At 69.9% G+C, this 55,746-nt stretch carries 58 protein-coding genes and 1 pseudogene; 20 read left to right on the forward strand and 39 right to left on the reverse strand.

Annotation, left to right across the window (positions count from 1 at the left end; genetic code table 11):
- Positions 1-200: 200 nt before the first annotated feature.
- Positions 201-2,984: a DEAD/DEAH box helicase gene (locus tag ACIA1L_RS24005; protein WP_396075135.1), complete on the reverse strand. Its 2,784-nt coding sequence runs from the start codon at positions 2,982-2,984 to the stop codon at positions 201-203.
- A gap of 86 nt (positions 2,985-3,070) precedes the next feature.
- Here ACIA1L_RS24005 and ACIA1L_RS24010 point away from each other — a divergent pair, with 86 nt between their 5' ends.
- Entirely contained in the window at positions 3,071-3,814 is a 744-nt protein-coding gene (locus ACIA1L_RS24010; RefSeq protein ID WP_396075136.1) for an HAD family hydrolase, read from the forward strand.
- A 3-nt stretch (positions 3,815-3,817) separates the two neighbouring features.
- On the opposite strand, the gene ACIA1L_RS24015 is transcribed toward ACIA1L_RS24010, so the two are convergent.
- The 7 genes from ACIA1L_RS24015 to ACIA1L_RS24045 all read right to left on the reverse strand — a co-directional run bounded on the left by ACIA1L_RS24015 (position 3,818) and on the right by ACIA1L_RS24045 (position 8,721).
- Complete coding sequence (locus tag ACIA1L_RS24015) at positions 3,818-4,012, reverse strand: hypothetical protein (protein WP_396075137.1); 195 nt, start codon at positions 4,010-4,012, stop codon at positions 3,818-3,820.
- A gap of 72 nt (positions 4,013-4,084) precedes the next feature.
- Positions 4,085-4,978, reverse strand: coding sequence for a YegS/Rv2252/BmrU family lipid kinase (locus ACIA1L_RS24020; RefSeq protein WP_396075393.1), 894 nt, complete (start codon positions 4,976-4,978; stop codon positions 4,085-4,087).
- Between the two features lie 36 nt (positions 4,979-5,014).
- Positions 5,015-5,977 (reverse strand): twin-arginine translocase subunit TatC, encoded by a 963-nt coding sequence (gene tatC / locus ACIA1L_RS24025; RefSeq protein ID WP_396075138.1) that lies wholly within the window; start codon positions 5,975-5,977, stop codon positions 5,015-5,017.
- 6 nt (positions 5,978-5,983) lie between these two features.
- Entirely contained in the window at positions 5,984-6,337 is a 354-nt protein-coding gene (gene tatA, locus ACIA1L_RS24030) for a Sec-independent protein translocase subunit TatA (protein ID WP_396075394.1), read from the reverse strand.
- Between the two features lie 140 nt (positions 6,338-6,477).
- Positions 6,478-6,732 carry a hypothetical protein gene (locus tag ACIA1L_RS24035; RefSeq protein ID WP_396075139.1) on the reverse strand — a complete coding sequence of 85 codons (255 nt, stop codon included), beginning with the start codon at positions 6,730-6,732 and terminating at the stop codon, positions 6,478-6,480.
- Positions 6,733-6,742: 10 nt separating this feature from the next.
- On the reverse strand, positions 6,743-7,729 hold the full coding sequence (locus ACIA1L_RS24040; RefSeq protein ID WP_396075140.1) for a helix-turn-helix transcriptional regulator: 987 nt from the start codon (positions 7,727-7,729) through the stop codon (positions 6,743-6,745).
- Positions 7,726-8,721, reverse strand: a complete 996-nt coding sequence (locus ACIA1L_RS24045; protein ID WP_396075141.1) for a helix-turn-helix transcriptional regulator — start codon at positions 8,719-8,721, stop codon at positions 7,726-7,728. The genes ACIA1L_RS24040 and ACIA1L_RS24045 overlap by 4 nt, the downstream gene beginning before the upstream one ends.
- A 120-nt stretch (positions 8,722-8,841) precedes the next feature.
- On the opposite strand from ACIA1L_RS24045, the gene ACIA1L_RS24050 reads away from it, so the two are divergent.
- Positions 8,842-9,945: a DUF3866 family protein gene (locus ACIA1L_RS24050; RefSeq protein WP_396075142.1), complete on the forward strand. Its 1,104-nt coding sequence runs from the start codon at positions 8,842-8,844 to the stop codon at positions 9,943-9,945.
- Here ACIA1L_RS24050 and ACIA1L_RS24055 read toward each other — a convergent pair.
- From ACIA1L_RS24055 to arc, 8 genes are all read right to left on the reverse strand, one after another.
- Positions 9,942-10,592, reverse strand: coding sequence for an O-methyltransferase (locus ACIA1L_RS24055; RefSeq protein WP_396075143.1), 651 nt, complete (start codon positions 10,590-10,592; stop codon positions 9,942-9,944). The genes ACIA1L_RS24050 and ACIA1L_RS24055 overlap by 4 nt on opposite strands.
- 42 nt (positions 10,593-10,634) lie before the next feature.
- Positions 10,635-10,772: a hypothetical protein gene (locus tag ACIA1L_RS24060; RefSeq protein WP_396075144.1), complete on the reverse strand. Its 138-nt coding sequence runs from the start codon at positions 10,770-10,772 to the stop codon at positions 10,635-10,637.
- Between the two features lie 110 nt (positions 10,773-10,882).
- Positions 10,883-12,241, reverse strand: a complete 1,359-nt coding sequence (pafA, locus tag ACIA1L_RS24065; protein ID WP_396075145.1) for a Pup--protein ligase — start codon at positions 12,239-12,241, stop codon at positions 10,883-10,885.
- Positions 12,242-12,571: 330 nt separating this feature from the next.
- A complete protein-coding gene (prcA, locus tag ACIA1L_RS24070; protein WP_396075146.1) occupies positions 12,572-13,402 on the reverse strand; it encodes a proteasome subunit alpha in 831 nt (276 codons plus the stop codon).
- 58 nt (positions 13,403-13,460) lie between these two features.
- Positions 13,461-14,300, reverse strand: a complete 840-nt coding sequence (gene prcB, locus ACIA1L_RS24075) for a proteasome subunit beta (protein WP_396075147.1) — start codon at positions 14,298-14,300, stop codon at positions 13,461-13,463.
- A 271-nt stretch (positions 14,301-14,571) separates the two neighbouring features.
- Positions 14,572-14,787: a ubiquitin-like protein Pup gene (locus tag ACIA1L_RS24080; RefSeq protein WP_023364349.1), complete on the reverse strand. Its 216-nt coding sequence runs from the start codon at positions 14,785-14,787 to the stop codon at positions 14,572-14,574.
- A 106-nt stretch (positions 14,788-14,893) separates the two neighbouring features.
- Positions 14,894-16,411: a depupylase/deamidase Dop gene (gene dop, locus ACIA1L_RS24085; protein ID WP_396075148.1), complete on the reverse strand. Its 1,518-nt coding sequence runs from the start codon at positions 16,409-16,411 to the stop codon at positions 14,894-14,896.
- Positions 16,412-16,663: 252 nt separating this feature from the next.
- Positions 16,664-18,445: a proteasome ATPase gene (gene arc / locus ACIA1L_RS24090; RefSeq protein ID WP_396075149.1), complete on the reverse strand. Its 1,782-nt coding sequence runs from the start codon at positions 18,443-18,445 to the stop codon at positions 16,664-16,666.
- A gap of 174 nt (positions 18,446-18,619) precedes the next feature.
- Between arc and ACIA1L_RS24095 the strand changes: the two genes are divergently transcribed.
- Positions 18,620-18,913 (forward strand): ferredoxin, encoded by a 294-nt coding sequence (locus tag ACIA1L_RS24095; RefSeq protein WP_396075150.1) that lies wholly within the window; start codon positions 18,620-18,622, stop codon positions 18,911-18,913.
- Between the two features lie 60 nt (positions 18,914-18,973).
- On the opposite strand, the gene ACIA1L_RS24100 is transcribed toward ACIA1L_RS24095, so the two are convergent.
- From ACIA1L_RS24100 to ACIA1L_RS24110, 3 genes are all read right to left on the reverse strand, one after another.
- Positions 18,974-19,564: a hypothetical protein gene (locus ACIA1L_RS24100; RefSeq protein ID WP_396075151.1), complete on the reverse strand. Its 591-nt coding sequence runs from the start codon at positions 19,562-19,564 to the stop codon at positions 18,974-18,976.
- Between the two features lie 70 nt (positions 19,565-19,634).
- The gene (locus tag ACIA1L_RS24105) at positions 19,635-20,573 is read right to left on the reverse strand and encodes a tRNA (adenine-N1)-methyltransferase (protein ID WP_396075152.1); all 939 of its coding nucleotides are present in this window, start codon (positions 20,571-20,573) and stop codon (positions 19,635-19,637) included.
- A gap of 14 nt (positions 20,574-20,587) precedes the next feature.
- Positions 20,588-21,658 (reverse strand): site-2 protease family protein, encoded by a 1,071-nt coding sequence (locus ACIA1L_RS24110; RefSeq protein ID WP_396075395.1) that lies wholly within the window; start codon positions 21,656-21,658, stop codon positions 20,588-20,590.
- Between the two features lie 158 nt (positions 21,659-21,816).
- Between ACIA1L_RS24110 and ACIA1L_RS24115 the strand changes: the two genes are divergently transcribed.
- From ACIA1L_RS24115 to ACIA1L_RS24130, 4 genes are all read left to right on the forward strand, one after another.
- A complete protein-coding gene (locus ACIA1L_RS24115; RefSeq protein ID WP_396075153.1) occupies positions 21,817-23,028 on the forward strand; it encodes a PD-(D/E)XK nuclease family protein in 1,212 nt (403 codons plus the stop codon).
- Between the two features lie 294 nt (positions 23,029-23,322).
- A complete protein-coding gene (locus tag ACIA1L_RS24120) occupies positions 23,323-24,048 on the forward strand; it encodes a response regulator (protein WP_396075154.1) in 726 nt (241 codons plus the stop codon).
- Positions 24,049-24,213: 165 nt separating this feature from the next.
- Complete coding sequence (locus tag ACIA1L_RS24125; protein ID WP_396075155.1) at positions 24,214-24,972, forward strand: ABC transporter ATP-binding protein; 759 nt, start codon at positions 24,214-24,216, stop codon at positions 24,970-24,972.
- Positions 24,972-27,524, forward strand: coding sequence for an ABC transporter permease (locus ACIA1L_RS24130; protein ID WP_396075156.1), 2,553 nt, complete (start codon positions 24,972-24,974; stop codon positions 27,522-27,524). Before ACIA1L_RS24125 ends, ACIA1L_RS24130 begins: the two co-directional genes overlap by 1 nt.
- A 56-nt stretch (positions 27,525-27,580) precedes the next feature.
- On the opposite strand, the gene ACIA1L_RS24135 is transcribed toward ACIA1L_RS24130, so the two are convergent.
- Both ACIA1L_RS24135 and ACIA1L_RS24140 read right to left on the reverse strand, forming a co-directional pair.
- A complete protein-coding gene (locus ACIA1L_RS24135; protein ID WP_396075157.1) occupies positions 27,581-28,228 on the reverse strand; it encodes an HAD family hydrolase in 648 nt (215 codons plus the stop codon).
- 117 nt (positions 28,229-28,345) lie between these two features.
- Positions 28,346-29,080, reverse strand: coding sequence for a neutral zinc metallopeptidase (locus ACIA1L_RS24140; RefSeq protein ID WP_396075158.1), 735 nt, complete (start codon positions 29,078-29,080; stop codon positions 28,346-28,348).
- 36 nt (positions 29,081-29,116) lie between these two features.
- On the opposite strand from ACIA1L_RS24140, the gene ACIA1L_RS24145 reads away from it, so the two are divergent.
- Positions 29,117-29,854 (forward strand): YqjF family protein, encoded by a 738-nt coding sequence (locus ACIA1L_RS24145; RefSeq protein WP_396075159.1) that lies wholly within the window; start codon positions 29,117-29,119, stop codon positions 29,852-29,854.
- Between the two features lie 9 nt (positions 29,855-29,863).
- Here the strand turns inward: ACIA1L_RS24145 and ACIA1L_RS24150 are convergent, their stop codons facing one another.
- From ACIA1L_RS24150 to ACIA1L_RS24160, 3 genes are all read right to left on the reverse strand, one after another.
- Complete coding sequence (locus ACIA1L_RS24150; protein ID WP_396075160.1) at positions 29,864-30,409, reverse strand: hypothetical protein; 546 nt, start codon at positions 30,407-30,409, stop codon at positions 29,864-29,866.
- 7 nt (positions 30,410-30,416) lie between these two features.
- Entirely contained in the window at positions 30,417-31,103 is a 687-nt protein-coding gene (locus ACIA1L_RS24155) for a hypothetical protein (protein WP_396075161.1), read from the reverse strand.
- Positions 31,104-31,211: 108 nt separating this feature from the next.
- Positions 31,212-32,228: a CDP-alcohol phosphatidyltransferase family protein gene (locus ACIA1L_RS24160; RefSeq protein ID WP_396075162.1), complete on the reverse strand. Its 1,017-nt coding sequence runs from the start codon at positions 32,226-32,228 to the stop codon at positions 31,212-31,214.
- A 376-nt stretch (positions 32,229-32,604) separates the two neighbouring features.
- On the opposite strand from ACIA1L_RS24160, the gene ACIA1L_RS24165 reads away from it, so the two are divergent.
- Entirely contained in the window at positions 32,605-33,474 is an 870-nt protein-coding gene (locus ACIA1L_RS24165; protein WP_396075163.1) for a PAC2 family protein, read from the forward strand.
- Between the two features lie 45 nt (positions 33,475-33,519).
- Here the strand turns inward: ACIA1L_RS24165 and ACIA1L_RS24170 are convergent, their stop codons facing one another.
- Positions 33,520-33,873, reverse strand: a complete 354-nt coding sequence (locus tag ACIA1L_RS24170) for a hypothetical protein (protein WP_396075164.1) — start codon at positions 33,871-33,873, stop codon at positions 33,520-33,522.
- Positions 33,874-34,015: 142 nt separating this feature from the next.
- Between ACIA1L_RS24170 and ACIA1L_RS24175 the strand changes: the two genes are divergently transcribed.
- A complete protein-coding gene (locus ACIA1L_RS24175) occupies positions 34,016-34,807 on the forward strand; it encodes a GntR family transcriptional regulator (protein ID WP_396075165.1) in 792 nt (263 codons plus the stop codon).
- A gap of 120 nt (positions 34,808-34,927) precedes the next feature.
- The gene (locus ACIA1L_RS24180; protein WP_396075167.1) at positions 34,928-35,503 is read left to right on the forward strand and encodes an RICIN domain-containing protein; all 576 of its coding nucleotides are present in this window, start codon (positions 34,928-34,930) and stop codon (positions 35,501-35,503) included.
- 61 nt (positions 35,504-35,564) lie between these two features.
- Here the strand turns inward: ACIA1L_RS24180 and mshC are convergent, their stop codons facing one another.
- The 5 genes from mshC to ACIA1L_RS24205 form a co-directional block, all read right to left on the reverse strand.
- Positions 35,565-36,803, reverse strand: a complete 1,239-nt coding sequence (gene mshC / locus ACIA1L_RS24185; RefSeq protein WP_396075168.1) for a cysteine--1-D-myo-inosityl 2-amino-2-deoxy-alpha-D-glucopyranoside ligase — start codon at positions 36,801-36,803, stop codon at positions 35,565-35,567.
- A 77-nt stretch (positions 36,804-36,880) separates the two neighbouring features.
- Entirely contained in the window at positions 36,881-37,696 is an 816-nt protein-coding gene (locus tag ACIA1L_RS24190; RefSeq protein WP_396075169.1) for an SCO1664 family protein, read from the reverse strand.
- A complete protein-coding gene (locus ACIA1L_RS24195; protein WP_396075170.1) occupies positions 37,693-38,292 on the reverse strand; it encodes a DUF3090 domain-containing protein in 600 nt (199 codons plus the stop codon). Before ACIA1L_RS24195 ends, ACIA1L_RS24190 begins: the two co-directional genes overlap by 4 nt.
- Before the next feature lie 120 nt (positions 38,293-38,412).
- Complete coding sequence (locus tag ACIA1L_RS24200) at positions 38,413-39,117, reverse strand: histidine phosphatase family protein (RefSeq protein WP_396075171.1); 705 nt, start codon at positions 39,115-39,117, stop codon at positions 38,413-38,415.
- Between the two features lie 2 nt (positions 39,118-39,119).
- A complete protein-coding gene (locus ACIA1L_RS24205; RefSeq protein ID WP_396075172.1) occupies positions 39,120-40,172 on the reverse strand; it encodes an LLM class F420-dependent oxidoreductase in 1,053 nt (350 codons plus the stop codon).
- Positions 40,173-40,317: 145 nt separating this feature from the next.
- Here ACIA1L_RS24205 and ACIA1L_RS24210 point away from each other — a divergent pair, with 145 nt between their 5' ends.
- Complete coding sequence (locus ACIA1L_RS24210; protein WP_396075173.1) at positions 40,318-41,334, forward strand: aldo/keto reductase; 1,017 nt, start codon at positions 40,318-40,320, stop codon at positions 41,332-41,334.
- A gap of 4 nt (positions 41,335-41,338) precedes the next feature.
- Positions 41,339-41,530 (forward strand): DUF5703 family protein, encoded by a 192-nt coding sequence (locus tag ACIA1L_RS24215; RefSeq protein ID WP_396075174.1) that lies wholly within the window; start codon positions 41,339-41,341, stop codon positions 41,528-41,530.
- A 465-nt stretch (positions 41,531-41,995) separates the two neighbouring features.
- Here ACIA1L_RS24215 and ACIA1L_RS24220 read toward each other — a convergent pair whose 3' ends face one another.
- Together ACIA1L_RS24220 and ACIA1L_RS24225 are read right to left on the reverse strand one after the other, a co-directional pair.
- Positions 41,996-42,661, reverse strand: a complete 666-nt coding sequence (locus ACIA1L_RS24220) for a hypothetical protein (RefSeq protein ID WP_396075175.1) — start codon at positions 42,659-42,661, stop codon at positions 41,996-41,998.
- A gap of 43 nt (positions 42,662-42,704) precedes the next feature.
- Entirely contained in the window at positions 42,705-44,015 is a 1,311-nt protein-coding gene (locus ACIA1L_RS24225; protein WP_396075176.1) for a M20/M25/M40 family metallo-hydrolase, read from the reverse strand.
- A gap of 22 nt (positions 44,016-44,037) precedes the next feature.
- On the opposite strand from ACIA1L_RS24225, the gene ACIA1L_RS24230 reads away from it, so the two are divergent.
- The 7 genes from ACIA1L_RS24230 to ACIA1L_RS24260 all read left to right on the forward strand — a co-directional run bounded on the left by ACIA1L_RS24230 (position 44,038) and on the right by ACIA1L_RS24260 (position 51,023).
- Entirely contained in the window at positions 44,038-44,688 is a 651-nt protein-coding gene (locus ACIA1L_RS24230) for a hemerythrin domain-containing protein (RefSeq protein ID WP_396075177.1), read from the forward strand.
- Positions 44,689-44,845: 157 nt separating this feature from the next.
- On the forward strand, positions 44,846-45,838 hold the full coding sequence (locus tag ACIA1L_RS24235) for a LysR family transcriptional regulator (protein WP_396075178.1): 993 nt from the start codon (positions 44,846-44,848) through the stop codon (positions 45,836-45,838).
- Positions 45,839-46,057: 219 nt separating this feature from the next.
- Positions 46,058-46,474: a hypothetical protein gene (locus tag ACIA1L_RS24240; protein WP_396075179.1), complete on the forward strand. Its 417-nt coding sequence runs from the start codon at positions 46,058-46,060 to the stop codon at positions 46,472-46,474.
- Between the two features lie 45 nt (positions 46,475-46,519).
- Entirely contained in the window at positions 46,520-46,780 is a 261-nt protein-coding gene (locus tag ACIA1L_RS24245) for a hypothetical protein (RefSeq protein WP_396075180.1), read from the forward strand.
- Between the two features lie 4 nt (positions 46,781-46,784).
- Positions 46,785-47,678: a hypothetical protein gene (locus tag ACIA1L_RS24250; RefSeq protein WP_396075181.1), complete on the forward strand. Its 894-nt coding sequence runs from the start codon at positions 46,785-46,787 to the stop codon at positions 47,676-47,678.
- Entirely contained in the window at positions 47,671-50,313 is a 2,643-nt protein-coding gene (locus tag ACIA1L_RS24255) for an FtsK/SpoIIIE domain-containing protein (protein WP_396075182.1), read from the forward strand. Before ACIA1L_RS24250 ends, ACIA1L_RS24255 begins: the two co-directional genes overlap by 8 nt.
- Positions 50,310-51,023, forward strand: a complete 714-nt coding sequence (locus ACIA1L_RS24260; protein WP_396075183.1) for a hypothetical protein — start codon at positions 50,310-50,312, stop codon at positions 51,021-51,023. The genes ACIA1L_RS24255 and ACIA1L_RS24260 overlap by 4 nt, the downstream gene beginning before the upstream one ends.
- 157 nt (positions 51,024-51,180) lie before the next feature.
- Here the strand turns inward: ACIA1L_RS24260 and ACIA1L_RS24265 are convergent, their stop codons facing one another.
- The 7 genes and pseudogenes from ACIA1L_RS24265 to ACIA1L_RS24295 all read right to left on the reverse strand — a co-directional run bounded on the left by ACIA1L_RS24265 (position 51,181) and on the right by ACIA1L_RS24295 (position 55,746).
- The gene (locus ACIA1L_RS24265; protein WP_396075184.1) at positions 51,181-52,464 is read right to left on the reverse strand and encodes a cupin domain-containing protein; all 1,284 of its coding nucleotides are present in this window, start codon (positions 52,462-52,464) and stop codon (positions 51,181-51,183) included.
- Positions 52,465-52,475: 11 nt separating this feature from the next.
- Complete coding sequence (locus ACIA1L_RS24270) at positions 52,476-52,724, reverse strand: BatC protein (RefSeq protein WP_396075396.1); 249 nt, start codon at positions 52,722-52,724, stop codon at positions 52,476-52,478.
- A 126-nt stretch (positions 52,725-52,850) separates the two neighbouring features.
- Positions 52,851-53,071, reverse strand: a pseudogene (locus ACIA1L_RS24275) (DUF72 domain-containing protein); the annotation flags it as partial.
- Positions 53,072-53,154: 83 nt separating this feature from the next.
- Positions 53,155-53,577 carry a TraR/DksA family transcriptional regulator gene (locus tag ACIA1L_RS24280; RefSeq protein WP_396075185.1) on the reverse strand — a complete coding sequence of 141 codons (423 nt, stop codon included), beginning with the start codon at positions 53,575-53,577 and terminating at the stop codon, positions 53,155-53,157.
- A gap of 221 nt (positions 53,578-53,798) precedes the next feature.
- Positions 53,799-54,428 carry a uridine kinase gene (locus ACIA1L_RS24285; RefSeq protein ID WP_396075186.1) on the reverse strand — a complete coding sequence of 210 codons (630 nt, stop codon included), beginning with the start codon at positions 54,426-54,428 and terminating at the stop codon, positions 53,799-53,801.
- 103 nt (positions 54,429-54,531) lie between these two features.
- Positions 54,532-54,999: a winged helix-turn-helix domain-containing protein gene (locus ACIA1L_RS24290; RefSeq protein ID WP_396075397.1), complete on the reverse strand. Its 468-nt coding sequence runs from the start codon at positions 54,997-54,999 to the stop codon at positions 54,532-54,534.
- 312 nt (positions 55,000-55,311) lie between these two features.
- On the reverse strand, positions 55,312-55,746 hold the full coding sequence (locus ACIA1L_RS24295; RefSeq protein ID WP_396075187.1) for a signal peptidase I: 435 nt from the start codon (positions 55,744-55,746) through the stop codon (positions 55,312-55,314).

Genomic DNA, 55,746 nt, shown 5'->3' on the forward strand with positions numbered 1-55,746 from the left:
GTCTTCGAGATGGCCGAGCGACGCAAAATCTTGTTCTCCCCCACAGTCTGTCCGGCCGCGTTGTCGGCCGGGCATGGGAGAAAGATTCACGGACGTAGGGTGCGGCCCAAGGACCTGGACGGGTGCCGTCCGGTTGCCCTGGTGCCGACCCACGCCGGGTGGCACTTGGATCGGCGACAAACAGACCTGGTTGAGAGAACTCAGAGCGCCGTCTGGTAGGCCAGCACCCCCCGGTTGACCGCCGTGATCGCCTTGCGGGCCGTTTCCCGGACGCTCGGGGAGGCGGCGGAGGCGTCCTTGAGCTGGGTGAGGAGGTCGAGGACCTGGCGGGCCCACCGGACGAAGTCGCCCGCCGGCATGTCGGAGTCGTAGTTGTGGCCGCTGGCTAGCACCCGGGCCAGTGGTTCACCGCGGGCCCAGCGGTACATCGGCCACACGAAGCCCGGGTCGGGTTCGCGGGTGAGGGACAGGCCGTACCGCGCTTCCTGGGACTCGATTTCGGCCCACAGCTTCTGGCAGGCGTCGACCGCTGCGGTGGTGGCGCCCTTGGGGACCGAGGCACGGTCGTCGCCCTCGCGGCGGGACTCGTAGAGCACCATGGAGACCGCAGCGGCGAGCTCCTCAGCGCCGAGGCCTTCCCAGACGCCGCGACGGAGGCATTCGGCGACGAGCAGGTCGGCCTCGGTCCAGATGCGACCGAGCATGCGACCCGCGTCGGAGACCTCGCCGGTGGGCGACAGGTAGCCCCGCTCGGTCAGCACCGCACAGACCTGGTCGAACGTGCGCGCCAGCGAGCTGGTGCGCCCGGCAACCTTGTCGCGCAACGCGTCGGTGTCACGCTGCAGCCGGTGCCGACGCTCCGCCGAACGGGCGTGGTCCTCACGTTCCGGGCAGGCGTGACAGGGGTGCTGGCGGAGCTGCACCTTCAGCAGGGCGATCTCGGCGTCCTCGCCGGGCTGGCCCTTCGCACGGCTGCGGCGTCCGGCGGCGCGGTCGTGCCGGTCGAGGCCGGTCGCGCTGACCGAGGCGGCGAGATCGCGCCGGGCCGCAGGCGAGCGCGGGTTGAAGTGCTTGGGCACCCGGATGCGGTCCAGCACCTCCACCGTGCCGGGAAAGTCAGCCGGGCTGACCCGGCCCGCCCAGCGGTCCTGGGTGAGCACCAGAGGCCGCGGTTCGCCGAACCCACCCGACACCGGTTCCAGCACCACGGCCAGGCCGGCACGGCGACCCTGCGGCACCCGGATCACGTCACCGACGCGTAGCTTCTCCAATGAGGACACCGCCGCCGCACGGCGTTGGGCGGTGCCTTGGCGGGCAAGCAAGCGCTCCCGGTCGGCGATGGCGATGCGGATGCCGAAGTACTCGTCGAAGTCGCCGTGGTGGCACGCGGAATCTTCGCCGTACGTGCGCATGGTGTCGACATTGCGCTGCACTTGCCGGGCCAGGCCGACGACCGAGCGGTCCGCCTGGAACTGGGCGAACGACGACTCGAGCAGGTCACGGGACTTCTCAGCGCCGACCGAGCCCACCAGGTTGACCGCCATGTTGTACGACGGCCGGAAGCTGGACCGCAGCGGGTAGGTCCGGGTGGAGGCGAGCCCCGCGACGTGCCGCGGGTCCACTTCGGGGCTCCACAGCACCACTGCGTGCCCCTCGACGTCGATGCCGCGCCGTCCCGCCCGGCCGGTGAGCTGGGTGTATTCGCCCGGGGTGAGGTCGACGTGCGCCTCGCCGTTGAACTTGACGAGGCGTTCCAGCACCACGCAGCGGGCCGGCATGTTGATGCCCAGGGCCAGGGTCTCGGTGGCGAAGACGGCCTTGACGAGGCCGCGCACGAAGCATTCCTCGACGGCTTCCTTGAAGGCGGGCAGCATCCCGGCATGGTGGGCGGCGACGCCGCGCTCCAGGCCCTCCAGCCACTCCCAGTAACCCAGGACCGACAGATCTTCCGCCGGAATCGCCGCGACCTTGGCCTGGGCAATCTCGCGAATCGCGGCACGCTCGTCCGCGTCGGTGAGGCGCAGTCCGCCGGCCAAACACTGCTGGACGGCGGCGTCGCAGCCGGCCCGGCTGAAGATGAACAGAATCGCGGGCAGCAGATTCGCGCGGTCCAGCCGGTCGACCACCTCGGCGCGCGGCGGCGGCTGCCACCGACGCGGACGCCCGCCGCCACGCCCCTGCCAGCCCGGCCCCGCCGTACGCTCGGTGAGCTCAAGTCGGCGCAGCATCTCCCGGGTGTAGCGCAGCAGCTCGGGGTGCACGTCGTGCTTGCGGGCCGCGTCGGCGTCGTGGAACAGGTCGAACATCCGCTTGCCGACCAGCATGTGCTGCCAGAGCGGGACCGGCCGGTGCTCGCTGACCACCACCTCGGTCTGGCCGCGGACGGTGACCAGCCAGTCCGCGAACTCCTCGTAGTTGCTCACCGTGGCGGACAGCGAAACCAACGTCACCGTCGAGGGCAGATGGATGATCACCTCTTCCCAGACGGCGCCGCGGAACCGGTCGGCGAGGTAGTGCACCTCGTCCATCACGACATAGGCCAGGCCGTGCAGGCTCGTCGAGCCGGAATAGAGCATGTTGCGCAGCACTTCGGTGGTCATCACCACCACGGGCGCGTCGCCGTTGATGGCGTTGTCACCGGTCAGCAGGCCCACCTGCTCAGCGCCGTAACGCTCCACCAGGTCGTGGTACTTCTGATTGGAAAGCGCCTTGATCGGCGTCGTGTAGAAACACTTGCGCCGGGTGCCTGAGCTGCCAGAACGCAGCGCGAGATGGACGGCGAACTCGCCGACCACCGTCTTGCCCGCGCCGGTCGGGGCACAGACCAGCACACCGCTGCCGCGCTCCAGGGCCTCGCAGGACTGCCGTTGGAAATCGTCCAGGTCGAAGCCGACGTCGAGCATGAAGTCGTCCAGCGCCGGGAACTCGGCCGCGCGGGCCGCCCGCCTTCTCGACTCCGCGTAGCGCTCGGCAGGGGTTGTCATGAACACCAGGCTAGTGCGTGGGTCCGACACAACGATGCCCATAATTCGCGGGGCGGTTGCCGGCGGGCCGCTCAGGGCGTCTCGGTATGGTTCACCACGTGCCGGATGCCGCCGATTCGACCGCAACCCCGTCGCGCCGACAGGTCGACGCGGTGCTCTTCGACTTTCACGGCACGCTCGCCCAGGTCGAGGAACCGGTCGCTTGGGTAACCGCAGCCGCGGCGGCGTGCGGCACCGAGTTGGACCGGGGCAAGGCCACGATTCTGGCCGACCGGCTCGTCACCGCCGGGCGGGCTGGCGGTCCGTTGCCGCACCGGGTGCCGATCCATCTCGCCGAGCACTGGGCCGACCGCGACCTGTACGAGCACAGCCACCGCGCCGCCTACACGGGCCTGGCCGAGACGGTGAGCTGCGACGTGGCGGGCATCGCCGACGCGCTGTACGACCGGCTGCTCGGCCCGGACGGCTGGCTCCCGTACGCCGACACGCTGCCGACCCTGCGCGCGCTGCGGGACGCCGGCGTGAAGGTGGGTGTGGTGAGCAATATCGGCTTCGACATTCGCCCGCACTTCGCCGCCTGGGGCTTGGAGCCGCTCGTGGACGCGTTCGCGCTGTCGTACGAGGTGGGCCGGACGAAGCCGGACCCGGCGATCTTCCTGCGCGCCTGCGGCATGCTGGGCGTGGATCCGGAACACACGCTCATGGTGGGCGACAGCCCGGCGGATGCGGGCGCGGTGCAGGCCGGCTGCGCGGCCCTGGTGCTCCCGGCGGCTGAGCCGGGCCGGACGAACGGCCTGGGCGCGTCACTGGCGCTGGCCGGGTGCGGATAGACCTCAGAGGTACGTGTCGACCAGCGTGCCCTGCGTGGTGTTGACGCTGCGGATGGGCTGCTGCTCGTCCTGAGCCGCGACGTGGTCGGCGATGGTCGGCTCGACACCGGCTTCGGGCGCCTTCTTCGCCGCACCCGCGTCGGCGGACGCGAGGTAGGCCGACGAGATGGTGCTGGAGCTGAGCGAACCGACCGACATGCTGCCTCCTGGGGAAGTTTCTGCGGCTTCGCCAAGCTGTTCGGTCCGGACTTGAGGAGACTGACCCCGAAATTACCGGAGCAACCGTACAGCACCCGGGACGCAGCCGATCTCGAGCGGCAGGGCGGCGACCCGCTCGCCATCGGCGTACCCGACGATGCCGGGCGTGTCGATCCGGACCCGGCGAGCGCGGTAGCTGGTGATCAACGGATCGTCGACGTGGGTGCCGCGCCGGACCCGCGGTTGCAGGCGGGCCAGGGCGACGCGCCCGAGCGGGGCGGCGACGACGACGTCCAGCAGCCCGTCGGCAGGGTCGGCGGCCGGGCAGATCCGCAGCCCGCCGCCGTAGCTGGCGCAGTTGCCGACCGCGGCCAGGACACCCGTGAAGCTGTGGTCCACCCCGTCGAGGTCGAGGGTGTATCGACGCGGGCGCAGCCGGACGGCCTCCAGCATGATCGCGAGGTCGTAGCGGCGCGGCCCGCGCGGCCAGCGCAGCCGGTTGGCCCGCTCGTTGACGATCGCGTCGAACCCGGCGGCCAGGACGGCGCCGAACCAACGGACGTCGCCCTGCGGAGTCTCGATCCGGGCGAGGTCGATGGGCCGGTGGCGGCCGGCTTCCCGGGCGACGGCGATCTCCTCGGCAGCGAGCAGCGGATGTGCCGGCACGCCGGTGCCGGCCGCGAAGTCGTTGCCGGTGCCGGCGGGGACCACACCGAAACCCACGTCGGTGCCCGCGACGGCTTGCAGCGCCCGGTGCAGGGTGCCGTCACCACCAACTGCCACCAGCGCACCCACTCCGTCGGCGACGGCGCGGTGGCATACCTTCTCGGCGTCTTCCGCGCTGCCGGCTTCGAGCAACCGCACGGTGCCACCGCGGCTACCGAGCCGGTCGAGCACCGCGGAAAACACGCCGCGGTGCCGGCCGCGTCCCGCTCCGGGATTGGCCAGCACCGCGATGTCGTCCATGCCGCTCACAGCCGGGAATGTACCCCGGCCGAGGGCTTAGGTCATGTCGTCGAAACGGGTGTCGAGCGGCAACGGTTTCGCCACGGGCGCGGGCATCTCGACCGCCGTGGGTGCGTCGATGCGGTCCGACACCGCAACCGGGACCCGTTCCTCCGCCAGCTCGGACGTCTCGTCGTCGTCCAGACCGGCATAGATCTCCTTGCCCCGGCCTTTGCGCTTGTCGTTGAGGAAGGCCACTCCGACCGCGATGAAGTACAGCAGGATCATGCAGCCGGCGAGCAGGGACATGCCGAACGGTCCCGGGTCCGGGGTGGCGATCGCGGCGAAAACGAACGACAGGAAGACGACGATCCGCCACCAGCCGAGCAGCTTCCGTGCAGACACCACACCGGTGAAGTTGAGCATCAACAACACCAGCGGGAACTCGAACGCCAGCCCGAAGATGAGCAGCATGTTCGTCACGAACTCGACGTAAGCGCCGACCTCGAGCTGGGTCGTAATGCCCAGGATGCCGGCCGTCTGGATGAACGCGAGACTGTGCTTGATGACGAAGAAAGCCAGGATCACACCGCCGGTGAACAGCGGCGCCGCGATCGCGACGAAGACGTAGGCCCACTTGCGTTCGTGCCGGTGCAGGCCCGGCGCGATGAACGCCCAGAGCTGATACAGCCAGACTGGTGAGCCGACGACGAGCCCGACGTACAGCGAGATCTTCAGCTTGACGAGCAGCGGATCCGCGACGCCGAGCACGACGAAGTTACAGATGCGCTGACCGTCCGCGTTGGTTTCCCAGGAGCTGTCGAGCGAGCAGTACGGGTCCCGAAGGACGTCGAACACCCAGCCGCTCAGGAGGAAACCGACGATCAGGCCGACGACGATGCCGAGCGATGCCCAGAAGAGGCGGTTCCGCAGCTCCCGGACGTGCTCGATCAGGGTCATCGAGCCGTCGGAGGCCTGCTCGAACTTGCTCGGACCCTTACGTCGCAGGGAGATGGCCACCGTGTGTCAGCGGTCGTTCGTGCGCTGCACCGGGTCCACGTACGGCGGCTGCTGCTGAGGCTGCTGCTGGTACGGCTGACCGGGCTGCTGCTGGTACGGCTGACCGGGCTGCTGCTGGTAACCGGGCTGCTGCTGGTAGCCGGGCTGGCGGATCTCGGTGGGGTGCAGCGGCTCGCGGGAGTACTGCGGTTCGGCCTTCTCGGCAACCTTGTCGTCGTCGACCAGACCCTTGGTCTCGGCCTTGATGATCCGCAGCGACCGCCCCAGCGAACGGGCGGCGTCCGGGAGACGCTTCGCGCCGAACAGCAGCACGAGCACGACAACGACAACGATGAGGTGCCATGGCTTGAGGGCGCCCATGGAAAACTCCACTCGGTTCAGGATGGTTCATGCGTGGTGCGCGTCCATCGTACGTGGGCGCACTGCGAGTGGCCCGTGCCGCATCCGTTGTTTGTCTGCCGACCCGAGGAATTTTCGGACAACTGGGCGCGAACTGCGCGCTACTTTGCGCCGCGTCCCGCCTTGATGATCGCGACCTGCTCCTGCGCCGTCTCGGCGCGCTGTTGCAGGCCGGCGAGGGTCTTCTGCAGCACGGCGGCCTGCTCCTGCAGCCCCGCAGTCTGCTCCTGCCGGCGCAACAATGTGCGCAAGGCGCGGTCGAGGCCGGCAAGGCGTCCCACCACGGACACAGCCGCTGCGCCGAGGATGATCAGGGCAAGGACGATCACCGCGGCGAAGACGATCCAGAACACCATGGCGGACAGCCTAGGGCACGTGCGGTGCCGGGGCTGCGTACTGGTCCAGTGCCGTCGTGGCTTGGGCGCGAATCCGCTCCACCAGGGCAGCCGGTCCCACCACGGTCACATCCGGTCCGACGCCGAGCAGGAACCGCTGCGCCCAGCCGAGATCGGTGACCCGCATCGTCACCACCCACTCATCGCCGTCGCGGCGGACCTCCTCGCACGGGTAGTACTCGGTGATCCAGCGGCTGCCGCGACCCACCCGCAGGGTGACCAGCGGCAGGTCGGCACCGGGATGAAAGACGCCGTCGCTGAGGTCGTGCGGGACGGCCCGGGCCGGCGGCGCAGCCGGCTCATCCAGCTCGGTGAACGCGTCGATCCGGTCCAGCCGAAACAGTCGGGTGCCCTCGGCGCGACGGCACCACGCCTCCAGGTAAGCCCGGTTGCCCACCATGAGCACCCGCATCGGGTCGACCACCCGCTCGGTCGTCTCGTCCCGCGCGGCCGTGTAGTAGGTGATCCGCAGGGCGCGCCGGCGCTCGACAATGTCCCGAACCGCGTCAAGCCGCTCGGTGCCCGCCGGCAATGCCACCGCCACCGGCGCGTCGCCCAGGTCGCCCGCCGCGTTCTCGATCTTGTCCAACGCGCGTTCGATGGCGTCCCGCTCACCGATGCCCGGCGTCTCGGCCAGCATCCGCAGCGCCACCACCAGGGCCAGCGCCTCGTCCGGGTTGAGCCGCAGCGGCCGGTCGATGCCCGCGTCGTAGGTGATGGTCACCCGGTCGCCGTCGAGCGCCATGTCGATGAGGTCGCCGGGGCCGTACCCGGGCAGCCCGCACACCCACAGCAGCTCCAGGTCCTCGCGCAACTGTCGCTCGGTGATCCGGAAGTCGGCGGCTGCCTCTGCCACCGCGATACCCGGCCGGGCCAGCAGGTACGGCACGAGGTTGAGCAGTCGACCGAGCCGGTCGGCGGATGCCCGAGTCGCCGGCCCGCGCTGCTGAGGGGTCACGACGGCACCTCGGCCCGCGCCGGTTCGTGCCGAGCCACGACCTCCTTGAGCTGCTGAATCACGGCCTCGCGCAGCTCCGGCGGACCGTCAGCACGCACGTCCGCGCCGTAACCGACCAGTCGTGACGCCAGCCATTCCACATCCCCGTACGGAATGGTCAGTCGATCGCCGCCCGGACCCGGCACGGTCTCCACCGACAGCCGGCGCAGCCCGGCGGCGCGGCCCGGATGGACCACGACGGTGGCGCGACCGGTCCGCTCGACCGGACCGGACCAGCGGGCGACGTGGCTGATCAGGTCGACGTCGGCGGGCGGGGCGAACGCGTGCTCGGGGCCGGCGGCCTTGACCTGCCCCACGATGCGGGACAGTCGGAAACAACGGGTGGCATCCCGGTCCCGGTCATGGCCGACGACATACCAGCGGCCCTGCCAACAGACGACGCCCCACGGCTGCAGACGTCGGGTGGAGGGCTCGTCGACCTCGGGCACACGGTAGGAGAAGGTGACCGCGCGGCGCGCCCGGGCCGCGGCGGTGAGCGGCGCGAACGCCGGGTCAACGGTCACCACGGGCTCGATGCCGAGCGTGGCCTGCGGGTCGACCTCCACACCGGCTGCCCGCAGTTTGGCCAGGCCGGACGACGCCGCAGCGGCCAGCCCGGCGTGCTGCCACAACCGGGCAGCGATGCCCACCGCGGCAGCCTCGTCCGGTTCGAGCGGGATGTCGGGAAGGGCGTACTCCCGGTGGGCGATCCGGTAGCCGTGCTCGGTGTCGAAGGCGCTGGCGAGGCCGGTTTCCAACGGCACGCCCAGCTCCCGCAGCTCGGCTTTGTCCCGCTCGAACTTGCGCTGGAACGCCTCGTGGTCGCGCGGGTCCTCCGGATCGTGCTCGTAACCGGGCACGGTCGCGGCGATCTGCGCGGCGGTGAGGAACCGTCGCGTGGACAGCAGACAGATCACCAGGTTCACCAGGCGTTCGGTACGGGTCCGCGACACGAGAAGAGACGCTAGCAGCCCGGCCGCGCAGACGGTTATTCGTCACCGTCGGGAGGTAACCACCCGTCGTCGCCGGCGCCCTGCCGAGCGCCGACCGAGCGGGCAGATAGGGTCGCCGCCATGGTGCGCTGGCGATCGGGAGTCGTTTCATCGGTACGGCGGGAATGGCACGGCGCCGTGGAACTGGTCGTCGACACCGACGACGGCCCGGTCAAGGCGCTCGCCTACCCGGCGCTGACCGGCGCACCACACACCGGCGACCGCGTCCTGCTCAACGTGGGCGCGCTGGTGATGGGCCTCGGCACCGGCGGTTACGCCCTGGTCGTGGCCCTGCCCGACCGACTGCCGCCGGACCCGGTGAGCGACGGAACGACGCGTGACAACGGCCACCTGGTCAAGGCCCGCTACACGCCGTTGCAGCCGATCCTGCTGGGCGTGGACGAGGAGGCTTCCCCGCACCACGAGTCGATGGCTGGCGCCACTGACGTCGGCGGCATGCCGGTCGTCACCGCCGACCTGCATTCCGCCCTGCCCGCAATCCTGGCCGGCATCCACGCCGACCGGCCGGACGCTCGGGTCGCGTACGTGCTGACGGACGGCGGCGCACTGCCCGCCTGGTTCTCCCGCACCCTGGCCGGCCTGCGTGACCACCTGTGTGGCACGGTCACGACCGGCCAGGCCTTCGGCGGTGACCTGGAGGCAAGCACGGTCCACACCGGCCTGCTCGCCGCCCGGCACGTCCTGGGCGCAGACATCACCATCGTCGCGCAGGGACCCGGCAACCTCGGCACAGGCTCGCCGTGGGGCTTCTCCGGCGTCGCGCTGGGCGAGGCGATCAATGCCGTGGTGGCACTCGGCGGCCGCCCGGTCGGCTCGCTCCGCATTTCGGATGCCGACAGTCGGGCCCGGCACCGCGGGGTGTCACACCACAGCCTCACCGCGTACGGAAAAGTGGCGCTTGTCCCGGCCGACCTGCCGATCCCGGCCGACCTGCCGGTGGATCTCGCCAAGGATGTCGCCGAGGCGCTCGCGCCGCTGGCGATCCTGCACCGGATCGTCGACGTGGAAACCGGCGGCCTGGACGCGGCGCTGCAGGCCAGCCCGGTGAAGCTGTCGACGATGGGCCGTGGCCTCACCGAGGACCATGCCTATTTCGTCACCGCCGCCGTGGCCGGCCGGCACGCCGCGTCCCTGCTCGGGGTCAGCGCCGGCGACGCTGCCTAGCGGCGGCGGATGAGGGTCACGCCGTCGCGCATCGGCAGCATGACCGACTCCACCCGCTCGTCGGTGACCACCCGGTCGTTGACCTCGCGGATCGCCAGCACGCTATCGGACTGCGGTCCGTCCTCCACCACCCGGCCGTGCTGCAGGACGTTGTCGAGCACGATCAAGCCGCCGGGCCGCAGCCGCGGCACGAGCTCCTCGTAGTAGCCGAGGTAGCCGGTCTTGTCGGCGTCGATGAAGGCGAAGTCGATCACCGGGTCAGCGGGCAACGCCCCCAGCGTCTCGATGGCTGGCGCGATCCGCAGGTCGATCCGGTCGGCCACCTGAGCCCGCTGCCAGTACTTGCGGGCAACGCCCGTCCATTCCTCGGAGATGTCGCAGGCGATCAGCCGCCCGCCCGGGACCAGCCCACGGGCGATGCAGAGCGCCGAATAGCCGGTGAAAACTCCGACCTCGACCGCGGTGCGGGCGCCGGTCAGCCGCACGAGCAGGGAGAGCAACTCACCCTCGTCGTGGCTGATCTGCATGCTGACGTCGTCGGGGAAGGCCGCGCTGGTCTCGGCTGCCAGGTCACGCAGCACGTCGTCGGCGGGGGTGCAGTGGGCCAGCAGATAGTCACTGATCGCGGGAGCGATGATGTCAGACATACCGGCCAGCGTTCCCGATCCCGGGCGCCGAGGCAAAACCGGTCAGTCGAAGAAGATCAGGTACAACCAGCCGGCCAGAATCAGGCCCAGGATGGTAGCCAGCACCCAGGTGGGCACCTTGTGGCCGCCCGCCCGGTCACGCGCGATCTGCGCCCGGATGCGCTCACGGCGGCGTTCCACGCGCCGCCACCGAACATCCTCGGGCGTCCGTTCAGGCTGCTGCCCGGGCGGGTACTGGTCGGGCTCATGCGACGGTGAAGTCATAGCCCGACCAGCCTAGCCGTCCCCGCTCACATGCTGGCGATCAGCCTTTCCACCCGCTCGTCGTACGCCCGGAACGGGTCCTTGCACAACACGGTGCGCTGCGCCTGGTCGTTGAGCTTGAGATGCACCCAGTCGACCGTGAAGTCGCGCCGTTTCTCCTGGGCATGCCGGATGAACTCGCCGCGCAGCCGCGCCCGGGTGGTCTGCGGCGGGGTCTCCTTGGCCTCGAAGATCTCCAGGTTGTTGGAGATCCGGTCCACCTGCTTACGCTTCTCCATCAGCGCGTACAGGCCGCGGCCGCGGCGCACGTCGTGGTAGGCCAGGTCGAGCTGGGCGATCCGCGGGTGCGACATGGGGATTTCGTGCTTCGCCTGGTAGCGCTCGATCAGCTTCAGCTTCGACACCCAGTCGATCTCGCGGGAGACCGGGTCGAGGTCGCCGCTCTCGATCGCAGACAGCACCCGCCCCCACAGCTCGACGACCCGCTTGGCGGTGGGGTCACCACCCCGACGCTCGACGAACTCCACGGCCTTCGCCAGGTATTCCTGCTGGATCTCGAGGGCGCTGACCTCTTTGTTATTGGCGAGCCGGATCTTGCGTCGCCCGGTCACGTCGTGGCTCACCTCGCGGATCGCCCGGATCGGGTTCTCCAGGGTGAGGTCCCGCATGACCACGCCCGCCTCGATCATCCGCAGCACGATGTCCGCGCTGCCGACCTTCAGCAGGGTGGTGACCTCGTTCATGTTGGAGTCACCGACGATGACGTGCAGCCGCCGATAGCGTTCCGCGTCGGCGTGCGGCTCGTCGCGAGTATTGATGATCGGCCGACTGCGGGTGGTGGCGCTGGAGACCCCCTCCCAGATGTGCTCGGCCCGCTGCGACAGGCAGAACACGGCACCGCGCGGGGTCTGCAGGACCTTGCCCGCGCCGCAGATCAGCTGCCGGGTGACGAGGAACGGGATGAGCACGTCGGCAAGCCGGCCGAACTCGCCGTGCCGGGACACGAGATAGTTCTCGTGGCAGCCGTACGAATTCCCGGCGGAGTCGGTGTTGTTCTTGAAGAGATAGATCTCCCCCGCGATGCCCTCGTCGTGCAGCCGTTTCTCCGCGTCGACCAGCAGGCCTTCGAGAATGCGTTCGCCGGCACGGTCGTGCGCCACCAGGTCGGTGACCGAGTCACACTCGGGAGTCGCGTACTCGGGGTGGGAACCGACGTCGAGATACAGCCGGGCACCATTACGGAGGAAGACATTGCTGCTGCGTCCCCAGGACACCACTCGGCGGAACAGATAGCGAGCCACCTCGTCGGGCGACAGCCGCCGCTGCCCCCGATAGGTGCAGGTGACTCCGTACTCGGTTTCGAGGCCGAAAATTCGCCGTTCCATGACGAAACATTAGCGGCACAAGGGGTTCCTGTGGCAGGGACCGCGCGGCCTTTCACCGGCTTCCTGCCCGGCACACCTCGCTGACAGGCCGCGGACCTGCACCGACACCGTCACCGCGATGAATATTTCCGCTTCCGCCACTGCCCTGATCCACGTCGCGCGGTGCCGGACCCGTTCCACGGCGCCGCCCCACAGCGCCCGTTCCATGGCGCCCGTTCCATGGCGCCCGTTCCCTGGCGCCCCCGTTCCATGGCGCCCCTTCCCTGGCGCCCCCGTTCCATGGCAAAGGAGGCGGCCAAACTCGGCCGCCTCCTGTGGTGCGCGCGGTGGTCAGGCCTTGTCGCCGGAGTCCTCGGGGTTGCCCTCCAGATCGACGGAGGCCGCCGAAACGGTCGGCTTGTCGTTACCGGGCGCTGGCGGGGCCGTGTCACCCGCCTCGCCGACCTCAGGCTCCGGCTGATCCTTGCCGCCCTCGAGCAACGTTTCGAGCGCTGCGCCGGCGATGCGCCGGAAGGCACGGCCCTTGCGGCTGCGGTCCAGCACGGCGACCTCGAGCTGACCGGCGCCCAGCTCGCGGGCCGCCCCGTTCTCGCCGCCGACGCTGCCCAGCCCCTTGACTGCCAGCGCCAGCGCGGTCGGCAGGTCGGCCGCGACATCGTGGCGTTCCTTGAGGACGGTGGAGATGGCCTCGGCCGAACCACCCATCGCCATGAAGCCCGGCTCGTCCATCACCGAGCCGTCGTAGGTGATGCGGTAGAGCTCGTCAGCCTCCGCGGTGGCGCCGACCTGCGCGACACAGATCTCCACCTCGTACGGCTTCTGCGTCTCGGAGAAGATCGCGCCCAGCGTCTGGGTGTACGCATTGGCGAGGGCGCGGCCGGTCACGTCGCGACGGTCGTACGAGAGGCCATTGAGGTCGGCCATCCGCACGCCCGCGCGGCGCAGGCTTTCGAACTCGTTGTAGCGGCCGACCGCGGCGAACCCGATCCGGTCGTAGAGCTCGCTGAGCTTGCGCAGTGAGGTGAGGTTCTCGGCGACCAGCAGGATGCCGCCCTCGTACGTGAGCACGACGGCGGACCGGCCGCGGGCGATGCCCTTGCGGGCGTACTCCGAGCGGTCCCGCTGGACCTGCTCGGGCGAGGCGTAGAACTGCATGGCCACGGGTGGTACTCCTTCGATGACCTGGGCGGTGGTTTCGTCGTCGGATCCGGAGCGGAACTCAGCCGCCCGGGTTCGCCATCCGTCCGGCGACCACGTCCTGGGCCACCGCGTCGATCTCGGCCTCGGTGAGCCGGTGGGTGCTGTCCACGGTCGCGGTCATCACCACCGGGTAGATCTTGCGGGTGAGGTCCGGCCCGCCGGTCGCGGTGTCGTCGTCCGCGGCGTCGTAGAGCGCCTCTACCGCAAGGCGAATCGCGTCCTGGGTGCTGACTCCCGGCCGGTACTTCTTCTTGAGCGCGGACTTGGCAAACAGCGAACCGGAGCCGATCGCGTCGTAGCCGGTCTCCTCGTAGAGGCCGCCTGCGACGTCGAAGCTGAAGATGCGCCCCACCCGGCCCGGGTTGGCCGGGGACAGGTCGAAGCCGGCGAACAGCGGCACCACGGCCAGACCTTGCATGGCCGCGCCGAGGTTGCCGCGCACCATCGCGGCGAGCCGGTTGGCCTTACCGTCGAGGGACAGCATGGCGCCCTCGATCTTCTCGTAGTGCTCGAGCTCCACCTGGAACAGGCGCATGAGCTCGATGCCGATGCCGGCGGTGCCGGCGATGCCGATCAGCGAGTACGCATCGGCGGGGTGCACCTTCTCGATGTCCCGGCTGGCGATGAGGTTGCCCATGGTCGCGCGCCGGTCACCGGCCATCACGACACCCTCGGTGGTGGCAATCGCGACGATCGTCGTGCCGTGCGGCGCAATGTCAGCCGACAGCCCCGGCGGCAGCGGCCGGCGGCCCGGCAGCAGCTCCGGCGCAGCCTGACTCAGGAACTGCGTGAAGGATGACGTCCCCGCATTGGTGAACACATCTGGAAGACGCCCGGATGGATCAAAGCCCGCTGCCACGTGGTTCCTTTCAGATATGTCATCGCGTCGGCGCGGAATCCGCCGTCGCAGTGGAAGCACGATATCCCGCTTACCGACGTCGGCGCGATGATCGTGGTCGACGTGTTGTGGATCGCCGGCCCCACAAAACGCACCGGCCTCAGGGACCGCCGGCAGTGCGGCGCCGCGCCAGGATCGGCAGGCGCGGCAGCCACGATCGCCGCGGACCTCAGGGGAGAAATGGTGGACAGGAAAGGCGAGTCGGCCGGGTCAGACTAATCGGACAAAGGCCTCACTCGCCGCCTTTCTGCACATATCCCCGGACGAATTCCTCGGCGTTCTCCTCGAGGACGGAGTCGATTTCATCGAGGAGGTCGTCGACGTCCTCGGTGATCTCGGCGTGGCGCTCGGCCACCTCGGGGTTCGCCTCGGTGGTGACGTCCTCGATCTCCTCGTCGCGCTTGCCCTTGCCGGACTGCGACTGACCGCCGGTGTCTCGCGTTGCCATCGGTGTCCCCCTTCAAGACCCAACCGGTTCGGGTTGGGAAAAACCTACCTCGCGGGTACGACGAAAACGCCTGCCCGTCCGCGTGTTTCTCGACCAGCGAACCGGGTCACCGGCTGGTGATCACCTCAAGCAGGTCCTTGGCCGTGTCGCACTTGTCGAACAAAGCGCCGACGTGCTTCTTCGTGCCCCGCTCGGGCTCCATCATCGGGACGCGAACCAACGACTCCCGACCAATGTCGAAGATGACCGAGTCCCAGCTGGCAGCGACCACTTCGGACGCATAACGGGCCAAGCACTGGCCGCGGAAGTAGGCCCGGGTGTCCTCGGGCGGCTCGACCATGGCGCGGCCGACGTCGTCCGAGTCGAGGAGCGTTTTCATCGAGCCCCGGGCCACCAGCCGGTGATAGAGGCCCTTCTCCGGGCGTACGTCGGAATACTGCAGGTCGACCAGCTGGAGCTTGGGCGACGACCAGGGCAGGCTCTCACGCTCGCGGTAGCCCTCCAGCAGGCGCAGTTTGGCTACCCAGTCGAGCTCGTCGGAACAGGTCATCGGGTCGCGCCCGAGCCGGTCGAGGATGCTCTCCCAGCGCCGCAGCACGTCCGCGGTCTGCTCGTCCACGTCTGCGCCGTACCGCTCGTCCACGAAGGCCTTGGCCCGCTCGTAGTAGGCCCACTGGAGGTCCAGGGCGGTGAGGCGACGGCCGTCACGCAACCGCATCAGGTGCTTGAGCGAGGGGTCGTGGCTGACCGCCTTGAGCTCGGAGACCGGGTCGGCCACACCGAGTTCGCCGGTGAAGACCTTCTCCTCGATCATGTTGAGGATCAGGGCGGTCGTGCCCACCTTCAGGTAGGTGGCAATCTCGGAAAGATTCGCATCGCCGATGATCACATGCAGCCGACGGTATTTGTCGGCGTCCGAGTGCGGCTCGTCGCGAGTGTTGATGATCGGACGTTTCAGCGTGGTCTCCAGGCCGACCTCGACCTCGAAGAAATCCGCGCGCGACGAGATCTGGAAGCCGGAACCGGAGCCGTCCTGGCCGATGCCGACCCGCCCGGCGCCACAGACGATCTGCCGGGTGACGAAGAACGGCGTGAGGTGGGCGACGATGTCGGCGAACGCGGTCTGCCGCCGCATGAGGTAATTCTCGTGCGACCCGTACGACGCACCCTTGTTGTCGGTGTTGTTCTTGTAGAGCTGGATGCGGTGCGTGCCGGGGATGGTCGCGGCGCGGCGGGAGGCCTCGGCCATCACACGTTCGCCGGCCTTGTCCCAGCGGACGATGTCGAGCGGGTTCGTGCACTCGGGAGTGCTGTACTCCGGGTGGGCGTGGTCGACGTAGAGGCGGGCGCCGTTGGTGAGTATCACGTTGGCGAGACCCAGGTCCTCGTCGGCCAGTGCATCGGCCGGGTCGTAGGCTGCGCCCGAGTAGGTAAAGCCGCGCGCGTCACGCAGCGGCGATTCCTCTTCGTAGTCCCAGCGGGCACGGCCACCGCGGTTCAACTCGGGACGGGCGCCGTACGCGTTCACGACCTGGGACGACGTCACCATCGGGTTGGCACCGGGCTGGCCGGGCACGGAAATGCCGTACTCGACCTCGGTGCCCATAATCCGCCGAACACTCATGCGACCACCCCGCCCGCCACTGTGCTGCCGTTGCCCATGTATCGAGCCTAGACGCTTCCGTATCGGTTCTCGCCTCGGGCCGTACGCGTCACGCCACGCTCAGTGGCGAACTTTTGTCACAAGTGGGGGTTAACGGGCCGCCGAGCAGGACGAGAGCTGACCGTCGGCACCACGGAGAGCGAGGATTGCGAAGGAAATGAAATGTGAAAACGCGGGCGGAGGATGGCCCCCGCCCGCGTTTCGTCGCGTGCGTTACAGGTATTGACCGGTATTGCTGGCCGTCTCGATGGAGCGGCCGGCCTCGGCGCCCTTGCCGCCGGAGACGAGCGTACGGATGTAGACGATCCGCTCGCCCTTCTTGCCGGAGATCCGGGCCCAGTCGTCGGGGTTGGTGGTGTTGGGCAGGTCCTCGTTCTCGCGGAACTCGTCGACGCAGCTGTCGAGCAGGTGCTGCAGCCGCAGCCCCTTCTTGCCGGAGGTGAGGAACTCCTTGATCGCCATCTTCTTGCCGCGGTCCACGATGTTCTGGATCATCGCGCCGGAGTTGAAGTCCTTGAAGTACAGGACTTCCTTGTCACCGTTGGCGTAGGTGACCTCCAGGAAGCGGTTCTCTTCGGACTCCGTGTACATCCTCAGGACGACCGCTTCGATCATGGCCGCGACCGTCACGTCGGCGTCGCCGCCGTGCTCGGCCAGGTCCTCGGAGCTGAGCGGCAGGCCCGGCAGGATGTACTTGGCGAAGATGTCCTTGGCCGCTTCCGCGTCCGGACGCTCGATCTTGATCTTCACGTCGAGCCGACCGGGCCGCAGGATCGCCGGGTCGATCATGTCTTCCCGGTTGGAGGCGCCGATGACGATGACGTTCTCGAGGCCCTCGACACCGTCGATCTCGCTGAGCAGCTGCGGAACGATGGTGTTCTCGACGTCAGAGGAGACGCCGGAGCCACGAGTCCGGAAGATCGAGTCCATCTCGTCGAAGAACACGATGACCGGTGTGCCTTCGCCGGCCTTCTCCCGCGCCCGCTGGAAGACCAGGCGAATGTGCCGCTCAGTCTCACCCACGTACTTGTTGAGCAGCTCCGGGCCCTTGATGTTGAGGAAGTAGCTGGTGTGCTTCTCCTCGCCGCGCCGCTCGGCGATCTTCTTCGCCAGCGAGTTGGCGACCGCCTTGGCGATCAGGGTCTTGCCACAGCCGGGCGGGCCGTAGAGCAGGATGCCCTTCGGCGGGCGCAGCTGGTGCTCCCGGAACAGGTCGGCGTGCAGGAAGGGCAGCTCCACCGCGTCGCGGATCTGCTCGATCTGCGAGTGCAGACCGCCGATGTCGGTGTAGTCGACATCGGGCACTTCCTCGAGGACCAGCTCCTCGACCTCGCTCTTCGGAATGCGCTCGTACGCATAGGCCGAGCGCGGTTCGATCATGAGCGAGTCGCCGGCCCGCAGCTTCGCGATCTCGAGCGAATCGGCCAGATGGACGATCCGTTCCTCGTCGGAGTGCGAGACGACCAGGGCGCGGTCGCCGCGCTCGCCGCCGGGACCGGCCAGGACCTCCTTGAGCAGGACAACCTCGCCGACCCGCTCGTACCCGAAGGCGTCCACGACGTTGAGCGCGTCGTTGAGCAGGACTTCCTGTCCCCGGTTGAGCTCCTCGACCTCGAGGCTCGGGGACACGGCGACCCGCAACTTGCGTCCGCCGGTGAAGACATCGACGGTGCCGTCTTCGTGGGCGGCCAGGAAAACGCCGTAGCCGCTCGGCGGCTGGGCGAGCCGGTCAATCTCTTCCTTGAGAGTGACGATCTGAGCCCGGGCTTCCTTGAGGGTCGCCACAAGCCTGTCGTTGTTCTCGGTCAGCCGGGCCAGCTGCGCCTGCGTCGCCGCGAGCCGCTCCTCGAGCTGCCGGACGTGTCGGGGGCTTTCGGTCAACTTGCGCCGTACCAGTGCGAGTTCCTCTTGTAGGAACGCGACCTGGCTGGAGAGATCGTTGGCCTCTTTCTCCCAACGTGCGGCGCGTGAATCCGCCTCGTCGCTACGTGCCACGTCCCACCTCCCCGGGGGCTCGAACGTCTTGAGACAACACTAGCGGTTGTGGCGCGGATTACGAGATATGCAACACCCTCGTCACTGAACCTTGATCGTTTGGGCGAGGTCTGGGCACCAGCCGGTCAGACCCTTCAGGTACGGTCGGAGCGGGCGAAACGTGGGAGGTATTCGGTGTCTGCACCGACCGGAACTGACGAACTCGAGGTCTGGGTAGATCAGGACCTCTGCACCGGCGATGGGCTCTGCGTGCAGTACGCCCCCGAGGTCTTCGAATTCGACGTCGACGGGCTCGCATACGTCAAGGACAGCGGCGGTGAGCTGCTGCAGGATCCGGGGGCGCGCACCGCGGTGCCGACCCGGCTGTTCCTCGAAGTGATCGACTCCGCCAAGGAGTGCCCGGGCGACTGCATCCACGTGGTGCGCGCCTCGGATGGCGTCGAAGTGGCCGGCCCAGACGCGGACTGATCACGGGTGTACCGGCCTTCTTCGAGGCCCGTACAGCCCGGATTCACCGGGTGGAAATTGTCACAGTGTGGGACGGCCGACCAAAGATGCGACAATCCGGGAGAACTCCTCCAAGCGGGCGATTTGCCCCGGACCGCCGTCATCGAGGGTCTTCCCGAAGCGCAACGCGTCGTGCCGCAGCGCCGCTCGACCCTCCTCCTCGGCCATGCCCGGCGGGGGCACCGCGTCATCCACCGAGCTGAGCAGCAGGTAGACGTCGATGCTGTCGACCCGCGCCTGCCCCGTCGAGGTCCGAGTCAGCCGACGCCGGCAGCCGACCTCGGTCACCGTCGACAACGGCACCACCCGCAGCGATGACGTCATCGAGCCGACGGGGCCGTCGCCGGGCGCCACGTCCTCGCCGTGCCAGAGCACCAGGCGGCTGCCGTCGCAGATCACGACCTCCTGCCACACGCCGTTCACTTCGTTCACGAAGCGCTCCAGCGTGAAACACAGCACCGACGCTCCCCGCAGCACGCCGAAGAGGGCGTCCAGCGCCACCTCCGGGTCGCGCAGGTAGGCGCGGGCGGCCGAGTCGAGATCCTCGTACGGCGACCAGTCCGGGAAGACCGCCGGCATCTCGTTGCTGCCCCCGAACGGCGGAGAACTCATCGCGCCCACCCGTTCCCTCCCCATGACCCATCGAACCCGCGACGGAAACTACCGGATGGGCGCCACGTCGTCACACCCCGGTATCGTCCGACGTCTCCGCCTGCTGGGCGTGCAGAGCCTCCCGAGCCGCCTTGCGCGCCGCGTACGCCTCGGCGCCCTTGCTGGGCTTGCGCCGCCGTGGCGGAGCCGTGACACCCGGCGCCAGCTTGCGGGCCGACACCAGGAACGCCGTGTGCGCGATCATCCGGTGGTCCGGCCGCACGGCCAGGCCGTCGGCGTGCCAGTCCCGGACCAGCGACTCCCACGCCCGCGGCTCGGTCCAGCCACCGCGCTCGCGCAACGCCTCGACGAGCTCGGAAAGCTGCGGGGTGGTCGCCACGTACCCGATGAAGACGCCGCCTGGCACAAGCGCCTTCTCGACCATGTCGAGGGCTTCCCACGGGGTCAGCATGTCCAGGATGATGCGGTCGAAACCGGTCTCGGCGGCACCGGCGACATCGCCCGTGTGCAAGTGCCAGGCCGGGTGCGGTCCGCGGAAGAACGATTCCACGTTCTTGCGGGCGATCGCGGCGAAGTCCTCCCGCAGCTCGTACGAATGCAGCTCACCGTGCTCCCCGACGGCCCGCAGCAGTGAGCAGGTGAGCGCGCCCGACCCGACGCCCGCCTCCAGCACCTTCGCGCCGGGGAAAACGTCGCCCATGGCGACGATCTGCGCGGCGTCCTTCGGGTAGATGACCTGCGCCCCGCGCGGCATCGACAGCACGTAGTCGGACAGCAGCGGACGCAACGCCAAATACGCCGTGCCCCCGGTCGACGTGACGACGCTGCCGTCCGGCAGGCCGATCAGCGCGTCGTGCGCGAGCGCGCCGCGGTGCGTGTGGAACTCTTTGCCCGGCTCGAGCAGGATGGTGTGCATGCGGTTCTTGGGATCCGTGAGCTGCACGCGGTCGCCCGGGCGGAACGGCCCCCGATGGGCAGGCACGGCGGCGGCTTCTTCCTGAACAGTCACAGATCCCTCTCTCGTTACCTCGCTGCGGTGCGGCGCTGGACCCGCCGCGGCTCCAGCAGCTCCACCAGGTCCGCGACGTGCAAAACGCCGACGACATCCTCGCCTGAGGTCACCAGGTACCCCGCACCCGGGTGGGCCTGCACGACCCGGACCACCTCTTCGCCGGCCAACCCCACCCGCAACGCCGGCAGCGCCGACACGTCCCGCGCCACCGCGTCGACACTCACCCACGGCTGCCGCTCCACCGGCACGGCCGCCGCCGCGGTCCCGTCCACCAGGGCAACGATCCGACCGCTCGCATCGGCAACAGCAAGCCCCGCGCGGGTCGGGCCGGCCGCATGAGCGCGGCGTTGTGCCTCCGCAATCGACGTGCCCGAGGGTACGGCGACCAGCGGCCGGGCCAGCACGGCTAGATCGATCAGAGGAAACCGCCGCGTCATCCGTGCGAGCCGAAGCGACTGTCCTGCCCCGCGCCACAGCGTCACGGCGACCAGCAGGATGAACACCAGCCCGAACAGCGTCAACACGCGCGACTGGAACAACAGGACCACCGCGCAGCCCGTCACCAGCGCGAGGCCGCGGCCCGCCCAGGCAGCCACCTCAGTGGCCCGGTTCCGGTCGCGCAGCAAAGCCCACAGCCCGGCCCGCAGCGCCCGCCCGCCGTCCAAGGGCAGGCCGGGAAGCACGTTGAAGACCGCCACCAGAATGTTGCTGGCGGCGAGCTGAAAGGCGATTTCCCCCGCTACCGTACGGTCGGGAAGCGTCACGGCAGCGACCGTGGCAAGCCCACCCAGGATCAGCGACACGGCCGGCCCCGCCAGGGCCACCAGCGCGTCGACCCGCGGCGCCGGGGCCTCCCGATCCAGCTCCGTGTAGCCGCCGAGCAGCTCCAGCGTGATCCCCCGCACACCGATCTTGAACCGGCGCGCGGTCAAGGCGTGCCCGAGCTCATGCAGCAGGACCGAGCCCAACAGACACACCACGAAACCGAGGCCCACCGCGTACGCGAGCGGCGGCGCGATACCGAGCTGGCGCTGCGCGAAACCGCCGTACACGTAGGTGACCAGCACGGCCAACAGCAGCATCGAAGCATTGACGAAGACCGGGATGCCGGACACCCGCCCGATCAGCCAGCCGCCACCCCGAACCTGCCCTGTGTCGTCCACGGCGTCGATGCTACGGATCGCGCCTGAGAGCACCCGGCTGCCGGGTTTCGTCGTACCCCTCCCCTAGCCTTAACCCCATGACGGCAGAAACGGTCCCTCATCGCGCCGCACCCGGCGCGCCTCCGACCGGCCCCGAGCAGTCGACCGCCGAGCCGCAGCGGCATCCAGGGCCGTCACTGTCGCCGTCTCGCGCCGCCGACTTCAAAACCTGCCCGCTGCTGTTCCGGTTCCGCACCATCGACCGGCTGCCCGAGCAGCCCTCCCGCGACCAGGCCCGCGGCACGCTCGTGCACGCGGTGCTCGAACGCCTCTTCGACCTCCCCGCCCCGGACCGCACCCCGGCTGCCGCAGCCGCCTTGGTCGCGCCGCAGTGGGACCGCCTGGTGGCCGAAGAGCCGGAGCTGGCCGCACTGTTCGCCGCCGACGACGACGGGATCGTGCCGGTCTCCATCGCCGAGCACCCCCTGGCCGCCGACCCGACCGCCCTCGCCGACCCAGCCAGCACTTCCGGCGCACATCGCGGCCCCCCTCCTTCGACAACCCGGCCATCGCCGCCCGCATCATCGGCCGGCACGGACCCAGCGACCCTGCTGCCGGCCGACCCGGGTGCGAGCCCGACGGCCGCAAAGACGGTCGGCAACCCGAACACGGCAGTGCAGGGGGCGCACGCCGAGACGTTCCCCGGCATGCCCGAGCCGGTCGCCGCCGATCGACTGGCGGCGTTCCTGGCGAGCACGGCCGACCTGCTCGACGGCTACTTCGCCGTCGAGGACCCGCAGCGCCTCGAGCCGGCCGAACGGGAAAGCCTGGTCTCGACGCTGGTCGACGACGAGCTGCTGATCCGCGGCTACATCGACCGGCTCGACGTCTCGCCCGCCGGCGACCTGCGGGTGGTGGACTACAAGACCGGCGGCGCGCCGCGCGAGGCGTTCGAAGGCCGGGCCCTGTTCCAGCTCAAGTTCTACGCCCTCGTGCTGTGGCGCACCCGAGGTGTCGTCCCCCGGGTGCTGCGGCTGCTCTACCTGAAGGATGCCGAGGTCTGCGACTACAGCCCCGACGCCGAGGAGCTGGCACGCTTCGAACGCACACTGGTGGCCCTGTCCCACGCCATCGAACGCGCCAAGCAAGACCGCGACTTCCGCCCCAAACCGAGCCGCCTCTGTGGTTGGTGCCACCACCAACGCGTCTGCCCCGAATTCGGCGGCACCCCACCGCCCTACCCGTCACCCCGCGATGAAGAGCTGTCACCGCAGGCAGAGGTGTCCATGCCGGCACCGCGGCTGCCCTGACGCCCTGCCGGCCTCACGCCCCTGCCGGCCTCACGCCCCGCCCACCCAGACGCCCCCCGCCCAGAAGCCCCGCCCACCTACGCCCCTGCCGGCCTCACGCCTCTCCCGCCCAGACGCCCTGCCTGCTCGACGGCCCGCCCGCCTTGACGGCTTGACGGCGACTCGCGGCGGAAGCAGCCAGCCCGAGCTGCTCAGGTCGGCAGGGCCCTCGGGAGGCGGCGGCAGGTGCCCGGACGGCATTGGTGGGTGCTCGAGGTCGATGACGGGGGCCGATCGCTTAGGGTGAGCGCCGAAATGGGCGAGCTGGAGGCGGGCGTGACGGCGGGTGCTGGGGTGAGCGGGACCGCCCGGCGAGTGGTCCGGGTGCTGCTCGCTGATGAGCAGCCGATGCTGCGGGCCGGGTTGCGCACGGTGCTGGCAGCCGCGGACGACATTTCCGTCGCCGGGGAGGCCGGGGACGGCGCCGAGGCTGTGGACCTGGCCCGCCGGCTGTTGCCCGATGTCGTCGTGATGGACCTGCGCCTGCCCCGGCTCGACGGGCTGGCCGTCGTGCGCCGGATCGTCGAGTCCGAGCTGCCGGTGCGGGCGCTGGTGCTGACCAGCGACGACGCCGACGAGCACGTGCTGGCGGCGGTGGCGGCCGGCGCGTCTGGCTACCTGTGCAAAGACCTGCCGCCCGAGGAACTGATCGCTGCCGTACGCACAGTGGCGGCCGGCGGTGCGGTGGTTGCCCCGCGGATTCTGGACCGGCTGCTGACCCGGATGGCGGAGCTGATACCGGCGGCGGAAGTGACGGCCGGGGACAGGTCCGAGTGGGAGACGCTGACCGAACGGGAACGCGAAGTCCTGGTGCACGTCGCCAAGGGGCACTCGAATGCCGAGATCGCGCGGGCGTTGCTGGTGAGTGAGACGACAGTCAAGACCCACGTCGGCCACGTGCTCACGAAGCTGCGGCTGCGTGACCGCGTGCAGGCTGTCGTGTGGGCGTACGAAAAAGGGGTGGTCCGTCCTCAGGGGTAACCCTGAGCTGACCTGGGTGGCGACCCGCACCGCAATCTCCGCGTCGCTCTCCGCCCGCAGGCGGACGCTTCGGCAGTTCCCCGCCAGCAGACTGACGTGGCCGGTCGGGCGCACTGCCCGGCCGGTCCACCGTCGCCGCTCATCCGGCGCGATCCAGGGGGAACAGTGACATCGACGAATCCGGCGGCGGCACGAGCCGACGCGGTGTGGAAGGTCTACGGCTCGGGCGAGGCGCAGGTCGTCGCGCTGCGCGGGGTGAGCGCGGAGTTCGCCAGCGGGCAGTTCACGGCGATCATGGGGCCGTCCGGCAGCGGGAAGTCGACGCTCATGCACTGCCTGGCCGGCTTGGACACGGTCGACCGCGGGACGGTGCACGTCGGCGGGACCGAGATCAGCAAGCTGGGTGACAAGGCGCTGACCCGGCTGCGACGCGATCGGATCGGGTTCATTTTCCAGCAGTTCAACCTGCTGCCGACGCTGAGCGCGCAGGAGAACATTCGGCTGCCGCTCGACATCGCCGGGCGCAAGCCTGATCCGCAGTGGTGGGACACCGTCATCGAGACGGTCGGGTTGGCGGACCGGCTGTCGCACCGACCCAGTCAGCTGTCCGGTGGTCAGCAGCAGCGGGTCGCGTGCGCGCGGGCGCTGGTGGGGCGGCCCGATGTGATCTTCGCCGACGAGCCGACGGGCAACCTGGACTCGCGCTCGGGTGCCGAAGTGCTGTCGTTCTTGCGGGCCAGCGTGCGCGAGCACGGGCAGACCATCGTGATGGTCACGCACGACCCGGTCGCGGCGAGCTACGCGGACCGGGTCGTGTTCCTCGCCGACGGGCAGATCGCGGGCGGGTTGACCGACCCGACCGCGGAGCGGGTGCTCGACACGATGAAGCGGCTGGACACCCCCGCCGAACCGGTGATGCTCTGATGTTGCGCGCCACCCTCAAGAGCCTGCTGGCGCGCAAGCTGCGGCTCATCTTGTCCGGCTTGGCCGTGGTCCTGGGCGTCATGTTCGTGGCCGGCGCCTTCGTGGTCACCGACACGCTGAGCCGGTCGTTCGACGCGGTGTTCGCCAGCGCCTATTCCACCACGGACGTCCGGGTCGTCGCCCAACCCAAGGTGGAGGTCGCCGAGTTCGACGGCGAGCAGGTAGCCGCACCGCTGCCCGCGAACACCGTGGACAAAATCAAGACCGTGGCCGGCGTACGGGCGGCTGTCGGTCTTGTCGAGGCGGACGGCGCCCGGGTGATCGGCAGCGACGGCAAGGTGCTGACCTCCGCGGGGCCGCCGCGGATGGGTGTTGCCTGGACCGGCGAGGACGAGCTCCTCCGGTTGCGCGAGGGCCGAGGCCCGACTGCCGCCGGCGAGATCGCGGTCAACGCGACCGTGGCGACGTCCGCCGGCCTCACGGTCGGCGACCAGGTGGGCGTGTTGACCCTGGAGCCCAAGAAGCAGTTCACGCTCGTCGGCATCTTCGGCTACAGCGGCGACCGGGACAGCCTCGGCGGGGTCCAGGAGGTCGCCTTCACCGAGCCCGTGGCTCAGCAGCTCATGCTGGGCAGCACCGGGGTTTACAGCTCGGTGCGCGTCGAGGCCGCCGACGACGTGACGCCGGAGGCGCTGCGAGACCGGCTTGGCGCCGCCCTCGGCACCGGCTATGTGGTCAAGACCGGAGACCAGCTCGCTGAGGAGAACGCCGCCTCGCTGCAGGAAGGGCTCGCATTCTTCGGGCAGATCCTGCTGGGCTTCGCGGGCGTCGCGCTGTTCGTCGGCGTCTTCCTGATCCTCAACACCTTCTCGATCATCGTCGCGCAGCGCACCCGCGAACTGGCGCTGATGCGGGCATTGGGTGCAAACCGCCGGCAGGTGATCACGTCCGTGCTGGTCGAGGCCGTGGCGATCGGGTTCGTGGCGGCGGTGCTCGGCCTGGCCGCCGGAGTCGGGGTCGGCGCCGGGCTCGCCTACCTGTTCAGCAGCTTCGCCGGTGGTGGCGGGCTGGAACTCGCCCCGGTCGGGGTGCCCGCAGCGGCCATCATCAGCTCGTTTGTGGTCGGCGTGGTGGTGACCGTTGTCGCCGCGGTCCTGCCGGCCCTGCGCGCGGCCCGGATCGCGCCGATCGCGGCGATGCAGGACGTCGCCACGCCGGACCGTCCGCTCACCAAACTCAGCACCGCCGGCGGGGTGGTCACCGCCCTGGGCGCCGCGGCGCTCGGACTCGGCCTCTTCGGCGAAGCCGGCAACGAACTGTGGCTGATCCTCGGCGGCGTCCTGCTGTCCTTCGTGGGAATCGCGCTGCTCACACCGCTGATCAGCCGCCCGGTCGTGGGGTTGCTCGGGCGCCTGTTCTCCTGGTCGCTGCCGGGCCGGCTCGGCCGGCTCAACTCGGGCCGCAACCCGCGCCGGACGGCCATCACCGCCGCCGCGCTCATGGTCGGCATCGCGCTCATCACCGGCGTGACCGTGGTGATGGACTCGGCGAAGAGCAGCCTCAAAGCGGAGGCGGCCCGGGTGCTCAAGGCCGAAATCATCATCAGCGGCGACCAGAACGGCCCCCGCCCACCGACGTTCGACCCGGCCGTCGTGGGCAAGGCCGCACAGATCCCCGGGGTACGGGCAGCCGCCGGCCTGTGGAGCGACCAGGTCCTCATCGACGGCGCCAAAGCGTACGTGAACGCCACCGATGACCTGGCCGCCCTCGCCCAGACGTACGGGGCCAGTGCCGCCGGGGGCACGCTGACGACATTGACCGACGACCAGATCGCCGTCAGCGCGGCGGAAGCCACCGAGCGGGGCTGGGCGGTCGGCTCGCGGGTCAGCGTGCAGACGTCCCGTGGCGAACCGCGCACCTACACCGTCGCTGCGACGTACGAGAAGGAGGCGCTGCCGGGAACCATCATGTTGCCGGCGGCGGCCACCAAGGACTTCGGCATTCCGCAGCCGGTCCTCGGCGCCGTCCGGCTCGCTGACGGCGTGCCCGTCGCGGCGGTCCTGCCGCAGATCAAGGCGCTGGTGGCGGACAGTCCGGAGGTAGCGGCAACGGACGCGGCGGCGTTCGTCAACCAGCAGGCCGCCACCTTCGACATGCTCATCACGATGATCCAGATCCTGTTGGCGCTAGCCATCCTCATCGCCGTCCTCGGGGTCATCAACACCCTGGCCCTGTCGGTCCTGGAACGCACCCGCGAACTGGGCCTGCTGCGCGCCGTCGGCCTCGGCCGCGCCCAGACCATGCGGATGGTCACGGTCGAAGCGGTGGTGATCTCCGTGTTCGGTGCCCTGCTGGGCGTGACAGTCGGCGCCGGCATGGGCGCGGCGGTCACCCGGGCGTTGGAGAGCGACGGCATCACCGAACTGGTCCTGCCCTGGGGCCGCATGGGCACCTATCTGGTCCTGGCCGCCTTGGTCGGGGTGATCGCCGCGGTCCTCCCCGCGATCCGCGCCGCCCGCCTCAATGTCCTGGGCGCCATCGCCCACGACTGACCGCACCGACGCCCGTTCCGTCGATCGTGACGGGGCGGGCGTCGGCTGTCGGCGGCTCAACCAGGGATGCGGGCGAGCAGGCCGGCAAGATAGGCCGCGTCGACGCCGACGAGAGTGTCACGCAGGTGGACACCGTCGGTCGGCGGCAACTCCAGCTCGGCGGGCACAGCGAGCACCACCGCGCCGGCAGCGACCGCGCTGGCCATGCCGGTCGGCGAGTCCTCGATCGCGACGCAGGCGCCGACGGGCACCCCGAGGAGCCGGGCGGCGGTCAGGTACGGCGCAGGGTCCGGTTTCGGGGCGGAAACCTCATCGCCGCAGACCACCACGTCGAAATTCTCCCGGCCCAACGTGTCGAGGGCGAGCTCGACGAGGCGGCGGCCGGTGGAGGTGACCAGCGCGGTGCGCAGCCCGGCCGCCCGGACCGCCCGGAGCAGCTCCATCGCCCCCGGCCGCCACACCAGACCGGCCGCGAAAAGCTCCGCCACGCGGTGCTGCAACCAGGCCACGTCCGCGGCCTCGTCCCGGTCAGGCTGGCCCAGGTCGTCGCGCAGCAGCTGCATCGAGACAGCCATGCTCCCGCCGATCATGGCGAGCCGGGCGGTCTCGCTGAGCTCGCCGCCCGCGTGCACAGCCAGCTCGCGCAAGGCGACGGCCCAGACCTTCTCGCTGTCGACCAGGGTGCCGTCCATGTCGAACAACACTGCTGCCGGAGATGAGGATGTCAGGGCGGGCCTCCCGCGTCGCTGGGTCGACGGACGAGCCATTGTCGCCCGCTGACCCGCCCCGGCGCGGCCTGATGTGATCGCCCCGACAGCCGATCAGAACAGGTTGCAGAGCTCCAGGGACTGGCTGTAGCCGTTGCTGAACGCGCGGGTGCGCTGTTTTGCCGTACCGTGGGCGCCCTCGGCGAACCAGGGCTGACCGGGATCGTCACCCACCGCTTCGAGCCCGGCGGCCAACTCCTCCAGGTCGCCAGCCGCCAGCCGCAGCCGGCCGGCCTTCTCCATGTCGCCCAGGTAGGCACCCGCCATGCAGTCGGCCTGCAACTCCTGCTCGATGGTGAACTGCTGCTGAATGCGCAACCGGCGTTGGATGGCGTGCGCGTACTCGTGGCCGAGCAGGTAGAAGATGAACGCGTCGCCGATCTGCCGGAACGCCCCGAACGCCCACCGCGCGTCGTAGGCGATGAAATCCCCGGCCGAGCAGTACGCCGCGTTGTTCAGGCCCAAACCCTGCCCGCCGCACGCCACCTGGCCTTCCCGCACGTACGGGATCAGCTCGGCAACCGGCTGGAACGCCAGCCCGGACGCGTCGAACTTCTCGGACCAGTACGCTTCGGCGATCACCCGGGCGGCCTCGACGTCGGCCTGGAACTCCTCGACGGTGTCCGTACCGTCGACGTCGGTGTCGGGTTGCTCCCCGGCCGCGGTGGCGGTCGGGGCGGGACGTTGCGGCTGCCCGGACGGCGCCTGCGGCGCAGCCACACAGCCGAGCGCCACCAACACGGAAACGCAGAGGGCGGGAACGACGAGTCGCTGACGCGGCACCGGCATGCCCCCATCATGGCGCGCCCACGCCATGATGGGCAGATGCGGATCGAGGACGTCACTCCCGAGACGTCGCGGCCGGTGCGGCGCCCCTGGCTGGTCCAACGGTGGGAAGACCTGGCCTTCCTGCACTGGGCCGTCCCGCCGGAAACCGTCACGCCGTTCCTGCCGCGCGGCACCGTGCCGGACACGCTCGACGGGCTCACCTACGTCGGGCTCATCGGCTTCCGCATGGTCGGACTCGGACTGCTGCGCGGACCGGGCCTGCCCTACCTGGGCACGTTCCTCGAGACGAACGTCCGGCTCTACAGCGTCGACGACCGGGGCCGGCGGGCGGTGGTGTTCCTGTCGCTGGACGCCGAACGGTTGGTGCCGGTGCTGACCGCGCAGGGGCTGCTGCGGCTGCCGTACAAGTGGTCACGCATGTCGCTGGTCAAAGAGTCAGGCATTCTTCGGTACGCCAGCAGGCGCCGCTGGCCGGGACCGCGCGGAGCAGCCACGGCGTTCTCCGTGCGCGTCGGCGCAGCGCTGGGCGAGCCCACCCCGCTGGAGCATTTCCTGACGGCCCGCTGGGGGCTGCACACGCGGGCCTGGAGCCGTACGGTGCACCTGCCAAACGAACACCCACGCTGGCCGCTGCACCGGGCTGAGGCACTGGAAGTGAACGACGGCCTCCTGCGCGCCGCCGGCCTGCCGCAGCTGTCCGGCCCACCCGACAGCGTCCTCTACTCCCCCGGCGTGCCGGTCACCTTCGGCGCTCCCAGCGTCGCCGCGCGCTAGTCGAACCCCTCACACCCGGCTCGGGATCCGGCGGTGCAGCTCGGCCAGCAAGGTCTCCGGCCCCGGTGACATCAAACCCACGTCCACCAGGTACGCGGAACCCGCATCGCGGCGCAGGATCCGCGGCCGCCGCCCCGGGCCGGGCAGCTCGGTCACCTCGCCGGGAGCGGTCGGGGTGATCACAAGCTCGGTGAACGGCCCCCAGCGGCGCAGGCCCACCGATGCCACCGCCCGCCACGGCAAATGCACGCCCCGCCGACCCGTGGCGCCGAACTCGATGCCCCGCACCGAGCTCTTCAGCCAGCCGAGCCGGCGCCAGGCAATGAGGATGATGGCTCCGGAAGCCACCGCCGGGCCGATCAGCAAGCTCTCCAGCGCCAGGATGAGGTCATCGACGGTGGGGCGTACCCCGACGAGATAGGCCACCAGCAGGACGAGCACACCGCAGGCCAGCCAGCCCAGGGTCAGCACCCACAGCATCGTCACGAAGACCATGGCCCGGGGCTGGAAGAAGGTGGTCGCGTCCTCCCCGACCTCCAGCGGATGATCTCGCACAGTCCGATTATGTCGGCCCCGCGACCGGCGCACGGCCGGTCAGCAGATCCGCTACCCGGTAGAGCGAGCCGAGCAGGTAAGGAATCGTCTGCGGGTCCTTGAGCCGCCCCGGCGTGCAGGTCACCAGATCGGTGCCGGACACCGTCCAGGACGGCGCGGCGCCGGCCACGTGGGCGGCCAGCAGGGCGGGACTCAACGGGTACGGCGAAGCGCCCGGGTCGCCGACCACCCGAAACGCCCGGTCGAACTCCTCGTGCCCCAGCGTCGCGCCCGCCCCGAACAACGCCCGACCCCACCTGTCCAAGGTCCCGCGTGGTGCCACCCCCAGCAAGGGCGATGGCCGGTCCAGATGCACCACCAGGACCGTGAAGTGGTGCGTCGTCGTCTTCGTGCCGTCCGCCCCGCCGGTCGACGTGACCTCGGTGTACGAGTAGTCGGCGACGCTGGCGCGGCGGCCCCACAACGGCCCGGTCAGCGCGAGGGTCACCCCCCGCCGGTTCCGGCCGGGCAGGCGCGAGCCCCAGTCGACCGCCGGCTTGACCACCACTGTCCAGCCCCGGGCTGCCGCCCAGAGGTCCAGCGCCTGGCGGCGGTCCCGCTCCCGGCGCCGCCCGGCGGCCAGTGCCACGGCCACCAGAGCAACCACGGCGCCCATGCACAACGCCGCGCCGCCGGCGATCGCCAGAGCCTCCATGGCCGGACAGCTTGCCACGCTCCGCCCACACTGTCCCTGGCAGAGCAGGGCCAGGCGGCCGCGCCGCGATCAGTGCCGGACGGCCAAGCCGCGATCAGTGCCGGGCGATCAGTGCCGGGCGGTAATCGTGGGGAGGGCGACGGTGTCGGTGCTGAGCTGCTCGGGGTCGTCCACCTGCTCGATCGGCTCAACGCCGGCTGCGGCCGCGACCGCCTCGGCCTGCGCCTCCGAGGTCACGCCGATCTTCGCCATCTCCCGGCTGTACGCGCGGGTCGCGGTCCACAACTTGTAGATGAGCAGCAGCTCGAACGCGGTGAGCAGGGCCGCCGAGACGACGGTCACGGCGATGATCTGCCCGGTCACGGGTCCGATGATGAAGATGAACATCTGGAACTCGATGCCGCTGAACAGGTGTGCGCGGATCCGCTGCCGGACCAGCAGGTTGCGCAGCCGGACGAAGGCGCTGAACTTCGTGCGGAAATCGCCGTACACGTCGACCACAGGCCGCTCCTGACCGGAGCTGTCGGTGGCCGTGCCGGTCTCGCTCAGCGCGCCTGCCGGGTGTTCGACGCCGGTCTCTTCGACGAACATCGGGCGGCCCGAGCCCTCGCCGTGCGCAGCCTCGAGGCGGCGGCGCATGTCGTTCTTGACCTTGCCCATCTGCAGGGCGTTCAGGTAACGGAAGCCGTCGAGGAAGATGACCACGCCGGCCATCCAGAGGAAGCGCACGTCGTCGGTCTGCGCGTACTGGCCGTACATGAGGGCGACGCCGCAGACGACCACCCGAAGGCGGTCGAAGACGTAGTCGAGCCAGGAGCCGAAGACCGAGCCCGTGCCCTTGAGCCGGGCGATCTTGCCGTCCATGCAGTCCAGCACGAAGCTGAAATGGAAGATCAGCGCGCCGGCGACCAACCACGAATAATCACCGAGGGCGAAACAGACGGCTGAGACCAGCCCGAGGACGAAGGCGCCCATGGTGAGCAGGTTGGGCGTGATCCAGCGCACCGGGGCGACGAGCCACACCAGCCGCGAGGCCAACGGGTCGACCAGCCACACGGTCCACCACGCGTCGCGATCCTTATAAGTACGGGTGCGGATCTCGTCAAGCGTGAACCGTTGTGCCATGCCACAACTCCACCGTGGTGATGAATACATGAATACTGAGACGCGCGGACATTACCGGAGAGCGTCCTCTAGCGCAGTCTCAGCCCGGAAAGCTGGACAAACGGCGGGAAGCTCCACCATGTGGCGGGTCCGGCGTGCACGCCCGGTCGATAGCTGGCAGAGGGGCGCTGCCACCGCCGCCGATCAGGCAGGGCAAGCCCCGGACGACCACTGAACGGACCAGGTTACCTGGGTCCCGCAGTGGCAAAGATCACCCTTGATGGCAGCTGGCCGAGGAGGGGCTGCGGCGCATCGACCGGTGACCCGGCGCGGCCGCCGAGTGGGATTCGGTGACGGCACGTAGGCTCTGGGTACTGAGGTACGAAAGGTTGGCATCGTGACAGAGTTCGACGGCCTCCCCCTGCTGCGCTCCCCCGTGGCGATCGCCGCCTTCGAAGGGTGGAACGACGCCGCCGACGCATCGACGGCCGCGGTGGAGCACCTCGAGCAGGTGTGGCAGGCGCGAGAGATCACCACCATCGACCCGGAAGAGTTTTACGACTTCCAGGTCAGCAGGCCGACCATCACCATGGCCGAGGGTGAGACCCGCAAGATCGAATGGCCCACCACCCGGTTCAGCGTGGCCAGCCCGCCCGGCACTGACCGTGACGTCGTGCTCATCCGGGGCATCGAACCGAGCATGAAATGGCGCACCTTCTGCGAGCAGATCCTCGAGGTCTGCCACAGCCTCGAGGTCGACCGAATCGTGCTGCTGGGCGCCCTCCTCGCGGACGTGCCCTACACCCGGCCGTTGCCGATCAGCGGCACCGCGACGGAGAAGGCAGTCGCCGAGAAGTACAAGGTCGTCCCGACCCGCTACGACGGCCCCACCGGCATCGTCGGCGTCCTCCAGGAGGCCGCGGGGCGCGCTCAGGTCGACGCTCTGTCGTTCTGGGTGCATGTCCCGCACTACGCGAACAACCCGCCCTGCCCCAAGGCGACGCTGTCGCTGCTCAGTCGGCTCGAGGACGTCCTGGACCTGCCGGTCCCGCTGGCCGACCTGGCCGAAGAGGCGGATGAGTGGGAGAAGCGCGTGCGCGCAGCGGCGGAGCAGGACGCCGAACTCGGCGAGTACGTCCGCGAACTCGAGGAACGCGTCGGCGACGAGGGCATCAAGCCGCTGACCGGCGATGAGATCGCGAGCGAGTTCGAGAAATACCTGCGGCGACGCGGCGGCTCGGCCGGACCCACGGCCGGCTCCTGGTGAACGTGACTGTGGCGGCCCCGCATTGTCGCGGGGCCGCCACTCGCATCAGCGCCAGAAAGTCGCGACGGCCACGTTGATCAAGGTCATGGCGATGATGCCGATGAAGTGCCCGCGGTTCACGTCCTCGCGCTTGCGCCGCCATGGCACGAACACCATGACAAAGATCAGCACCGCAATGACCAGCTTCACGGCCAGCTTGGCCGGACTGGGCTCGGCGTCTCCCCCACCCCGCAGGGGTGCGGACAGCGCCAGGCCGGTCAGCACCTGAATGACCGCGCCCCACAGCATCGCCGGGTTGATCCGCAGCTTGGCCGAGACGAATTGGACAATCGCACCGCCAAGCAGCAGCGCGAAGCCGATGAGATGCGCATAGCGCAGGATCAACCGCAGAGCCTCCATGGCGAGACAGCCTAGGTGACCTCTTTTCTCCGGTGATGGCGGTGTACTCCTCCGTTCTTCCTTCCCATTCGGCGGCGTGTCGCAGTCGTTCTGCGTACACCGCGTAGGGCATCCTAGGAACCTAGGGTCTGGAGGTCGGAGCATGACGATCAACCCCGGCGCTGCCGAGTTCCCGCATCGGCAGATCGCCGCCCAGCTGAAAGAACGCATCCGGCGGGGCGACTGGCAGCCCGGCGAACGTCTGCCCTCGATCCCGGCGATGGCGGAGATGTTCGGCGTTGCCAAGCAGACCGTCCAACGCACGGTCGACCAGTTGCGCGTCGAAGGCGTCCTGATCACCAAGCCGGGCTCCGGCACGTACGTCCGCGGCACCCGGCGCCGGCTCAACCGGCTCTCCCGCGGCCGGTATGGCGCCCACCGCGGCTACCACGCCGACCTCGCCGCCCGCTATCGCCAGCAGCTCACCCGAGTCGGCCGCGAGGCCGCACCACCCGAGGTCGCCGACGCATTCGGCGTCCGCGACGGCACCGAAATGCTGGTCCGCCGGCACCTCGTCCGCGCCGACGACGCCACGGTCGAGGTCGGCGCATCCTGGTTTCGCGTCACCGACGCCACCGGCACCTCACTGGAACGCGTCGAGGCCTTCGGGCGCCCGCTCTACCAGGAAGCCGAAGAGGCCATCGGCCGCCGCTACGCCTCGGCGACGGACACGATCAGCGCCCGACAGCCGAGCCGCGAAGAAGCGGAGATCCTGCAGATCCGGCCCGACACGCCCGTGCTGCACCTCGTGCACGTCGCCTTCGACGAGACCCGCAAGCCGATCGAAGTCGCCCAGGCGACCTGGCCCGGACCGATGACGACGCTGACCGAGGAATACCGGATCCCCGCCCCGGTGCCCGAACCGGATCCCGACCCCGGTCTCAGCCTGGCCTGACGCCGGATATGTCCACAGGGGACAGCAGGGGTCCAGCGCCTGCGGAATGATCGACGAGATCGGGGGTCCGGCCGGGAAGCAGCCCGGGTGGTGAACCCTGCCGTCGAAAGGGTTCACCTGATGCAGCGACGCTTCTTCCAGAGCATCATCGCCGTCGTCGTGGTCGGCGCGATCGCGCTGTTCACGCAGGCGCCGGCCTTCGCCGTCGGCGAACGGTACGGCCCGTACCTCCTCGCGACCCTGCCGGGCGGCGTGCCGCTCTGCATGGACAACCCGATGTCCACCAGTAACGGCACTACGATGACGATCTCCACGTGTCACGGTGGCACCAACCAGCAGTGGTACAACGAGAAGCGAGACCGCTTGTCGTACTGGACCTTCAACCGGCACGGCAGCAAGTGCCTGACGGTGAAGGGCGCGTCCCACAGCGACAGCGCGGCGATCATCCAGTACGCCTGCAATGACGGGCCCAACGAACGCTGGATCTACGAGCCGGTCTGGGCTGCCGGCAACACCTTCACGATGACCATCGGCGGAAGGCAGTACACCAGCGACAAGGTCTTCCGGATCAAGAACGTGAACAGCAGCCGGTGCATCACTGTGAAAGATGCGCGCCACGTCACCGGGAACACCCTGCTGCAGTACAACTGCGACAGCCCCGGAATCAACCTGTGGGTGCAGTACCCCGTCGGCTAGTGATCGCGCGTATCCGGGAGGTGGGTATCGCCGCCCGGATACCGCGGTGACCGGGTTCGGCTCAGAGCCGGATGCCCAGCAAGGCGTCGACGGCCTGCGCCATCAGGGCGGGGGCAGCCGGGTCGGTGCCGCCGCCGGCCAGGGCAGACTCTGCCCACGCGTCGACCAAGGCGAGCGCGGCCGGGGTGTCGAGGTCGTTGCCGAGGGCCTCGCGGAGCGCGGCCAGGAGGCCGTCGCCCGAAGGTCCGGTCGGGGCCACGGCCGCTTCGCGCCAGCGGGCCAGGCGCTGCTCGCCCGCCTTGAGGACGTCGTCGGTCCACTGCCGGTCGCTGCGGTAGTGGCCCGTCATCAGGCCGAGTCGGACAGCCATGGGGTCCACGCCGTCGCCGCGGAGCCGGGAGACGAAGACCAGGTTGCCCTTGGACTTGGACATCTTCTCGCCGTCGAGGCCGATCATGCCGGCGTGCACGTAGTGGGCCGCGAAGGGCGCCTCGCCGGTGAGCCGCTCGGCGTGCGCCGCGGAGCATTCGTGGTGCGGGTACAGCAGGTCGTTGCCGCCGCCCTGGACGTCGATCGTGGAGCCGAGCAGGCCGAGGGCGATGGTCGCGCACTCGATGTGCCAGCCGGGCCGGCCGGGGCCGAGGTCGCCGCCGTCCCAGGCCGGTTCGCCGTCGCGGGCGCCGCGCCAGAGCAGCGGGTCGAGCGGGTCGCGCTTGCCGGGGCGTTCGGGGTCGCCGCCGCGCTCGGCGGACAGCCGGAGCATGTCTTCGCGGGACAGGTGGGATTCGTAGCCGAAGGCCGGGGCCGCCTCGATGGCGAAATAGACGTCGCCGGTGCCATCACCGAGCTGGTACGCCGCGCCGGCCGCCACGAGCTCCCGGACATGCGCGGCGATCCGAGGAATGGACTCCACTGCACCGACATAGTGGGCCGGCGGGATGATCCGCAGCGCCTCCATGTCCTCACGGAACAGGGCGGTCTCGCGCATCGCCAGGACAACCCAGTCCTCGCCGTCCCGGGTGGCCCGCTCGAGCAGCGGGTCGTCGATGTCGGTGACGTTCTGCACGTAGCGCACGTCGATCCCGGCGTCGCGCCACAGCCGCTGCACCAGATCGAAGGTGATCATCGTGGCGGCGTGGCCCAGGTGAGTCGCGTCGTACGGCGTGATGCCGCAGACGTACATCGACGCCGTCGGTCCCGCCGTGGTGCGGGCGATCTCGCGGCGGGCGGAGTCGAACAGGGCCGGCGGAGCGGATTTTCCCGGCAGGGTCGGCACGTCGTGCCCGGTCCAAGCGTCCATGGTCAAAAGCCTATCGAGCCCCACCGGCACTTCCGCAGAGGCGTGAGTAAAGACTCAACGGTCCTCTCAAGCGGCGGTCAGATCGGCGGCCACGGCACGGCTGGCCATTCCTGCGGGGGCTTCGGGAAGGAACCGGCCCGGACGAGGCGCCGTACGCGCAGCCGAGCGTGCTGCACCTCGGAGATCGTCAGGTGCTCCTCGAGGCTCTCGCCCAGCTTTCCGTCGAGAGAGTCGCCCAGTCGCCGCAGCACGTCGAGGGACTCGGCCGGGATCGGCTTACCGGTCCAGCCCCAGAGCACCGTGCGTAGCTTGTTCTCCACGTGGAAGGACACCCCGTGATCAACGCCGAGGACAGCGCCGTGGGCGGCGTAGAGCACGTGGCCGCCCTTGCGGTCGGCGTTGTTGATCACCGCGTCGAGCAGGGCGAGGCGAGCCAGGCGGGGATCGTCGGCGTGCGCCAGGGCGTACGCGTCGCCGTCCTCGTCGCGGGCCGCCGCGATCGGGAACCAGCCCGTCGGCACGTCGTAGGCCGGGACGAACCCGATGAGGCTCTCGGCGTCCGCGGGTTCGTCGATCCAGAGCTGACATGCACCCGGCCCGAGCGGGCCGTCGCGCAGGATCGTGGGCGGCACCAGACCCCAGCCGGTGGCTTGGGAGACCAGAAACGCCGACACCTCACGGCCGGCGAGCGTGCCGTCCGGGAAGTCCCACAGCGGCCGCTCGCCCTGCACCGGCTTGTAGACGCAGCGGCGGGTCACCCCGTCGAGGGTGATTTCGGCGCGCAGGGTGGTGTTGGAGGCGTCGACCAGCCGACCTTCGATCTCCAGAGTCCCCTGAGTGAGCAGCGCGAGGGCATCTTCCTCGGCGAGCACGGATGCGGACTCCGTCGTCACCGGTGATAGCCGTTGTGCCGGGGGCAGAGGTGGCCCGCCGGGTCGAGCGGCTGACCGCAGAGCGGGCACGGCGGTCGACCGGCGGCGACGACGCGCCGAGCCCGGTGGATGAACGCCCGGGTCGCTTCGGGAGTGAGGCGCACCCGCAGTCGGTCGAGGTCGTCGTCGGGCTCGTCGTCCTCGTCGTCCTCGTCCTCGATCGGGGCGTCGTCGTCCTCGTCGCCGCCGAGCTCGGACTCGGCGTCGGCCTCCCCGGCTTCGATCGCCTCGATCACGACCGTGCTGGTGTCGACGTCGAAGGCAAGGCCCAGCGTGCCGACGCGGAACTCCTCGTCGACCGGGGTATCCAGCGGCTCGTTGTCGGCGATCGCCAGCGGCGAGGTCTCCGGCAGCTCGACGCCGAAGCGCCGGCCGGCCTCGGTGAGCAGCTCTTCGAGCTTCTCGGCGAGCAGGGTCACCTGGACCTTCTCCAGTGCCACGCTGACCACTCGGCCGCCCCCGCGGGCCTGGAGGAAGAACGTCCGGTCCCCGGGCTCGCCCACCGTCCCGGCGACGAACCGCTCCGGCGGCTCGAAGGCATGCACCTGGTGGGTCATGCCATCGACCCTATCCGCCCGCACGCGTGGGCGCGCAGCGCACCGGGCCGGTTCGCCGAGGGCGCAACGCGAGGCCCGCCGACGATTACAGCACGTCTATTGCGAGGTCACACCCGGTGCTCATGTCACGCCACCGCCGGCCCCACCGCCGACGGCTGCGTCCGACTGGGCAGCCGGATCCACTTCCGCGTCATCCGTACGCTTGGGTGGCACCAGCCCGCCCAGCTCGGCGGTGTCGTTCAACCGGACCAGGAACGGCCGAGTCGGCGTGTACCGAATGACGCTCAACGAGGCGGGATCCGCCACGATGCGCTGAAACTCGTCCAGATGCAGGCCCATCGCATCGGCCACGATCGCCTTGATCACGTCGCCGTGGCTGCACGCGAGCCAGAGCGCCTCGGGGCCGTGCTCCGCGGTGACCTGGGCGTCCCAGCGCCGCACCGCAGCCACCGCCCGCGCCGACATGGCCGCCATCGCCTCACCGCCGGGAAACACCACGGCGCTCGGATGCTGCTGCACGACCGGCCAGAGCGGCTCCTTGGCAAGGTCCTTCAGCGGCCGACCCTCCCAGTCGCCGTACCCGCACTCGATCAGCCCCTCATCGACCTCGGGGGTCACACCCGGCAGCGCCAGGTCGAGGGTCTGCCGGCAGCGGATCAGCGGGCTGGACACCACCGCGGCCAACGGCAGCTCCCGCAGCCGCTCACCCACCCGGACGGCTTGGGCACGGCCGGTGTCATCGAGCTCGACCGGCTGCCGCCCGGCCAGGCCACCGGCGGCATTAGCCGTGGTACGCCCGTGCCGCAGAAGCAAAAGAGTCGCCATGGCTACCCGGCCACGCCCGACGCCTCGAAGCACTCGGCCAGAGCGCGCAGATTCTCGATACCGCTGTCGCGATCAGGCACGAAGAGACTGACAGAGAGCGTGTTCACGCCCGCGGCGGCGTACTCCCGGATCCGCTCCGTGATCCGCTCTTTCGGGCCGATCAGCGACGTACGCTCAATGAAGTCCTGCGGAACCGCCTCGGCCGCCTCCCGATGATGGCCGCCCAGATACAGGTCCTGGACCTTCTTGGCCGCGTCCGCGTAACCCATCCGCACGGCGAGCTGGTTGTAGAAATTCTGCTCGCGGCTGCCCATGCCGCCGACATAGAGCGCGGCATAGAAGCGGATGACATCAGCGCAGGCCGCCACATCGTCGCCGATCATGACCGGCACGCTGGGACAGACATCAAAGCCGTCGAGCGTCGCGCCGACCTTCTCCCGGCCCCGCCGAATGTGCTGCAAGCTCTCCTCGGCAGCGTCCGGCGCGAAAAAGATCGCCAGCCAGCCGTCCGAGATCTCGCCGGCCAACTCCAGGTTCTTCGGCCCCACCGCCGCAAGATAGATGGGTACGGCCTTCCGCGGCGGATGAAAACCCAGCCGCAGCGCCTTCCCGGCCCCGTTCGGCAGCGGGAGCTGATAGTGCGCCCCGTCGTAGGCCACGGGCTTGCGGGCGATACCGAGCTTGACGATGTCAACGTACTCCCGGGTGCGCGCCAGCGGCTTCGCAAACCGCACGCCGTGCCAGCCCTCGGAGACTTGCGGGCCGGAAACGCCCAGGCCAAGCCGGAACCGCCCGCCGGAAAGCGTGTCGATGGTGGCGGCAGTCATCGCGGTCATCGCCGGCGTACGCGCCGGAATCTGCATGACCGCGGCGCCGACGTCGATGCGCTCGGTCTGCCCGGCGATCCAAGCGAGCATGGTGGGCGCATCCGAGCCGTACGCCTCCGCCGCCCACACCACCGAATAGCCCAGCCGGTCGGCCTCCTGGGCCATGGCCAGATGATCGGCGGGTGTCGTCCACGAGGTCTGGTAACCGAGGTTGAGTCCGAGCCGCACGGATCCTCCCGTTCCCCTGCCGGGAGCACCGATGCTCCGCAGTAGGCAGCCTAGGCGAACACGTACGGTGATCTCCGGTGGCCGGGGTCGCTGTCGACGGCCCCGGGGCGTATCGCCGATGGTGTCGGCTGAATAAGGTTCATGCATGCAACAGCGACCGCTCGGCCGCAGCGGGCTGTCGGTCTCCCGGCTCGCTCTCGGCACCATGACCTGGGGACGCGACACCGATCCGGACGACGCGGCCGCCCAGCTCAAGCTCTTCCTGGACGCCGGCGGCACCCTGCTCGACACCGCCGACGTGTACGGCGACGGCGCCGCCGAAACGGTGATCGGCACCCTGGTGGGTCCCCTGGTGCCGCGCGACGAGTTGCTCATCGCCACCAAGGCTGGCCTGGGCCACTCCCCACACCGGCGCCGCGACAGCTCCCGCGGTCACCTGCTGCGCACCCTCGACGCGTCGCTGCGCCGTCTCGGCACCGACTACGTGGATCTGTGGCAGTTGCACGGCTATGACCCGTACACGCCGTTGGAGGAGACCCTGGCGGCGGTGGACCACGCTGTGCACACCGGCCGGGTCCGCTATGTGGGCGTCTCCAACCTCGCCGGCTGGCAGACCGCACAGGTCGCCACCTGGCAGCGGGCATTCCCCGGCCGCACCCCGATCGTCGCCACCCAGGTGGAATACTCGTTGCTCGAGCGAGGCATCGAACGCGAGGTCCTCCCGGCCGCGGCGGCCCTCGGCCTCGGCGTGCTCCCCTGGTCCCCGCTGGGCCGCGGCGTCCTCACCGGCAAATACCGCAACGGCCGCCCCCTGGACTCCCGCGCCGCCACAGACCACCTGGCGCCGTTCGTCCGCACCTACCTGGAGCCGCGCAGCTCCAGCATCGTGGAAGCAGTGGTCACCGCGGCCGCCGGCCTTGGCGTCGAACCGCTCGAGGTTGCCCTGTCCTGGATCCGCGACCGCCCTGGCGTCGCCGCCCCCATCCTCGGCGCCCGCACCGCCGGCCAACTCCAGGGCGCACTGCTCAGCAACAACCTCACCCTGCCCCCCGAGATCGCCCACGCCCTCGACGACGTCTCCGCAATCGGCATCGGCTACCCCGAACGCGAGGGCCTGACCGGCCCGGGGGCTGGTGGCCCACCCGCCGCTGACGCATATTAAAACCATGGACTACGAATACGCGCCGCTGAGGTTGCCAGCAAATGTCGATCGCCTGACCGCAACGGCGCAGCTATCCATCCAAGCCGAATTCTCCGGCTGGGAACTAGCCCGAGTCCAACTCTTCCGAGACGGCACCCGCCAAGTCATGCTCCGCCGCAAACTCAGCACCACCCCCCAACCCGGCCTCAGCGTCTAACCCACGCCCCCAAGGCCAGCCCCCAACCGGAGGCCGAGACCCCAAACCGGGGCCAAGACGTCCAACCCGGGCCGAGACCTCAAACCTGGGGGCCGAGACCCCAAACCTGGGAGACGAGACCCCAAACCTGGGAGACGAGACCTAACCCCGGGGCTGAGACCCCAAACCTGGGGCTAAGAACTCAAACCCGAGGCCGGTCCATCACCTGATAATGGCCAATACCCCCACATGGTGTAGCCGCGACCAAAGTCGCACTGCGCCCGTCGGTGTCGAGGGCGCCAAAACACACTAGGCGCCCTTTGCCGTGGTGTGTTTTGGTGTCCTCGACACCGACCCGCCCTTGGGCGCAGTGCCGCCGAAGCGAAGCGAAGGCCATCAGCTCAGCAGCCGTATGCAACCAGCCCAGCCCCAGCCCGCGCCCCGCAACCAGCGCCACAGCTCAGAGCCACAGCTCAGAGCCACAACTCAATGGCTGTGCCCCGCGTGCTCGTCTTCCTCATCCGGCAGGAACGGGTGCTCATCCAGCCGCCCGACAAGCTGATCGTCAGGGTTGGGCGCAAACGGCCCAGCCCCGTCCTCATCCGGGAAAGCTTCAAGATCCAACGGCTCAGCCACCTCGGAAACCGTCAACAGCCCGTCCAACGGCTCCAACTCCGGAACGTCCAGCGATGACAGCGACCCGTCCCCTGCTTGCAGCAGCTCGAGCACGGCCTCGCCCACCGATTCGACCGCGCCGGCTTCCTCGTCGTCCGGCACGAGGTTGCGCCGGGCGGCGTCGGCGACGCGTAGCAGTGCGGCCACGCTGGGCACGCGGTAGTCCCGCCGCTGCCGGACCGAGATCACCTGCGGGTACGGGTCCGAGGTGCCGCCTTCGGCGGGGCCACCGGTGCCGAAGCGGGAGTCGGCTTCGTCCGGGTCGATGGATTCGACGTCCCAGGGCGTGACTTCGCCGAACGCGTCGAGCAGCTGCTCGTCGTACGCAAAGGAGGTGTTGTTGAGGTTGACGTAGGCCTGCCAGACGTCGTCGTCGTCGACCCGGCCTTGGGCGGCTTTGACGGCGGCGAGGTGCGCTTTGGCGGCTTCCACGACCCGGTCGAGGGCGGCGTCGAGCTCCGCGTACTGGTCGGTCATGGTCTGTGAAGTCCTCTCATCAGCTCGCCTGGGGCGGGCGGTTTCAGCTCGCCTGCAGCAGGCGGTCGAGCACACGCACGCCGAACTGTAGTCCTTCGACGGGGACGCGCTCGTCGACGCCATGGAACAATGCGGAGAAGTTGAGGTCGGCGGGGAGTTTGAGCGGCGCGAAACCGAAGCAGCGGATGCCGAGGGTGGTGAACGCTTTGGCGTCGGTGCCGCCGGAGAGCATGTAGGGCACGGCGCGCGCTCCGGGGTCTTCGGCGCGCAATGCAGCACCCATCGCGTCGACGAGTGCGCCGTCGAATCCGGTTTCGAGGGCGTCCTGCCGTTGCAGGTGTTCGATCTCGACATCCGGGCCGATCACGTCGCGGAGCTGTTCGAGGAACAGTTCGGCCTGGCCGGGCAGGGTCCGGCAGTCGATGGTGGCGGAGGCCCGGCCGGGGATCACGTTGTCTTTGTAGCCCGCTTCGAGCCGGGTGGGGTTGGCGGTGTTGCGCACGGTGGCGCCGATGAGGTTGGCGATGGGGCCAAGTTTGGCGATGGCGAGCTCGGGCTCGTCGGGGTCGAGTTCGACGCCGAGCGCCTCGGAGACCTCTTCGAGGAACCGCCGCACGGTCGGGGTGATGACCATGGGGAATTTGTGCCGCCCGACCGCGGCGACCGCTTCGGCGAGGGCGGTGACGGCGTTGTCGTCGTGGACGAAGGAGCCGTGCCCGGGGCGGCCTTTGGCGTGCAGCCGCAGCCAGTCGATCCCCTTCTCGGCGGTCTCGACGAGGTAGAGCCGCAGGTCGTCGTTGATCGTGTACGAGAATCCGCCGACTTCGCCGATCGCTTCGGTGCAGCCTTCGAACAGGTCGGCGTGCTGCGTGGCGAGGAACTGGGAGCCGTATTCCATGCCGGCTTCTTCGTCGGCGGTGAAGGCCAGGACGATGTCGCGGGGCGGGACGATGCCGTTGCGCTGCCAGTCGCGGACGACGGCGAGCATCATCGCGTCGAAGTCCTTCATGTCGATGGCGCCGCGGCCCCACAGGTAGCCGTCTTTTTCCTCGCCGGAGAAGGGCGGCACCGACCATTCGCTGGGGTCGGCGGGGACGACGTCGAGGTGGCCGTGCACGAGCAGGGCGCCGCGACTTCGGTCTCGGCCGGGAATGCGGGCGACGAGGTTGGCCCGTTTTGGTGCGGACTCATGTAGTTCGTACTCGATGCCGACCCCGGTCAGCTGTTCGGCGACGTATTCGGCGGCGACTCGCTCACCCACGGTGGTGCGTGGGTCACCCGTGTTGCTGGTGTCGATCCGGAGCAGGTCACGGCAGATGCGCACGACCTCGTCGGCGGCGCTGACTGGTTCCATCCGCTCTTCTTACCAGCTCCGGGTGGGAGGCGTTTGGCCGGAGATCCTCGGCGGGTATGACGCGGCGGTGTCCGTACATCTGCCTCCCCTGCCGCCGGTTGGCGGCGAGTCCACCGGCCCGAATGTGGCCGACGTTGTTTCTCGTGAGCATCGCGAGTTGCTCGAGCTCTGCGCTGAGCTGACCGCTGACGGCACCGATGCGGGCCGACGTCGGGTGCTCGCCGAGGTGGTCAGCGCCACTCTTTCGCGCCATCTGTCCGCTGAGGAGCAATATGTCTATCCGGCGATTCGGTCGGTCGTGCCGGACGGCGATGAACTGATCGATCGGGAGATCCCCGAAGACCGCGCCCTGCTGGAATCGCTGCGCCTGTTGGAGTCGGCCGGTGGTGAGGTCTGGCGGGCGCGGGCGGAGGACGTCGAGCGGCGTCTGCGCCGGCACGCGGACGCCGCGGCTGGCGAGCTCCTGCCACTACTGGCGCGGATGGCGTCGGCTGAGGAGTTGATCCGATTGGGTAACCGGGTGGAGCTGGCCGAGGAAGCGGCACCCACGCGGCCGCACCCGGGCACACCGTCCGCGCCGCCGTGGAACAAGGTTGTGGATCCGGCGGTCGCCATCGTGGACAAGATCAGGGACGTGGCGGCGGGGCGCACCACCTACCCGCAAGATCTCTGAACGTACTGATAGTGATAAATGCCGTTCATAATTTTTTCCGTACGAACGTACGGGTTAGCTGCTTCTGTCCTTTTGGTTAACCCGTTTGTCACAAGTGGAGGATCTTTGGTCGGCTGAAGGTCTAGCCGTTATCCCGCGAAGGTCCTACCGTCACGATATGAACCTGGAGCTGCGTCATCTCAAGGTGGTCTGTGCCATCGCGGAGACGGGCAGCGTAACGAAGGCGGCGTCCCTGCTCGGGCTCGCTCAGCCCGCCCTGACCGCGCAGCTGCAACGCATCGAGCGAACCCTGGGCGGCCCGCTCTTCGAACGCGACCGACGAGGCGCTCGTCCCACCGCACTGGGCGAGCTCGTGCTCTCCCGCGCCCGGGTCCTGCTACCCGCCATGAAGGGTCTGCAGGACGAGGCGGCCCGGCTTGCCGGCGCCGGGTCCGACCAAGCCATGAGCCGCTACCGGATCGGCTCGATCGGCGGGCCGGTCATCGGCGGCATGGTGCACCGACTGTCCGAGGCTCAGCCCGACGCGCAGATCTCCACCCACGCGTCGTACTACGTGGACGAACTCGCCACCATGGTGTTGGCGGGCAAGCTGGACTACGCCCAGGTCGGGGTGTGCGGCGACGCCATCCCCTCAGCCGACTACGGCCTGGTGTGGCAGACCATCGCCGTCGACGGGGTCTGCGTCCTCATGCAGGAAGACCATCCGCAGGCCAAGGGCCTGGAGGTCGACCTGGCCGAGCTGGCCGAGGAACAGTGGGCCGGCGGCCCCGGCGGCGGTTGCTTCGGCGACTGCTTCGCGGCGGCCTGCGCCCGGGCCGGGTTCACGCCCAGACGGATCCTGGAAACCGACATCCGGGGCTGCGTCGACATGGCCGAATCCGGGGTCGCACTGGCGCTCTGCCAGCCGACCTTCCGACCGCCGGCGGGCTTGGTGCACCTGCCGATCAAGGGTGCACCGCTGCGCTGGCGACAGGTGCTGGGCTGGCACCCCGACAGTCCGGCCGCGCAGGTCGCGCCCCGGCTGATGGAGATGGCCCGAGAGGCCTACCTGGAGGCTTCGGCCCGCAATCCGCACTACCTCGGCTGGCTCGCCGACCACCCCCAGCTGGGCGCCTCACAACTCGCCATCGTGCGCGGCGAAGCGGCTTAGGGCCTGTCCTGCCGATCATGGCGTCGCCGAGCCGGAGTCCAGGTTTCGTCTCGCAAGTGGGCCGGCGGTCGAATACCGGTGTTGTATTCGCCCCGTTCGGACCGCGCCGCGAGGCGGAAGCTGGGCCCGGCGCAGGCCGTCATGATCGGCAGGACAGGCCCTCAGCTAAGCAGGTGTCGGATAGCCGTCGCAGGTCGCTTGCGTGCGACGCTTAACACCATGTCGGTGCCACTGCTGATCGTGGACGCCGCCAACGTCGTCGGCTCGAAGCCGGACGGCTGGTGGAAGGACCGGGCCGGCGCGAACGCTCGCCTGCGGGACGCACTGCGGCCGATCGGCGCGGTCGGACTGCCGGACCTCCCCGGCCCCGTGGAACTCGTCCTGGTCGTGGAAGGCCAGGCCCGGGACATTGCCGCCACTCCCGGCGTACGCCTGGAGCGCGCGGTCGGGTCCGGCGACGACGCGATCGTGGCGCTCGTGACAACGGAGGGCAGCGGCCGTCGCGTCGTCGTGATCACCGCCGATCGCGGGCTGCGCGAACGGGTGACCGCCTTGGGCGCCGAGGTGCGTGGCCCCACCAGCGTGCCGCGCGGAAATCGCACACGCGGGCACGACCCGACCATCGTGGACGACTAAGCTGAACCCGTAACACCGTGACGATTTCACCGGGAGGCTGCACGAGTGGCCAGCGTCGCCGAGGTCAGAGCGGCCGTGGATGCCGCCCTCCACCAGGTCTCCGAGGGGCAGGCAGCCATCCAAGCGGCCCGGGAGAAGCTCGGCGAGGCCCAGCAGAGTCTGGCCGCCGCGCTCGACGGCTCCGCCAACGACGCGGTCGGCGCCGCGCACGCCTCGCTGTCCCAGGCCGATCAGCAGCTCGAGGAATGCCTGGGCGCGACGCTGTTAGCGGTCGAGCAGGCGCAGACCTACACGGCGACCCTCTGACCCGATGTCTTTGCTGGAGGAACTCGGCGCCCAGCTGCGGGCCACCTCGGACGAGCTGCCAACGGGCCTCGTGTCGGTCGCCATGGAGCGGCTGCGCAGCGCCTCGGACCTGCTGAACTGGGTGCGGCAGGCCTCGGTCGACCCGATGGGCGTGCCGCAGCTCGGCAACGCCACCGAGCACGCCGAGCATGCCGCGGCAGCCCTGCGCCTGTGCGAGGACGCGATCGCGGAATATCTCGCAGCGCTCGGCCTGTCGGGCGCAGGCGGCCCCGCATCGAGCACCGACGACAAGGAAGGGCTCCGCGAGGACGAGCGCCAGCCCGCTCCGCCCCGGCCGGACCAGCCGGAGGAAGATCCCTCGCCCGAAAAGCTCGGACCATGGTGGCAGGACCGGATCGCCAAGCTGACCGGCGAGTCTCCGCCGCCTCCGCAGCGGGGTGAGCCGTCGGCCGAGCGTCCCGGCGGGACCGCCGAGCTGCTGCGCCGGGTGGCCGCCGGGGTGCGTTCCGGCGACCGCGCCCGGCTCGGCCGGGATCTGCACCGGGTCGACGCCGCTACCGGCCTCGGCCTGTCCGCGGCCAGCTCCCCGGTCCTGCACCGGCTCGCGGGCGACCTCCTCGGCCACGAGCCACGCCCCGAGGACCTGTCCCGACTCAAGACCGCTGCCGGCGGCCGAGTGCGCTCCCTGCTACCGGGCACCCCGCCGGCCGTTCTTGACGCGTTACTCGCCCGCATCTGCCGGGCACCGGCCCCCGCCCAGCCACCTGCCCATCCCGCCGACTCGGCGGTGACCGCGAGTGTGCTGACCGGCGTGCTGTTGGCCCGGCTCGGCCGCGATCCCGCCACGCTGGACCCGGACGCGCCCGAGCCGTTGCGGACCCGGGGTGCCGATGCCTGAGTCGGCTGCCCAGCAGGTCGCCGAGGTCCGAGCTGCCCTGTCCCATGCGCTCGGCGCCGCCGAGGCAGCCCTCGATGCGGCCCGCTCGGAGCAGGACGCGGCGATCACCCGGCGCACCCGGATCGTGGGCGCTGCCCGCGAACGCCGCAAGCGCCTCGCCTTCGAGCGCGACAAGCGGCTTCGCGAAATCGGCGAGCTGCGCGAGCGCGACTTGGCCGAGCTAGCCGCGGCAGCGATCGAGACTGCGCACATTGCAGCCCCGGGCGCGGCCGGGTTGCCCTGGTCACGGTGGCGGCCCACGCCCGTCGGTTCACCCGCGCCCGCGCCGGAGCTGCGGGTGGGTGAGCTGCTGTTGCCGTACGCCGAAGAAGTGCCCGCCCTGCTCCCCCTCCTGGACCACGGCCATGTGGTGGTCCGCGGCCCCAAAACCAGCGGCGACGACGTCGTGGCAGGCCTGCTCCTGCGCATGCTGGGCGGCGCCGCACCGGGCCGGGTCACCGTCACCGGGTATGACCCCGAGCAACTGGGCGGCGGGCTGGCCGGCTTCGCACCGCTGGCCCCGGCCGGGGTGCTGCGGTTCGTCGGCCCGGGCGGGCTTGGCGCGCTCCTCGACGAACTGGTCGACCACGTTCGGCGGATCAATGAGACGGTCCTCGCCGGCGAACACTCCTCGCTGCGGGAGTTGGCTGCTGCCACGGGACGCCGACCTGAGCCGTGGCGGGTCGCGATCCTGCTCGGGGCCGGTCGCGTCGACGAGCTGTCCCGCCACGAACGCAGCCAGCTCGACCGGCTCCTGCGGACCGGCGCGGCCTGCGGCGTCCACCTGGTGGTGCGCGACCTGCCGGTGGAAACCGGGCCGGGCATCGAAGTGGTGCACGCGCTGCCCGGCGACGACGCCCGGCTCAGCGGCACCGGCGACCTGCCGGTCCGGCTCGATCCGGGACCGCCAGCCACAGTGGTCACCCACACCTGCCGGCAGATCGCCGACGCTGTCGTGGCCGGTCCAGCTCCGCTGCCCCTGGACAGCCTGCTCCCCGAGCGGGAATGGCAGGAGAGCTCGGCCCGGGCGCTGACGGCGCCGCTCGGCGAAAGTCCGCAGGGTGCTCCGGTGCACGTGACGCTGTCCGACTATCCACCACACGCGCTGATCGCGGGTCCCTCGGGCACCGGCAAGACCAATCTGATCTACGCCTGGATGGGTGCGCTGGCCGCCCGCTACTCCCCCACCGAGCTGGCGTTCTACCTGCTCGATTTCAAGGAAGGCGTGTCGTTTGCCCGGTTCGCCCCGGGCCGTCGCGACCCGAGCTGGCTGCCACACGTCCGGCTGGTCGGCGTCAACGTCAACACCGACCGCGAGTTCGGCCTGGCTCTGCTCCGCTTTCTCAGCGCCGAGCTGCGCACCCGCGCCGACGCCGCCAAGCGGCACGAGGTGACCAACCTCGCCGAGCTGCGCGCCGAGGACCCCACCGGCTCCTGGCCCCGGATCGTGGCGATCGTCGACGAATTCCAGGTGCTCCTCGCCGGGCGGGACGCGGTCGCCGCCGAAGCCGTCGACCTGCTCGAGGACCTGGCCCGGCGTGGCCGCTCGCAAGGCATTCATCTGGTGTTGGCTAGCCAGGACGTGTCCGGCATCGAAAAGCTGTGGGGCCGGACCGCGTTGGTGGCCCAGTTTTCCCTGCGTATCGCGCTGCCCCGCGCCCGCCGCGTGCTGGCCGAGCAGAACACCGCGGCCGAGGTCCTGCCGCGCTATCACGCCGTGGTCAACGCCGACTCCGGCGCCATCGAGGCCAACCGGGTGGTCCGCCTGCCAGACGCCGGCGACCGAGACCGCTGGAGCGACCTGCAGCATCGGTTGTGGCGCCGACGCCCCCAAGATCTCCTTCCGCCGCGGCTCTTCGACGGCGACGCCATCCCCCGGCTCGGCGACAGTCCCGACTTCCGACGGTTCACCGACGGGCCGACCACCGCCCCCGTGGTCCTGCTGGGCGAGACGATCGACGTCGAGGCCCGGTCCGCGCGCACGGTGCTGCGCCGGGCACCGGGCCGCAACATCGCCATTCTGGGTACGCGCGTCGACGAGGCCTGCGCCGTCCTGCACACCGCTGCTCGCTCGCTCGCCGCCCAGTTCGCGCCCGGCACCGCCCAGTTCGCGGTGGCGTGCCTGGACACGGACGCGCACGCCGCAGTGGAGGCCCTGAAGGACGTCCTGCCCGCCGACACCGGTTACTACGACGGTGACACCGTCGACTATCTGCTGGAAGATGCCGCGGCACGGGCCACCGAGGGCACCGCCGCGGACCGCCCCCTGCACCTCTTCCTCTATGCGGTCGACGCGGCCCCCGGCCACACCCAGAAACTGCTCCGCCAGGTCCTGCGCCACGGCCCGGAACGGCGGGTCCACGTGCTCGGCTGGTGGCGTGGAGCGGCCCTGCTACGCGACACGCTGGGCGGCCAGGCGGCCCGGACCGACGACGTCGGAGCCTGGGTGGCGTTGGATGTGCACGGCAGTGAACTGTCGCCGTACTTCCCGGGCGCCGGTGCTCCCGCCTGGTACCCGCGGCCCTGGCGAGCCCTGCATTTCGACCGTTCGGTGCACCGCGGCGCCGAGGTGATCATCCCCTATGGACCATCATGACCGACAGCGAATCCGAAGGCGTCCTCGAACGCCGCACCCCTGACTACCGCAGCGTGATCCGCAAGCTCACCAACCTCGACGAGGAAGCGGCCGCCCACCGCGCCGAGGCGCGCACGTGGCACGACACCCGGGCCCGTGAGGCTGACGAAGCGGTACGCCAGGCCGACGAACGCATCCGCGAGGCCCGCGAGGCGGTTCGTTCCGCACAGCGTGACCTCGAAGAGGTGGACGCCCGGGTTGCCGGTATGTGGGCGGAGTTCTCCCACAAAGCCGGTCGAGCCGCCGAGCGCTTCGCCAAGGCGCCGCAACCAGCTATCCCCCGCCAGCGCGATCGCAACGCGGAGGAATTCCTCCAAGAAGCGGCCACCACGGCGGCCTGGACGCCACCGGCCAAGCCGTTGAAAGGCGCCACCTTTCTCTATGTGGGGCTCGGCGCGCTCGGCGGTGCCGTCGGACTTGCGGCGTGGTCGTTGCTGCGCTGGGCGGGCCGCGAGGGCGGCGGCGACCTGGCCGTCGGCCTCCCGGTGGTGGCCCTCATCGTCGCCCTGCTCGGGCCGATCCTGGCCGTGGTCACCGCCAAACGGGTCGCAGACCGGTCCGGCACTCCGCTGGATGCCTCGTCCGTGGCGACCGTCCTCATCGCCGCTCTCATTACGGCCGGCATCATCCTCGCCGCGGTCCGCGCCAACGCCGGCGCCGGCGCCGGCTAACCGATCGGGCCGGACGCGGTCAGTCCGGAAAGGCTCGTGGCGGGCCTGGACCCGGCCCTGGAAGCTGCCCTGCCGATGGTGGTCGAGGGGCGGACGGCGGACGGCGGACGGCGAAGGACATTGGCCGACGAACGTCCGCGCGGAGGAACGGAAGCGGTCACGCCGGGACGAGGACCGCCTCGCGGAGGAGGCGGCGCACGAGGACCAGGCGGTCGGCGTCGTCATCGAGGCCGGGGAGGTCGGCGACGTGATGAATGTCGCCGTCGAGCACGAAGTGGAGAGCCGGAGCACAGTAGGCCGGAAGGCGCAGCGTGCGATCGGCCAAGGTCAGGACCACCTGATCGGAGCCGTCGTCGTGGAGACGCCAGCGCAGCCCAGCACGAATCTTGACCTGGTCGGCGGGAGCAAGCCTCTCGGCGAACGCGAGCTGGGCCAGTGGGCGAACCGGAGCCGGGCGCTGGGCGGGCCAGGCGCGGGCACGCAGGCGGTCGGCGATGCGGATCGGGTCTGCGGTGAGCAACCACTCGCGCAAGGCCGAGACCGTGTCGGTGAGTTCCGGAGCAACCGCACTCGGGTCAGCAACGTCCATGCCGTACGGCAGGGTCGCGCGCAGCCGAGAGTCCTCAGCAGCCAGGGCAAGGAGTTCCTCGACGAACGCGAAGCGGGTCAGTGCCCGTACGCCGAACGTGAGGTGCAGGGAGCGCTCGCCCTGCGCCTCGGCCGAGTGCAGCCAGCCACGGGGCAGATAAAGAGCGTCGCCAGGGGCCAACACCACATCGAGGGCGGCGGGCCCCTCGGCGACGGCGCCCACCTCATCGGCGCGGCCGCCCCACGCCTGACGTTCGAGGGGGTCGGGCAGGACCGGCTCGTGAATACGCCACCGCTTGGTGCCGTCCACCTGGAGTACGAACACGTCGTGCGTGTCGTAGTGGGTCGCGAAGCCTCGGTTACCGGCCGGGGTCAAGTAGGCGTTGACCTGCAGGGGCTGGCACAGTTCGTCGCCGAGCCGGCCGGCGAAGCGGACCAGGGGCGGCCAGAGGCGGTGCAGGCCCTGCAGAACGAGGGTGGCGCCTCCGGCGTACAGGCGCAGGACTTTGTCGTCGGTGACCTGGTCGCCGATTTCGGCGCCGGCGCCGCCGGAGCCGGTGAACGACGCAGCGGGCAACACTTTTCCCTGGTCGGCTACCCGCAGGAAGGGAGTACGCAGCCCGCGCTCGCTGAGCAGCTCGTCCACCGCTTCCGGGGACAGCAGGTCACGAAAGCCGTCCGCTCCAGCCAGCTCGTCGGCGCGGGTGACCAGCGGCTGCCGACCCCAGTACGCCTCGGCAAATTTCGCCGGGTCGACGGCGGTGATCCGGGCGAGAGCCGAATCGATAGCCCCATCGGGAGCGGCGTGGCCCGCCGGACGGTCTTCGGTGCCGTCCGGCGACGGGTACGTCATCGCGCAGATCCTCAGGAGGCGCTGCCGTCGGCGCCACCGTCGTGGCCTGCGGGGTTCGCGCCGCCATCCGCCGGGCCCTCGCCCGCGCCGCCGTCCGCACCACCGTCGTGGCCTGCCGGGTTCGCGCCGCCGTCCGCCGGGCCCTCGCCCGCGCCGCCGTCCGCACCACCGTCCTGGCCGTTCGGGTTGGCGCCGCCATCGGCCACTCCTTCGCCCGAGGTGGCGCTGCTGCCGGTGATGTCGTCGTCGTTCAGTCGCATGATCGTCTGCCCTTCATCGGTGGAGTCACCGCGATACCCCGTTTTGATCACCACTAACCGAGGGATCTGGCGACTGTGCTGGTGAAGGGCGACGCCGTAGTTCGCCACCGGTGCTCTCGAGGGGTCTCGAGGAGTGGGCGGCCGAAGGTCTTTGGAGATCGCCGCAACCTTTGTCGGATGGCCGGTTGGCAGGCTAAAGGCCTTGATGTTGAAAGTGATTCCGGCCGGAGTGCGGGCGGCGCGTAGTAGGTGGCGTTGACCTCGACGATCGGAAACTGTTTTGCGTAATACGCCAGTCGTTTTTTCGGGTAGTCGGCGGCGGGCGAGTACCAGCCTGATTCGAGCAACGTCTTATCGCTTCATGCCGCGGTGCCGATGAGGACCGGTCCGCCGGCCGAATGGGCGGCGGACCGATCAGGAGCGGCGGGACTCAGCCCGCGCGACGCTCACGGTTGGCCTTACAGTGCACGCAGGTCGTGGCCGAGGGGAACACTTCGAGCCGCTCGACCGGGATCGGGTTGGCGCAGTTCTCACAGTTGCCGTACGTGCCCTCGTCGAGCCGCTGCATCGCAAGCTCCGCCTGCGTACGCCGGTCCAGCAGAGTGCGCAGCAGCGACGTCGCCGCATCGCGCTCGGCGGTCTTGGAGCCGCTGTCAGCCTGGTCGTCACCGGCGGCGTCGCCGATTTCGACGAGTCGGAGCCGCTGGTTTTCGGCCACGGCTTCCTCGTACTCCGAGTTCAGATCCTCGAACCGGGACTGCAACAGCGCCCGGATCTGCTGGATCTCGTCCGTCGAGCGCCCCTTGGCGGTGTCGGCACCTTTACCCGTGATGACCGCGCTGTTGACGAGCATGTGCTCCCCCTGCCCTTCCCTCTGCCCCTGCCGGTGGAACTTCCCGTGCCGGCCCGTCCGGTGTTCCACCGTGGGGTCGCCAGATACCCACCGCCGAAGATCGGAAACTCCGATCCCGCAAAAAAGTAACCGCAGCATAACTGTCAGTGCACGCTACCGCCACGGACTGCGCCAACCAGCTTTTGCGTCGCAGGTCAACCGGGGTGCCACCGGTGATTCACTCATCCGCCGAGCACCAGCGCCGGGCGGCGCGGGTCGTCCAGGCGCACCACGACGTCGGCAAACGATGCGGGGGCGACCTCGTCCGCATAGCGCGCCAAGGCCGGCAGCGTCCACTGCTCAGCCGGCTCGGTTCGCCGGGCCAGCGCGCCCAGGGAGAGTGCGAGATGGACCGTGAAGTCGAACGGCAGCCCACCGCCGAGCAGCAGCGGACCGCTGACGATGACGACCGCGTCGGGCGGCAGCTCCTGGTAGGGCTCGCGGGCCGCCCGGTCGCGAGCAGCGTCCCAGAGCCGAGTGACGATCCGGCCGCTGCCAGCCGGGCCGGCCGGATCCAGCACCTCGCGGCGCAGCCCAGCCTCGTCGAACCAACCCTCGTAGTAGGAGTCCGGGTTGGTCCGGCCGAACTCGAGGCGCAGGGAGGCCGAGCGCAGAAATCCGGCGGTGGAGATGTGCAGCGCGGGCCAGCTTCGCGCCTGCAGGGGCGTCAGCAGGGCGGCGGCCAGACCACCGGGATCGGCGGCGTCCGGGCCATCGATCGCCACCCGCACCCGCTGCCCGGGCAGCAAACCGGTGAGCCGATCGACGAGCTCACTCACGAGCAGCTCGGTCGAGACGGGACGCACATGCACCGCGAAAGCTTAGAGCAGCGCGATTCAGCACTCAGCCGAGCCCGGCCCGGAGCCGGGTGTCCAGACTGCTGGACACCCGGACAGCCGGCCGGGAGTTCCGGGGCTACTCGTGCGGGAGGACCACGATGCGGGCCTCGTCGGAGAGACGGTAGCCCACGCCGTAGACGGTGGTGATCAGCGGCAGGTGCGAGCCCATCTTGACTCGCAGGCGCCGCACGTGGACGTCGACAGTGCGCTCGCCAGTGTGTTCGTAGCCCCAGACCGCGTTGAGCAGCTGGGTGCGGCTGAACACCCGGCGCGGATGCTCGGCCAGGAACAGCAGCAGGTCGAACTCCAGGCGGGTGAGCGGCAGCAGCACACTGTCGAGCAGCACCTGGCGCGAGGCGGTGAGCAGACGCACTTCGACGCCGCCGTCGCGGATGGGTTCGGAGGCCGGGATGACCGGCTCGGTGCGGGGCTGCTCGAGGGCAACCGAGCCCTGGCCGGCTTCGACCAGCTCACGGACTGCCTCGATCAGTCGGTGGGCCTGCGGCGGCAGAGTCTCGCCGGAGAGCGGAATGTTCAGCGTCACGGTCAGGGCGGCAGCCGGCGACGGCGTGACCGCGGTGCGCCGGATCGTGGCCATGCGGCCGGATCCCAGCGCATGTCGTCCCGTACGCCCCGGCAGGGCGGTGACCGGCATGAAGAAGCCTCCTGCGTTGGAAGAATGGCTGCGCCGCAGTTCACAACGGCGATCCAATTAATGCACGCTTAAACCGCGGTCGATATTTCCGGGGGTGCGGCCGGGCGGTCAAGGAGGCATCCACACTGTGGGAAACTCGTTCCATAACCAACGGATGCATCGTGTTTTTCCGCACCCGGAATGCGATTACCGTCACGCCGGTTAACGGCGGGCAGCCGTTTCCTGCAGTTGTGAATAATCGGCGGTTTCGGCGGGGTGGCCGGGCAGCCGCCACCCCGGCACGGAAGGCCACCGCACGGTCAACACCACGGTCTCGAGCTCACCGGCCTGCCACGAATGATCGTTGCCAGGACCCCAGACCACATAGTCCCCCGGATCGCTCAGCAGCACGGTCCGATCCCGCAGTTCGATGTGGAAGGAACCACGAATCAGCACCAGCAGAGCGGTCCTCGTCTCCTGGGTGGCCCAGGCGGCGCGACGCTCGCCCGGCGGGTGCACACCCCACTTCACTTCGACGGTGTCACTGTGCAGCAGCTCACCCGGCGGCATGAAATGACCGAGCAGCCAACCCTGGTTCCGGGCACCGTCCGCCCCCGCTCGCCCGACGTACACCCCGTCGCTGACCACAGCATCCAC

Source organism: Actinoplanes sp. NPDC051859 (assembly GCF_044452725.1).
GTDB lineage: Bacteria > Actinomycetota > Actinomycetes > Mycobacteriales > Micromonosporaceae > Actinoplanes.

Bases quoted from the DNA above. Each gene is read 5' to 3' on its own strand.
- ACIA1L_RS24005 (WP_396075135.1), bottom strand. From the start codon at position 2,984: ATGACAACCCCTGCCGAGCGCTACGCGGAGTCGAGAAGGCGGGCGGCC.
- ACIA1L_RS24010 (WP_396075136.1), top strand. From the start codon at position 3,071: ATGGTTCACCACGTGCCGGATGCCGCCGATTCGACCGCAACCCCGTCG.
- ACIA1L_RS24015 (WP_396075137.1), bottom strand. From the start codon at position 4,012: ATGTCGGTCGGTTCGCTCAGCTCCAGCACCATCTCGTCGGCCTACCTC.
- ACIA1L_RS24020 (WP_396075393.1), bottom strand. From the start codon at position 4,978: ATGGACGACATCGCGGTGCTGGCCAATCCCGGAGCGGGACGCGGCCGG.
- tatA (WP_396075394.1), bottom strand. From the start codon at position 6,337: ATGGGCGCCCTCAAGCCATGGCACCTCATCGTTGTCGTTGTCGTGCTC.
- ACIA1L_RS24035 (WP_396075139.1), bottom strand. From the start codon at position 6,732: ATGGTGTTCTGGATCGTCTTCGCCGCGGTGATCGTCCTTGCCCTGATC.
- ACIA1L_RS24050 (WP_396075142.1), top strand. From the start codon at position 8,842: ATGGTGCGCTGGCGATCGGGAGTCGTTTCATCGGTACGGCGGGAATGG.
- ACIA1L_RS24055 (WP_396075143.1), bottom strand. From the start codon at position 10,592: ATGTCTGACATCATCGCTCCCGCGATCAGTGACTATCTGCTGGCCCAC.
- pafA (WP_396075145.1), bottom strand. From the start codon at position 12,241: ATGGAACGGCGAATTTTCGGCCTCGAAACCGAGTACGGAGTCACCTGC.
- ACIA1L_RS24080 (WP_023364349.1), bottom strand. From the start codon at position 14,787: ATGGCAACGCGAGACACCGGCGGTCAGTCGCAGTCCGGCAAGGGCAAG.
- dop (WP_396075148.1), bottom strand. From the start codon at position 16,411: ATGAGTGTTCGGCGGATTATGGGCACCGAGGTCGAGTACGGCATTTCC.
- ACIA1L_RS24100 (WP_396075151.1), bottom strand. From the start codon at position 19,564: ATGAGTTCTCCGCCGTTCGGGGGCAGCAACGAGATGCCGGCGGTCTTC.
- ACIA1L_RS24110 (WP_396075395.1), bottom strand. From the start codon at position 21,658: ATGCTGCTGTTGGCCGTGCTGGTCACCTACGTGTACGGCGGTTTCGCG.
- ACIA1L_RS24115 (WP_396075153.1), top strand. From the start codon at position 21,817: ATGACGGCAGAAACGGTCCCTCATCGCGCCGCACCCGGCGCGCCTCCG.
- ACIA1L_RS24120 (WP_396075154.1), top strand. From the start codon at position 23,323: ATGGGCGAGCTGGAGGCGGGCGTGACGGCGGGTGCTGGGGTGAGCGGG.
- ACIA1L_RS24130 (WP_396075156.1), top strand. From the start codon at position 24,972: ATGTTGCGCGCCACCCTCAAGAGCCTGCTGGCGCGCAAGCTGCGGCTC.
- ACIA1L_RS24140 (WP_396075158.1), bottom strand. From the start codon at position 29,080: ATGCCGGTGCCGCGTCAGCGACTCGTCGTTCCCGCCCTCTGCGTTTCC.
- ACIA1L_RS24145 (WP_396075159.1), top strand. From the start codon at position 29,117: ATGCGGATCGAGGACGTCACTCCCGAGACGTCGCGGCCGGTGCGGCGC.
- ACIA1L_RS24155 (WP_396075161.1), bottom strand. From the start codon at position 31,103: ATGGAGGCTCTGGCGATCGCCGGCGGCGCGGCGTTGTGCATGGGCGCC.
- ACIA1L_RS24160 (WP_396075162.1), bottom strand. From the start codon at position 32,228: ATGGCACAACGGTTCACGCTTGACGAGATCCGCACCCGTACTTATAAG.
- ACIA1L_RS24170 (WP_396075164.1), bottom strand. From the start codon at position 33,873: ATGGAGGCTCTGCGGTTGATCCTGCGCTATGCGCATCTCATCGGCTTC.
- ACIA1L_RS24175 (WP_396075165.1), top strand. From the start codon at position 34,016: ATGACGATCAACCCCGGCGCTGCCGAGTTCCCGCATCGGCAGATCGCC.
- ACIA1L_RS24180 (WP_396075167.1), top strand. From the start codon at position 34,928: ATGCAGCGACGCTTCTTCCAGAGCATCATCGCCGTCGTCGTGGTCGGC.
- mshC (WP_396075168.1), bottom strand. From the start codon at position 36,803: ATGGACGCTTGGACCGGGCACGACGTGCCGACCCTGCCGGGAAAATCC.
- ACIA1L_RS24195 (WP_396075170.1), bottom strand. From the start codon at position 38,292: ATGACCCACCAGGTGCATGCCTTCGAGCCGCCGGAGCGGTTCGTCGCC.
- ACIA1L_RS24200 (WP_396075171.1), bottom strand. From the start codon at position 39,117: ATGGCGACTCTTTTGCTTCTGCGGCACGGGCGTACCACGGCTAATGCC.
- ACIA1L_RS24210 (WP_396075173.1), top strand. From the start codon at position 40,318: ATGCAACAGCGACCGCTCGGCCGCAGCGGGCTGTCGGTCTCCCGGCTC.
- ACIA1L_RS24215 (WP_396075174.1), top strand. From the start codon at position 41,339: ATGGACTACGAATACGCGCCGCTGAGGTTGCCAGCAAATGTCGATCGC.
- ACIA1L_RS24220 (WP_396075175.1), bottom strand. From the start codon at position 42,661: ATGACCGACCAGTACGCGGAGCTCGACGCCGCCCTCGACCGGGTCGTG.
- ACIA1L_RS24225 (WP_396075176.1), bottom strand. From the start codon at position 44,015: ATGGAACCAGTCAGCGCCGCCGACGAGGTCGTGCGCATCTGCCGTGAC.
- ACIA1L_RS24235 (WP_396075178.1), top strand. From the start codon at position 44,846: ATGAACCTGGAGCTGCGTCATCTCAAGGTGGTCTGTGCCATCGCGGAG.
- ACIA1L_RS24240 (WP_396075179.1), top strand. From the start codon at position 46,058: ATGTCGGTGCCACTGCTGATCGTGGACGCCGCCAACGTCGTCGGCTCG.
- ACIA1L_RS24250 (WP_396075181.1), top strand. From the start codon at position 46,785: ATGTCTTTGCTGGAGGAACTCGGCGCCCAGCTGCGGGCCACCTCGGAC.
- ACIA1L_RS24255 (WP_396075182.1), top strand. From the start codon at position 47,671: ATGCCTGAGTCGGCTGCCCAGCAGGTCGCCGAGGTCCGAGCTGCCCTG.
- ACIA1L_RS24260 (WP_396075183.1), top strand. From the start codon at position 50,310: ATGACCGACAGCGAATCCGAAGGCGTCCTCGAACGCCGCACCCCTGAC.
- ACIA1L_RS24265 (WP_396075184.1), bottom strand. From the start codon at position 52,464: ATGACGTACCCGTCGCCGGACGGCACCGAAGACCGTCCGGCGGGCCAC.
- ACIA1L_RS24270 (WP_396075396.1), bottom strand. From the start codon at position 52,724: ATGCGACTGAACGACGACGACATCACCGGCAGCAGCGCCACCTCGGGC.
- ACIA1L_RS24280 (WP_396075185.1), bottom strand. From the start codon at position 53,577: ATGCTCGTCAACAGCGCGGTCATCACGGGTAAAGGTGCCGACACCGCC.